At 71.2% G+C, this 57671-nt stretch carries 51 protein-coding genes, 1 pseudogene and 1 riboswitch (2 of these 53 cut by a window edge); of the genes and pseudogenes, 41 read left to right on the top strand and 11 right to left on the bottom strand.

What is annotated here, in order from left to right; genetic code table 11:
- The 14 genes from pyrR to ABT063_RS25325 form a co-directional block, all read left to right on the top strand.
- Window positions 1-459, top strand: the 3' portion of a protein-coding gene (gene pyrR, locus ABT063_RS25390; RefSeq protein ID WP_351060523.1) for a bifunctional pyr operon transcriptional regulator/uracil phosphoribosyltransferase PyrR. 147 nt of this gene lie to the left of the window's left edge; 459 of the gene's 606 nt are visible here — the last part of the coding sequence; its start codon lies beyond the left edge, outside the window; the stop codon is at window positions 457-459.
- Window positions 460-549: 90 nt separating this feature from the next.
- Window positions 550-1527: an aspartate carbamoyltransferase catalytic subunit gene (locus ABT063_RS25385; RefSeq protein ID WP_095754443.1), complete on the top strand. Its 978-nt coding sequence runs from the start codon at window positions 550-552 to the stop codon at window positions 1525-1527.
- Between the two features lie 5 nt (window positions 1528-1532).
- Window positions 1533-2819 carry a dihydroorotase gene (locus tag ABT063_RS25380; RefSeq protein ID WP_351060519.1) on the top strand — a complete coding sequence of 429 codons (1287 nt, stop codon included), beginning with the start codon at window positions 1533-1535 and terminating at the stop codon, window positions 2817-2819.
- Window positions 2816-3409, top strand: coding sequence for a PH-like domain-containing protein (locus ABT063_RS25375; RefSeq protein WP_351060516.1), 594 nt, complete (start codon window positions 2816-2818; stop codon window positions 3407-3409). The genes ABT063_RS25380 and ABT063_RS25375 overlap by 4 nt, the downstream gene beginning before the upstream one ends.
- A complete protein-coding gene (gene carA, locus ABT063_RS25370) occupies window positions 3406-4563 on the top strand; it encodes a glutamine-hydrolyzing carbamoyl-phosphate synthase small subunit (RefSeq protein WP_351060513.1) in 1158 nt (385 codons plus the stop codon). Before ABT063_RS25375 ends, carA begins: the two co-directional genes overlap by 4 nt.
- Complete coding sequence (gene carB, locus ABT063_RS25365) at window positions 4556-7864, top strand: carbamoyl-phosphate synthase large subunit (RefSeq protein WP_351060510.1); 3309 nt, start codon at window positions 4556-4558, stop codon at window positions 7862-7864. The genes carA and carB overlap by 8 nt, the downstream gene beginning before the upstream one ends.
- A 52-nt stretch (window positions 7865-7916) precedes the next feature.
- The gene (locus tag ABT063_RS25360; RefSeq protein ID WP_351060508.1) at window positions 7917-9023 is read left to right on the top strand and encodes a quinone-dependent dihydroorotate dehydrogenase; all 1107 of its coding nucleotides are present in this window, start codon (window positions 7917-7919) and stop codon (window positions 9021-9023) included.
- Complete coding sequence (pyrF, locus tag ABT063_RS25355) at window positions 9020-9859, top strand: orotidine-5'-phosphate decarboxylase (protein ID WP_351060505.1); 840 nt, start codon at window positions 9020-9022, stop codon at window positions 9857-9859. The genes ABT063_RS25360 and pyrF overlap by 4 nt, the downstream gene beginning before the upstream one ends.
- A gap of 287 nt (window positions 9860-10146) precedes the next feature.
- Entirely contained in the window at window positions 10147-10470 is a 324-nt protein-coding gene (locus ABT063_RS25350) for an integration host factor (RefSeq protein WP_003977346.1), read from the top strand.
- A gap of 59 nt (window positions 10471-10529) precedes the next feature.
- A complete protein-coding gene (gene gmk, locus ABT063_RS25345; RefSeq protein ID WP_351060502.1) occupies window positions 10530-11087 on the top strand; it encodes a guanylate kinase in 558 nt (185 codons plus the stop codon).
- Window positions 11088-11140: 53 nt separating this feature from the next.
- Window positions 11141-11413, top strand: a complete 273-nt coding sequence (gene rpoZ, locus ABT063_RS25340) for a DNA-directed RNA polymerase subunit omega (RefSeq protein ID WP_003988945.1) — start codon at window positions 11141-11143, stop codon at window positions 11411-11413.
- Window positions 11414-11534: 121 nt separating this feature from the next.
- Window positions 11535-12737 carry a bifunctional phosphopantothenoylcysteine decarboxylase/phosphopantothenate--cysteine ligase CoaBC gene (coaBC, locus tag ABT063_RS25335; RefSeq protein ID WP_351060498.1) on the top strand — a complete coding sequence of 401 codons (1203 nt, stop codon included), beginning with the start codon at window positions 11535-11537 and terminating at the stop codon, window positions 12735-12737.
- Between the two features lie 238 nt (window positions 12738-12975).
- On the top strand, window positions 12976-14184 hold the full coding sequence (gene metK, locus ABT063_RS25330) for a methionine adenosyltransferase (RefSeq protein WP_351060495.1): 1209 nt from the start codon (window positions 12976-12978) through the stop codon (window positions 14182-14184).
- Window positions 14185-14299: 115 nt separating this feature from the next.
- On the top strand, window positions 14300-16450 hold the full coding sequence (locus ABT063_RS25325; protein ID WP_351060493.1) for a primosomal protein N': 2151 nt from the start codon (window positions 14300-14302) through the stop codon (window positions 16448-16450).
- A 382-nt stretch (window positions 16451-16832) separates the two neighbouring features.
- Here the strand turns inward: ABT063_RS25325 and ABT063_RS25320 are convergent, their stop codons facing one another.
- Window positions 16833-17375, bottom strand: a complete 543-nt coding sequence (locus tag ABT063_RS25320) for a hypothetical protein (RefSeq protein ID WP_351060490.1) — start codon at window positions 17373-17375, stop codon at window positions 16833-16835.
- 328 nt (window positions 17376-17703) lie between these two features.
- Here ABT063_RS25320 and fmt point away from each other — a divergent pair, with 328 nt between their 5' ends.
- Both fmt and ABT063_RS25310 read left to right on the top strand, forming a co-directional pair.
- On the top strand, window positions 17704-18636 hold the full coding sequence (gene fmt / locus ABT063_RS25315) for a methionyl-tRNA formyltransferase (protein WP_351060488.1): 933 nt from the start codon (window positions 17704-17706) through the stop codon (window positions 18634-18636).
- Window positions 18637-18698: 62 nt separating this feature from the next.
- Window positions 18699-20117 (top strand): RsmB/NOP family class I SAM-dependent RNA methyltransferase, encoded by a 1419-nt coding sequence (locus tag ABT063_RS25310; RefSeq protein WP_351060485.1) that lies wholly within the window; start codon window positions 18699-18701, stop codon window positions 20115-20117.
- Here ABT063_RS25310 and ABT063_RS25305 read toward each other — a convergent pair.
- Window positions 20098-22236, bottom strand: coding sequence for an MMPL family transporter (locus ABT063_RS25305; RefSeq protein ID WP_351060482.1), 2139 nt, complete (start codon window positions 22234-22236; stop codon window positions 20098-20100). The genes ABT063_RS25310 and ABT063_RS25305 overlap by 20 nt on opposite strands.
- A gap of 134 nt (window positions 22237-22370) precedes the next feature.
- On the opposite strand from ABT063_RS25305, the gene rpe reads away from it, so the two are divergent.
- From rpe to ABT063_RS25285, 4 genes are all read left to right on the top strand, one after another.
- Window positions 22371-23057, top strand: coding sequence for a ribulose-phosphate 3-epimerase (gene rpe / locus ABT063_RS25300; RefSeq protein ID WP_351060479.1), 687 nt, complete (start codon window positions 22371-22373; stop codon window positions 23055-23057).
- A 78-nt stretch (window positions 23058-23135) separates the two neighbouring features.
- Entirely contained in the window at window positions 23136-24179 is a 1044-nt protein-coding gene (locus ABT063_RS25295) for a sugar-binding transcriptional regulator (protein ID WP_095754458.1), read from the top strand.
- A 68-nt stretch (window positions 24180-24247) separates the two neighbouring features.
- On the top strand, window positions 24248-24550 hold the full coding sequence (locus tag ABT063_RS25290) for a barstar family protein (protein WP_351060475.1): 303 nt from the start codon (window positions 24248-24250) through the stop codon (window positions 24548-24550).
- A 101-nt stretch (window positions 24551-24651) separates the two neighbouring features.
- Entirely contained in the window at window positions 24652-26661 is a 2010-nt protein-coding gene (locus tag ABT063_RS25285) for a tetratricopeptide repeat protein (protein ID WP_351060473.1), read from the top strand.
- 82 nt (window positions 26662-26743) lie between these two features.
- Here ABT063_RS25285 and ABT063_RS25280 read toward each other — a convergent pair whose 3' ends face one another.
- Complete coding sequence (locus ABT063_RS25280) at window positions 26744-28336, bottom strand: translation initiation factor 2 (protein WP_351060470.1); 1593 nt, start codon at window positions 28334-28336, stop codon at window positions 26744-26746.
- A 355-nt stretch (window positions 28337-28691) separates the two neighbouring features.
- Here ABT063_RS25280 and ABT063_RS25275 point away from each other — a divergent pair, with 355 nt between their 5' ends.
- The 7 genes from ABT063_RS25275 (at window position 28692) to ABT063_RS25245 (ending at window position 37653) form a co-directional block, all read left to right on the top strand.
- Window positions 28692-29144 (top strand): hypothetical protein, encoded by a 453-nt coding sequence (locus tag ABT063_RS25275; RefSeq protein WP_351060467.1) that lies wholly within the window; start codon window positions 28692-28694, stop codon window positions 29142-29144.
- 206 nt (window positions 29145-29350) lie between these two features.
- Window positions 29351-30790: a GuaB1 family IMP dehydrogenase-related protein gene (locus ABT063_RS25270; RefSeq protein ID WP_351060464.1), complete on the top strand. Its 1440-nt coding sequence runs from the start codon at window positions 29351-29353 to the stop codon at window positions 30788-30790.
- Between the two features lie 559 nt (window positions 30791-31349).
- Window positions 31350-32825 (top strand): amino acid permease, encoded by a 1476-nt coding sequence (locus ABT063_RS25265; protein WP_351060462.1) that lies wholly within the window; start codon window positions 31350-31352, stop codon window positions 32823-32825.
- Between the two features lie 36 nt (window positions 32826-32861).
- Window positions 32862-33314: an Lrp/AsnC family transcriptional regulator gene (locus ABT063_RS25260; protein WP_351060460.1), complete on the top strand. Its 453-nt coding sequence runs from the start codon at window positions 32862-32864 to the stop codon at window positions 33312-33314.
- A 120-nt stretch (window positions 33315-33434) separates the two neighbouring features.
- Window positions 33435-34592, top strand: a complete 1158-nt coding sequence (locus ABT063_RS25255) for an MFS transporter (protein ID WP_351060544.1) — start codon at window positions 33435-33437, stop codon at window positions 34590-34592.
- A gap of 511 nt (window positions 34593-35103) precedes the next feature.
- A complete protein-coding gene (locus ABT063_RS25250) occupies window positions 35104-35892 on the top strand; it encodes a carbon-nitrogen hydrolase family protein (RefSeq protein ID WP_351060458.1) in 789 nt (262 codons plus the stop codon).
- A 48-nt stretch (window positions 35893-35940) separates the two neighbouring features.
- Window positions 35941-37653 carry a flavin monoamine oxidase family protein gene (locus ABT063_RS25245; protein ID WP_351060455.1) on the top strand — a complete coding sequence of 571 codons (1713 nt, stop codon included), beginning with the start codon at window positions 35941-35943 and terminating at the stop codon, window positions 37651-37653.
- 21 nt (window positions 37654-37674) lie between these two features.
- On the opposite strand, the gene ABT063_RS25240 is transcribed toward ABT063_RS25245, so the two are convergent.
- The gene (locus ABT063_RS25240) at window positions 37675-38361 is read right to left on the bottom strand and encodes a DUF5995 family protein (protein ID WP_351060452.1); all 687 of its coding nucleotides are present in this window, start codon (window positions 38359-38361) and stop codon (window positions 37675-37677) included.
- A 172-nt stretch (window positions 38362-38533) separates the two neighbouring features.
- Here ABT063_RS25240 and ABT063_RS25235 point away from each other — a divergent pair, with 172 nt between their 5' ends.
- The gene (locus ABT063_RS25235) at window positions 38534-39673 is read left to right on the top strand and encodes a glycoside hydrolase family 6 protein (RefSeq protein WP_351060541.1); all 1140 of its coding nucleotides are present in this window, start codon (window positions 38534-38536) and stop codon (window positions 39671-39673) included.
- A 33-nt stretch (window positions 39674-39706) separates the two neighbouring features.
- Here the strand turns inward: ABT063_RS25235 and ABT063_RS25230 are convergent, their stop codons facing one another.
- Window positions 39707-40918, bottom strand: a complete 1212-nt coding sequence (locus ABT063_RS25230) for an MFS transporter (RefSeq protein WP_351060449.1) — start codon at window positions 40916-40918, stop codon at window positions 39707-39709.
- Between the two features lie 129 nt (window positions 40919-41047).
- On the opposite strand from ABT063_RS25230, the gene ABT063_RS25225 reads away from it, so the two are divergent.
- Window positions 41048-42247: an ROK family transcriptional regulator gene (locus ABT063_RS25225; RefSeq protein WP_351060446.1), complete on the top strand. Its 1200-nt coding sequence runs from the start codon at window positions 41048-41050 to the stop codon at window positions 42245-42247.
- Here ABT063_RS25225 and ABT063_RS25220 read toward each other — a convergent pair.
- From ABT063_RS25220 to ABT063_RS25210, 3 genes are all read right to left on the bottom strand, one after another.
- Window positions 42214-42663, bottom strand: coding sequence for a hypothetical protein (locus ABT063_RS25220; protein ID WP_351060443.1), 450 nt, complete (start codon window positions 42661-42663; stop codon window positions 42214-42216). The genes ABT063_RS25225 and ABT063_RS25220 overlap by 34 nt on opposite strands.
- Window positions 42660-43400, bottom strand: a complete 741-nt coding sequence (locus tag ABT063_RS25215) for an SDR family oxidoreductase (RefSeq protein ID WP_351060440.1) — start codon at window positions 43398-43400, stop codon at window positions 42660-42662. Before ABT063_RS25215 ends, ABT063_RS25220 begins: the two co-directional genes overlap by 4 nt.
- 91 nt (window positions 43401-43491) lie before the next feature.
- Entirely contained in the window at window positions 43492-44058 is a 567-nt protein-coding gene (locus ABT063_RS25210; protein ID WP_351060437.1) for a sigma factor-like helix-turn-helix DNA-binding protein, read from the bottom strand.
- A gap of 178 nt (window positions 44059-44236) precedes the next feature.
- On the opposite strand from ABT063_RS25210, the gene ABT063_RS25205 reads away from it, so the two are divergent.
- Entirely contained in the window at window positions 44237-44410 is a 174-nt protein-coding gene (locus ABT063_RS25205) for a hypothetical protein (protein WP_351060434.1), read from the top strand.
- 166 nt (window positions 44411-44576) lie between these two features.
- Window positions 44577-45074: a hypothetical protein gene (locus ABT063_RS25200; protein ID WP_351060431.1), complete on the top strand. Its 498-nt coding sequence runs from the start codon at window positions 44577-44579 to the stop codon at window positions 45072-45074.
- Between the two features lie 71 nt (window positions 45075-45145).
- Here ABT063_RS25200 and ABT063_RS25195 read toward each other — a convergent pair whose 3' ends face one another.
- Complete coding sequence (locus ABT063_RS25195) at window positions 45146-46138, bottom strand: ArsR/SmtB family transcription factor (protein ID WP_351060428.1); 993 nt, start codon at window positions 46136-46138, stop codon at window positions 45146-45148.
- A 260-nt stretch (window positions 46139-46398) separates the two neighbouring features.
- On the opposite strand from ABT063_RS25195, the pseudogene ABT063_RS25190 reads away from it, so the two are divergent.
- From ABT063_RS25190 to ABT063_RS25145, 10 genes and pseudogenes are all read left to right on the top strand, one after another.
- A pseudogene (locus ABT063_RS25190) lies at window positions 46399-47304 on the top strand (transposase); the annotation flags it as partial.
- A 173-nt stretch (window positions 47305-47477) separates the two neighbouring features.
- Window positions 47478-47608: riboswitch (FMN riboswitch) on the top strand.
- A gap of 144 nt (window positions 47609-47752) precedes the next feature.
- Window positions 47753-48355 carry a riboflavin synthase gene (locus ABT063_RS25185; protein WP_351060425.1) on the top strand — a complete coding sequence of 201 codons (603 nt, stop codon included), beginning with the start codon at window positions 47753-47755 and terminating at the stop codon, window positions 48353-48355.
- Window positions 48352-48993 carry a nicotinamide mononucleotide transporter family protein gene (locus ABT063_RS25180; RefSeq protein WP_351060422.1) on the top strand — a complete coding sequence of 214 codons (642 nt, stop codon included), beginning with the start codon at window positions 48352-48354 and terminating at the stop codon, window positions 48991-48993. Before ABT063_RS25185 ends, ABT063_RS25180 begins: the two co-directional genes overlap by 4 nt.
- Entirely contained in the window at window positions 48990-50279 is a 1290-nt protein-coding gene (locus ABT063_RS25175; RefSeq protein ID WP_351060420.1) for a bifunctional 3,4-dihydroxy-2-butanone-4-phosphate synthase/GTP cyclohydrolase II, read from the top strand. Before ABT063_RS25180 ends, ABT063_RS25175 begins: the two co-directional genes overlap by 4 nt.
- A 19-nt stretch (window positions 50280-50298) precedes the next feature.
- Window positions 50299-50784 (top strand): 6,7-dimethyl-8-ribityllumazine synthase, encoded by a 486-nt coding sequence (ribH, locus tag ABT063_RS25170; RefSeq protein ID WP_124443830.1) that lies wholly within the window; start codon window positions 50299-50301, stop codon window positions 50782-50784.
- Window positions 50785-50818: 34 nt separating this feature from the next.
- On the top strand, window positions 50819-51091 hold the full coding sequence (locus tag ABT063_RS25165; RefSeq protein WP_031486114.1) for a phosphoribosyl-ATP diphosphatase: 273 nt from the start codon (window positions 50819-50821) through the stop codon (window positions 51089-51091).
- Window positions 51092-51150: 59 nt separating this feature from the next.
- Window positions 51151-51999 (top strand): ATP phosphoribosyltransferase, encoded by an 849-nt coding sequence (gene hisG, locus ABT063_RS25160; RefSeq protein ID WP_351060415.1) that lies wholly within the window; start codon window positions 51151-51153, stop codon window positions 51997-51999.
- 14 nt (window positions 52000-52013) lie between these two features.
- Window positions 52014-52469: a PH domain-containing protein gene (locus ABT063_RS25155; protein WP_351060412.1), complete on the top strand. Its 456-nt coding sequence runs from the start codon at window positions 52014-52016 to the stop codon at window positions 52467-52469.
- Window positions 52470-52736: 267 nt separating this feature from the next.
- A complete protein-coding gene (locus ABT063_RS25150) occupies window positions 52737-54092 on the top strand; it encodes a hemolysin family protein (RefSeq protein WP_351060409.1) in 1356 nt (451 codons plus the stop codon).
- Entirely contained in the window at window positions 54089-55174 is a 1086-nt protein-coding gene (locus ABT063_RS25145; RefSeq protein WP_351060406.1) for a hemolysin family protein, read from the top strand. The genes ABT063_RS25150 and ABT063_RS25145 overlap by 4 nt, the downstream gene beginning before the upstream one ends.
- A gap of 103 nt (window positions 55175-55277) precedes the next feature.
- On the opposite strand, the gene ABT063_RS25140 is transcribed toward ABT063_RS25145, so the two are convergent.
- Both ABT063_RS25140 and ABT063_RS25135 read right to left on the bottom strand, forming a co-directional pair.
- Window positions 55278-57137, bottom strand: a complete 1860-nt coding sequence (locus tag ABT063_RS25140; protein ID WP_351060403.1) for an AAA family ATPase — start codon at window positions 57135-57137, stop codon at window positions 55278-55280.
- A gap of 461 nt (window positions 57138-57598) precedes the next feature.
- Window positions 57599-57671, bottom strand: the 3' end of a protein-coding gene (locus tag ABT063_RS25135; RefSeq protein ID WP_351060401.1) for a uridine kinase family protein. The gene runs 572 nt beyond the window's last position; the window shows 73 of its 645 coding nt (coding positions 573-645); its start codon lies beyond the right edge, outside the window; the stop codon is at window positions 57599-57601.

Genomic DNA, 57671 nt, shown 5'->3' with positions numbered 1-57671 from the left:
GTGCTCCTCGGTATCCCGACCCGCGGCGTCTTCCTCGCCCAGCGGCTCGCCGCCAAACTGGAGCAGATCACCGAACGCACGATCCCGGTCGGCTCGCTCGACATCACCATGTACCGCGACGACCTGCGCATGCAGCCGCCGCGTGCGCTGGCCCGCACGGACATCCCCGGTGACGGCATCGACGGCCGCCTCGTCGTCCTCGTCGACGACGTCCTCTTCTCCGGCCGCACCATCCGCGCCGCCCTCGACGCCCTGAACGACATCGGGCGTCCCCGCGCGGTCCAGCTCGCGGTCCTCGTCGACCGCGGCCACCGCGAACTGCCCATCCGCGCCGACTACGTCGGCAAGAACCTCCCCACGTCGCTGCGGGAGACGGTCAAGGTCCAGCTCGCCGAGGAGGACGGTCGCGACACCGTGCTGCTCGGCGCGAAGCAGACCGCTCCGGGCGCGCAGCACTAGCACGCAGGCGTACGTCCCTGTCGTACGGCCTGCTCATGCGCCCCCGACTGCCCGAATTCTCCTTGTGAACTGCTTTACGGAGCCTGACAGATGCAGCGTCATCTCATCTCGGCCGCCGACCTCACCCGCGACGACGCCGTCCTGATCCTCGACACCGCCGAGGAGATGGCCCGGGTCGCCGACCGGCCGATCAAGAAGCTGCCGACCCTGCGCGGCCGCACCGTGGTGAACCTCTTCTTCGAGGACTCGACCCGGACCCGGATCTCCTTCGAGGCCGCCGAGAAGCGGCTGTCCGCGGACGTCATCAACTTCTCCGCCAAGGGATCCAGCGTGTCCAAGGGCGAGTCCCTGAAGGACACCGCCCAGACCCTGGAGGCCATGGGCGTCGACGCCGTCGTCATCCGGCACGGCGCCTCCGGAGCCCCGTACCGACTGGCCAACTCCGGCTGGATCGACGCGGCCGTCATCAACGCCGGCGACGGCACCCATCAGCACCCCACCCAGGCCCTGCTCGACGCCTTCACCATGCGCCGCCGTCTGGTCGGCCGGGACGCCGGTATCGGGCAGGACCTGGCCGGCAAGCGCATCACGATCGTCGGCGACATCCTGCACGGCCGGGTCGCCCGCTCCAACGTCGATCTGCTGCACACCCTCGGCGCCGAGGTCACCCTCGTCGCCCCGCCCACCCTGCTGCCGATCGGCGTCGAGACCTGGCCCTGCGAGATCTCGTACGACCTCGACAGCACGCTGCCCAAGTCCGACGCGGTGATGATGCTGCGCGTCCAGCGCGAGCGCATGAACGCCGCCTTCTTCCCGACCGAGCGCGAGTACGCGCGGCGCTACGGCCTCGACGGCGACCGCATGGCCCGGATGCCCGAGCACGCCATCGTGATGCACCCCGGCCCGATGGTCCGCGGCATGGAGATCACCGCCGAGGTCGCCGACTCCGAGCGCTGCACCGCGATCGAGCAGGTCGCCAACGGCGTCTCCACCCGGATGGCCGTGCTCTACCTGCTTCTGGGCGGCAACGAACCCGCCGTCACCCACACCCGTACCGAGGAGAAGTAAGACAGATGAGCAAGATCCTGATCCGTGGTGCGAATGTGCTCGGCGGCGAGCCGCAGGACGTGCTGATCGACGGTGAGGTCATCGAGGCCGTCGGTACGGGGCTTTCGGCTGATGGCGTCGAGGTCGTCGAGGCCGACGGCAAGGTGCTCCTTCCGGGGCTCGTCGACCTGCACACCCATCTGCGCGAGCCCGGCCGCGAGGACTCCGAGACCGTCCTGACCGGTACCCGGGCGGCCGCGAGCGGCGGCTACACCGCGGTGTTCGCCATGGCCAACACCTTCCCCGTCGCCGACACCGCCGGTGTGGTCGAGCAGGTCTACCGGCTCGGTCAGGAGCACGGCTACTGCGATGTGCAGCCCATCGGCGCCGTCACCGTCGGCCTGGAGGGCAAGAAGCTCGCCGAGCTGGGCGCCATGCACGAGTCGGCCGCCGGGGTCACCGTCTTCTCCGACGACGGCAAGTGCGTCGACGACGCGGTGATCATGCGCCGGGCCCTGGAGTACGTGAAGGCCTTCGGCGGGGTCGTCGCCCAGCACGCGCAGGAGCCGCGGCTGACCGAGGGCGCGCAGATGAACGAGGGCGTCGTCTCCGCCGAGCTGGGTCTGGGCGGATGGCCCGCCGTGGCCGAAGAATCGATCATTGCCCGGGATGTCCTGCTCGCCGAGCACGTGGGTTCTCGGGTGCACATCTGCCACCTGTCGACCGCCGGGTCCGTCGAGATCGTGCGCTGGGCGAAGTCCCGCGGCATCGACGTCACCGCCGAGGTCACCCCGCACCACCTCCTCCTCACCGACGAGCTGGTGCGGACGTACAACCCGGTCTTCAAGGTGAACCCGCCGTTGCGCACCGAGCGTGACGTGCTCGCCCTGCGCGAGGCGCTCGCCGACGGCACGATCGACATCGTCGCCACCGACCACGCCCCGCACCCGCACGAGGACAAGGACTGCGAGTGGGCCGCCGCCGCCATGGGCATGGTCGGTCTGGAGACCGCGCTGTCGGTGGTGCAGGAGACGATGGTGGACACCGGGCTGCTCGACTGGGCGGGTGTGGCCGACCGGATGTCCGTCACGCCCGCGCGGATCGGACGGGCGACGGGTCACGGCCGCCCCGTCTCGGCCGGTGAGCCCGCCAACCTCACGCTCGTCGACACGGCATACCGTGGTGCAGTGGACCCCGCGGTCTTCGCCTCGCGCAGCCGCAACACCCCGTACCAGGGTCGCGAGCTGCCGGGCCGTGTCACGCACACGTGGCTCCGGGGCAAGGCCACGCTCGTCGACGGGAAGCTCACGTGACACCAGCAACTCTGCTCGCCGCCGGACTCGCGACCGGACTGGCAGCCGAAGAGAAGTCGGCCGAAGTGACCGACTGGGCCGCCCGCATCGGCTGGCTCGTCGGACTCGCCCTCTTCGTCGCGCTCGTCTACTGGCTGATGCGCGAGGGCTGGAAATGGCGCGGCACGCTCCAGGGCGACCTCCCGGAGCTGCCCACCGTGCCGGACGAGCCAGGTGACGCGAAACTGACAATGAGCGGCCGCTACCACGGCTCCACCACCGCCGGGCAGTGGCTGGACCGCATCGTGGCCCACGGCCTCGGCACCCGCAGCCGGGTCGAGCTCACGCTGACGGACGCGGGACTGGACGTCGTACGCCCCGGCGCCACCGACTTCTTCGTCCCCACCGCCGCGCTGCGCGAGGCCCGGCTCGACAAGGGCATCGCCGGCAAGGTCCTCACCGAGGGCGGGCTGCTCGTGGTGACCTGGGCGCACGGCGAGCGGCTGATCGACTCGGGTTTCCGCTCCGACCACGCGGCCGAGCACAACGAGTGGGTCGACGTCATTAACTCCATGATCAAAACAACCACCACGGAAGGCGCCGAACGATGACGACCTCCATCCAGGGAGCTGCCTCGCAGAGGCACAAGGCAGCCCCCGCCGTACTCGTCCTGGAGGACGGCCGGATCTTCCGCGGCCGTGCCTACGGGGCCCTGGGGGTGACCTTCGGCGAGGCCGTGTTCTCCACCGGCATGACCGGCTACCAGGAGACCCTCACCGACCCGTCGTACCACCGCCAGGTCGTCGTGATGACCGCCCCGCACATCGGCAACACCGGCGTCAACGACGAGGACCCCGAGTCCAAGCGGATCTGGGTCTCGGGCTATGTCGTACGGGACCCCGCGCGCGTGCCCTCCAACTGGCGGGCCCGCCGCTCCCTGGACGAGGAACTGGCCCAGCAGGGCGTCGTCGGCATCTCCGGCGTCGATACCCGGGCCCTGACCCGGCATCTGCGCGAGCGCGGCGCCATGCGCGTCGGCATCTTCTCCGGCAACGCGCTGCCCGACGAGGGCACCATGCTCAGCGAGGTGCGCCAGGCCCCCGAGATGAAGGGCGCGAACCTCTCCGCGGAGGTCGCCACCAAGGAGCCGTACGTCGTCCCCGCGATCGGTGAGAAGAAGTTCACCGTCGCCGCCGTCGACCTCGGCATCAAGGGCATGACCCCGCACCGGATGGCCGAGCGCGGTATCGAGGTGCACGTGCTGCCGGCGACGGCGAGTGTCGAGGACGTGTACGCCGCCAACCCGGACGGCGTGTTCTTCTCCAACGGGCCGGGCGACCCGGCCACCGCCGACCACCCGGTCTCCGTGATGCAGGCGGTGCTGGAGCGCGGCACCCCGCTGTTCGGCATCTGTTTCGGCAACCAGATCCTGGGGCGGGCGCTGGGCTTCGGCACGTACAAGCTGAAGTACGGCCACCGTGGCATCAACCAGCCGGTGCAGGACCGTACGACCGGCAAGGTCGAGGTCACCGCGCACAACCACGGCTTCGCCGTTGACGCTCCGCTCGACAAGGTCTCCGAGACCCCCTACGGCCGCGCCGAGGTCTCCCACGTCTGCCTCAACGACAACGTGGTGGAGGGGCTGCAGCTCCTGGACCGGCCGGCCTTCAGCGTCCAGTACCACCCCGAAGCGGCAGCGGGCCCGCATGACGCCGCTTACCTGTTCGACCGCTTCGTATCCCTGATGGAGGGCCAGCGTGCCTAAGCGCACCGATATCCAGTCCGTCCTGGTCATCGGCTCCGGCCCGATCGTCATCGGCCAGGCTGCCGAGTTCGACTACTCCGGCACGCAGGCGTGCCGGGTCTTGAAGGCCGAGGGCCTCAGGACGATCCTGGTCAACTCCAACCCGGCGACGATCATGACCGACCCGGAGATCGCGGACGCCACGTACGTCGAGCCGATCACCCCGGAGTTCGTCGAGAAGATCATCGCCAAGGAGCGGCCGGACGCGCTGCTGCCCACCCTGGGTGGTCAGACGGCCCTCAACACGGCGATCTCGCTGCATGAGAACGGCGTCCTGGACAAGTACGGCGTCGAGCTCATCGGTGCCAACGTCGAGGCGATCCACAAGGGTGAGGACCGCGATCAGTTCAAGGAGGTCGTGGAGGCGGTCCGGGAGAAGATCGGGCACGGTGAGTCCGCCCGCTCGTTCATCTGCCACTCGATGGAGGACGTGCTCGCCGGCGTCGAGGAGCTCGGCGGCTACCCGGTCGTCGTCCGCCCGTCCTTCACCATGGGCGGCGCCGGTTCCGGCTTCGCGCACGACGAGGAGGAACTGCGCCGCATCGCCGGGCAGGGCCTCACACTCTCGCCGACCACCGAGGTGCTCCTGGAGGAGTCCATCCTCGGCTGGAAGGAGTACGAGCTGGAGCTGATGCGCGACAAGCACGACAACGTCGTGGTCGTCTGCTCCATCGAGAACTTCGACCCGATGGGCGTGCACACCGGCGACTCGATCACCGTCGCGCCCGCGATGACCCTGACCGACCGCGAGTACCAGATCCTGCGCGACATCGGCATCGCCGTGATCCGTGAGGTCGGTGTCGACACCGGCGGCTGCAACATCCAGTTCGCGGTCGACCCGGTCGACGGCCGCGTGATCGTCATCGAGATGAACCCGCGCGTGTCGCGCTCCTCGGCCCTCGCCTCCAAGGCGACCGGCTTCCCGATCGCCAAGATCGCCGCGAAGCTCGCCGTCGGCTACACACTGGACGAGATCCCGAACGACATCACCGAGCAGACGCCTGCCTCCTTCGAGCCGACCCTCGACTACGTGGTCGTCAAGGCCCCGCGGTTCGCCTTCGAGAAGTTCCCCTCCGCCGACTCCACGCTGACCACGACCATGAAGTCGGTCGGCGAGGCCATGGCGATCGGCCGCAACTTCACCGAGGCGTTCCAGAAGGCGCTGCGCTCGCTGGAGAAGAAGGGCAGCCAGTTCACGTTCGTCGGCGAGCCCGGCGACAAGGATCTCCTTTTGACGGAAGCCGTCCGTCCGACCGACGGCCGGATCAACACTGTCATGCAGGCCATCCGCGCCGGTGCCACGCCGGAGGAGGTCTTCGAGTACACGAAGATCGACCCGTGGTTCGTCGACCAGCTCTTCCTCATCAAGGAGATCGCGGACGAACTGGCTGCCGCCGACAAGCTGGACCCGTCGCTGCTGGCGGAGGCCAAGCGGCACGGCTTCTCGGACGCCCAGATCGGCGAGATCCGGGGCCTGCGCGAGGACGTGGTGCGCGAGGTGCGGCACGCGCTGGGCGTGCGCCCGGTGTACAAGACGGTCGACACCTGCGCCGCCGAGTTCGCCGCGAAGACGCCGTACTTCTACTCCTCCTACGACGAGGAGAGCGAGGTCGCCGAGCGCGAGAAGCCCGCGGTCATCATCCTGGGCTCCGGCCCGAACCGCATCGGCCAGGGCATCGAGTTCGACTACTCCTGCGTCCACGCCTCCTTCGCGCTCAGCGACGCCGGCTACGAGACCGTGATGGTCAACTGCAACCCGGAGACCGTCTCCACGGACTACGACACCTCCGACCGCCTGTACTTCGAGCCGCTGACGCTCGAGGACGTGCTGGAGATCGTCCACGCGGAGTCGCTGGCCGGGCCGATCGCGGGCGTGATCGTGCAGCTCGGCGGCCAGACCCCGCTCGGCCTGGCGCAGGCGCTCAAGGACAACGGCGTGCCGGTCGTCGGTACGCCCCCCGAGGCGATCCACGCCGCCGAGGACCGCGGCGCCTTCGGGCAGGTCCTGGCCGAGGCGGGCCTCCCGGCGCCCAAGCACGGCACCGCCACGACCTTCGCCGAGGCAAAGAACATCGCCGACGAGATCGGCTACCCCGTCCTGGTCCGGCCGTCGTACGTCCTCGGCGGCCGCGGCATGGAGATCGTGTACGACGAGACCCGGCTGGAGTCGTACATCGCCGAGTCCACCGAGATCAGCCCCTCCCGGCCGGTCCTGGTCGACCGCTTCCTCGACGACGCGATAGAGATCGACGTCGACGCGCTCTACGACGGCGAGGAGCTCTACCTCGGCGGTGTCATGGAGCACATCGAGGAGGCCGGCATCCACTCCGGCGACTCGGCGTGCGCCCTGCCCCCGATCACGCTGGGCGGCTTCGACATCAAACGGCTGCGGGCCTCGACGGAGGCCATCGCCCGAGGAGTCGGGGTGCGCGGCCTGATCAACATCCAGTTCGCGATGGCGGGCGACATCCTCTACGTCCTGGAGGCCAACCCGCGCGCCTCGCGCACCGTCCCCTTCACCTCGAAGGCGACCGCGGTGCCGCTGGCGAAGGCCGCCGCCCGGATCTCTCTGGGAGCCACCATCGCCGGACTGCGCGCCGAAGGGCTGCTCCCGGCGACCGGCGACGGCGGCGAACTCCCGCTGGACGCGCCGATCTCCGTCAAGGAGGCCGTCATGCCGTGGTCCCGCTTCCGCGACATCCACGGCCGCGGCGTCGACACCGTCCTCGGCCCGGAGATGCGCTCCACCGGCGAAGTCATGGGCATCGACTCCGTCTTCGGCACGGCGTACGCCAAGTCGCAGGCGGGCGCGTACGGTCCGCTGCCGACCAAGGGCCGCGCCTTCATCTCGGTGGCCAACCGCGACAAGCGCTCGATGATCTTCCCGGCGCGTGAACTCGTCGCCCACGGCTTCGAGCTGCTCGCCACCTCCGGCACGGCCGAGGTGCTCAAGCGCAACGGCATCAACGCCACGGTCGTGCGCAAGCAGTCCGAGGGCCCCGGCCCGAACGGCGAGAAGACCATCGTCCAGCTCATCCACGACGGCGGGGTCGACCTCATCGTCAACACCCCGTACGGCACCGGCGGCCGCCTCGACGGCTACGACATCCGTACGGCGGCCGTGGCGCGCTCGGTCCCGTGCCTGACGACGGTTCAGGCGCTCGCGGCGGCCGTCCAGGGCATCGACGCCCTCAACCACGGTGACGTCGGTGTCCGTTCGCTCCAGGAACACGCGGAACACCTGACCGCGGCCCGCGACTAGCAGCCCTGAGGGGGACACCGGAAGGTGTCCCCCTCTTCGTGAGGACACAGAGATGTACAAACTCTTCTTCCGTCTGGTTTTCACCCGGATGGACCCCGAGGAGGCCCATTACCTGGCCTTCCGCTGGATCCGGCTCGCCGTCAGGATCCCCGTCCTGCGGACGTTCGTCGCAGCCCTTCTCGCGCCCCGCTACAAGGAACTGCGCACCGAGGCCTTCGGGCTGCGGATGCACGGGCCGTTCGGGCTCGCCGCCGGCTTCGACAAGAACGCCGTCGCCATCGACGGTATGTCGATGCTCGGCTTCGACCACGTCGAGATCGGCACGGTCACGGGGGAGCCGCAGCCCGGCAACCCCAAGAAGCGGCTGTTCCGGCTCGTGAGGGACCGGGCGCTGATCAACCGCATGGGCTTCAACAACGAGGGCTCGCTGGCCGTCGCGGCCCGCCTGGCCTCGCGTGAGCCGGTCTTCAGGACCGTCGTGGGCGTGAACATCGGCAAGACCAAGGTCGTCCCGGAGGCCGAGGCCGTCGTCGACTACGTGAAGTCGACCGAGCGGCTGGCGCCGTACGCCGACTACCTGGTGGTGAACGTCTCGTCGCCGAACACGCCGGGTCTGCGCAATCTGCAGGCCACCGAGGCGCTGCGCCCGCTGCTGAGGGGCGTCCGCGAGGCCGCCGACCGTATGGTGACCTCCCGCCGCGTCCCGCTGCTCGTGAAGATCGCGCCGGACCTCGCCGACGAGGACATCGACGCGGTGGCCGACCTGGCCGTCGAGCTCGGCCTGGACGGGATCATCGCCACCAACACGACCATCGCGCGCGAGGAGCTCGGTCTGACATCCGGACCCTCCCTGGTCAAGGAGACCGGCGGCCTGTCCGGCGCGCCGTTGAAGGCACGCTCCCTTCAGGTGCTGCGGCGCCTCTACGCGCGCGTGGGCGACCGGATCACCCTGGTCGGCGTCGGGGGCATCGAGAACGCCGAGGACGCCTGGCAGCGCATCCTGGCGGGTGCCACGCTGGTCCAGGGCTACAGCGCGTTCGTCTACGAGGGCCCGTTCTGGGGCCGCGCCATTCACAAGGGCCTGGCCGCGCGCCTTCGTACGAGCCCGTACGCCACCCTTGCCGACGCGGTCGGCGCCGACGTGAGGAAGACGGCATGACTGAGCCCTTTGGCGCACGCCTGCGCCGCGCCATGGACGAGCGCGGCCCCCTGTGCGTCGGTATCGACCCGCACGCGTCCCTGCTCGGCGAGTGGGGCCTGGGCGACGACGTCGCCGGCCTGGAGCGGTTCAGCCGGACGGTGGTCGAGGCGATGGCCGACCGGGTCGCCGTCCTCAAGCCGCAGAGCGCGTTCTTCGAGCGTTTCGGGTCGCGGGGCGTCGCCGTCCTGGAGAAGTCGGTCGAGGAGGCGCGGGCGGCCGGTGCGCTGGTCGTGATGGACGCCAAACGCGGCGACATCGGCTCGACCATGGCCGCGTACGCCGAGTCCTACCTCCTGAAGGACGCCCCGCTGTTCTCGGACGCGCTGACCGTCTCGCCGTATCTCGGCTACGGGTCGCTCTCGCCCGCGGTGGCGCTCGCGCGGGAGAACGGCGCGGGGCTGTTCGTGCTGGCGCTGACCTCCAACCCGGAGGGCGGCGAGGTCCAGCACGCCGTAGGGGCCGACGGGCGCACTGTCGGCGCGACCATGCTGGCCCACCTGGCCGCCGAGAACACGGGGGAGGAGTCCCTGGGCTCCTTCGGTGCGGTCGTGGGCGCCACGCTCGGTGATCTGTCGTCGTACGACCTGGACATCAACGGGCCGCTGCTGGCCCCCGGAATCGGTGCCCAGGGGGCGACGCCCGCGGATCTTCCCGGGGTGTTCGGCGCGGCCGTGCGCAATGTCGTCCCGAACGTCAGCCGGAGTGTTTTGCGTCACGGTCCCGATGTGGTCGCGCTGCGCGCCGCCGCGGACCGCTTCGCGGACGAGATCCGGGCCGCGGTGGCCACCGCCTGAGTCGTACAGGGCCGCTCCGGGTCTTCGCCGGAGACCTCCGATGAGTGGTTCGCGGCCCACTTGAGTCTGGATACATCCTCAAATCCGGGGCAGAATGTCTGAAATGTCCGGCCTGACGGAGGCTGACCAGGACTTTTCCGCTGTTCTCGCTGACTCTGGCGGACTTGGCCGCTAGTCTCCGACGAGAGTGAACGGGCAAGCGTGTTGCTCGTAGCTCCCCAGGTGTGGGGCGACTAGGTTCCTCACCGGTCCGTATCCGACAGTTCGACATCCGAGGTGACGTAGGCGTGGCTCTTCCGCCCCTTACCCCTGAACAGCGCGCAGCCGCGCTCGAAAAGGCCGCCGCGGCTCGCCGGGAGCGGGCCGAGGTCAAGAATCGACTCAAGCACTCCGGCGCCTCCCTGCATGAGGTGATCAAGCAGGGTCAGGAGAACGACGTCATCGGCAAGATGAAGGTCTCCGCGCTGCTCGAGTCCCTGCCGGGCGTGGGCAAGGTCCGCGCCAAGCAGATCATGGAGCGACTCGGCATCTCCGAGAGCCGCCGCGTGCGCGGTCTCGGTTCCAATCAGATCGCTTCCCTGGAGCGTGAGTTCGGCAGCACCGGTTCCTGAGTCCGGGCAGTCCGGACAGGGAGTCCCGGGCACTCCGGGATAGCTGGAATAATCGCTGCATGAGTGAACGTCCGCGGCTGACCGTGCTCTCCGGCCCCTCCGGGGTCGGCAAGAGCACGGTCGTCGCCCATATGCGCAAGGAACACCCCGAGGTCTGGCTCTCGGTGTCGGCGACGACCCGCAAGCCCCGGCCCGGCGAGAAGCACGGCGTCCAGTACTTCTTCGTCACCGACGAGGAGATGGACAAGCTGATCGCCAACGGTGAGCTGCTGGAGTGGGCCGAGTTCGCCGGCAACCGCTACGGCACGCCGCGTGCGGCCGTGCTGGAGCGGCTGGAGGTGGGTGAGCCCGTCCTCCTGGAGATCGACCTCCAGGGTGCCCGGCAGGTCCGCGAGTCCATGGCGGACGCTCAGCTGGTGTTCCTGGCTCCTCCCTCCTGGGAGGAGCTCGTGCGCAGACTCACCGGGCGGGGCACCGAGCCGCCCGAGGTGATCGAGCGCCGTCTTGAGGCGGCGAAGATCGAACTTGCGGCCGAGCCGGAGTTCGACGTGACCTTGGTCAACACCTCCGTCGAGGACGTGGCGCGTGAGCTGCTAGCCTTGATGGATGTTGTGTGATCACGCGTGATGTGATCACGACCGATCTTTTCCCATCCATCGGAAGGTAGAGCGTGTCCTCTTCCATCTCCGCGCCCGAGGGCATCATCAACCCGCCGATCGACGAGCTCCTCGAGGCCACCGACTCGAAGTACAGCCTCGTGATCTACGCGGCCAAGCGGGCCCGCCAGATCAACGCGTACTACTCGCAGCTCGGCGAGGGCCTCCTCGAGTACGTCGGTCCGCTCGTCGACACCCACGTCCACGAGAAGCCGCTCTCGATCGCCCTGCGCGAGATCAACGCGGGTCTGCTGACGTCCGAGGCTGTCGAGGGCCCGGCCCAGTAGTATTTTCGGTTTGCGATTGGCTTTTCCACAGGCCCGGCAGCGCGACTGCCGGGCCTGTGGTGTGTAGTGGAGTCGTACGCCGGGAGCCGCTGCGTACGTTTCCGAGGTTCGGGGAGAGACGGTGGACAAGCCGAAGGTCGTTCTGGGGGTCAGCGGTGGCATCGCCGCGTACAAGGCCTGTGAGCTGCTGCGACGGCTGACGGAGTCGGGGCATGACGTCCGCGTCGTCCCCACCGCCTCCGCCCTGCACTTCGTCGGCGCCGCCACCTGGTCCGCCCTCTCCGGCAACCCCGTCTCGACGGAGGTCTGGGACGACGTCCACGAGGTCCCGCACGTCCGCATCGGCCGGCACGCCGACCTGGTGATCGTCGCCCCGGCCACCGCGGACATGCTCGCGAAGGCGGCCCACGGCCTCGCCGACGACCTCCTCACCAACACTCTGCTCACCGCCCGCTGCCCGGTGGTCTTCGCCCCCGCCATGCACACGGAGATGTGGGAACACCCGGCCACCCAGGAGAACGTGGCCACGCTGCGCCGCCGCGGCGCCGTCGTCATCGAGCCGGCCGTCGGCCGGCTCACCGGCGTCGACACGGGCAAGGGCCGGCTGCCCGAGCCCGCCGAGATCTTCGAGGTCTGCCGCCGCGTCCTGGCGCGCGGCGTCACCGAGCCGGACCTCAAGGGCCGGCACGTCGTCGTCAGCGCCGGCGGCACCCGCGAGCCCCTCGACCCCGTCCGCTTCCTCGGCAACCGCTCCTCCGGCAAGCAGGGCTACGCCCTCGCCCGCACCGCCGCCGCGCGGGGCGCCCGGGTCACGCTGATCGCGGCGAACACCGCTCTGCCGGACCCGGCCGGCGTGGACGTCGTCCCGGTCGGCACGGCCGTGCAGCTGCGCGAGGCGGTTCTGAAGGCCGCCGCGGACGCCGACGCGGTCGTGATGGCTGCCGCGGTCGCCGACTTCCGCCCGGCGACGTACGCGTCCGGGAAGATCAAGAAGCAGGACGCCCAGGACCCGGACCCGATCGTCCTCGTACGGAATCCGGACATCCTCGCGGAGATCTCGGCCGACCGCGCGCGCCCGGGGCAAGTCGTGGTCGGCTTCGCCGCCGAGACGGACGATGTACTGGCCAACGGCCGGAAGAAGCTTCAGCGCAAGGGTTGTGACCTGCTCGTGGTGAACGAGGTGGGGGAGCGCAAGACGTTCGGCTCCGAAGAGAACGAGGCGCTGGTGCTGGGCGTCGACGGCAGCGAGACTCCCGTCCCGCACGGCCCGAAGGAAGCACTGGCCGAAACTGTGTGGGACTTGGTGGTGAAACGCCTGAGGTGAATGTTTCCTTCAGCTCAAGGAACGTTCGAGCCACGCAGATTGAGGGGCGGCGCCCCTGGCCAAGGCCGCTCCGGATTGGGCAGAATGCTGTGCCGCAGGTCACAGCACTCCCGAGAGGCGAGACAGGGAGGCCCGTGGCCGAGCACGACCGATAAACTGTTCTCGGATCACGCCGGGCGCAGCCCCCGGCCCGTCCGCCAATGATCAGCCAGCAGCCGCTGCAACCCCAGGGAGCGTTGTGTCCCGTCGCCTGTTCACCTCGGAGTCCGTGACCGAGGGCCACCCCGACAAGATCGCTGACCAGATCAGCGACACCATTCTCGACGCGCTGCTCAAGGAGGACCCCACCTCCCGCGTCGCCGTCGAGACCCTGATCACGACCGGTCTGGTGCACGTGGCCGGAGAGGTCACCACCAAGACGTACGCGCCCATCGCGCAGCTCGTGCGCGACAAGATCCTGGAGATCGGCTACGACTCCTCGAAGAAGGGCTTCGACGGCGCCTCCTGCGGCGTGTCGGTGTCGATCGGCGCGCAGTCCCCGGACATCGCGCAGGGCGTCGACACGGCTTACGAGTCCCGAGTCGAGGGCGACGAGGACGAATTGGACCGCCAGGGCGCGGGTGACCAGGGCCTGATGTTCGGGTACGCGACCGACGAGACCCCCACCCTGATGCCGCTGCCGATCTTCCTGGCGCACCGCCTGTCGAAGCGCCTGTCCGAGGTCCGCAAGAACGGCACCATCCCCTACCTGCGCCCCGACGGCAAGACCCAGGTCACCATCGAGTACGACGGCGACAAGGCGGTCCGTCTGGACACGGTCGTGGTCTCCTCGCAGCACGCCAGCGACATCGACCTGGACTCCCTGCTGGCCCCCGACGTCCGCGAGTTCGTCGTCGAGCCGGAGCTGAAGGCGCTGCTCGACGACGGCATCAAGCTGGACACCGAGAACTACCGCCTCCTGGTCAACCCGACCGGCCGCTTCGAGGTCGGCGGTCCGATGGGTGACGCCGGCCTGACCGGCCGCAAGATCATCATCGACACGTACGGCGGCATGGCCCGCCACGGTGGCGGCGCCTTCTCCGGCAAGGACCCGTCCAAGGTGGACCGTTCGGCGGCGTACGCGATGCGCTGGGTCGCCAAGAACGTCGTCGCCGCGGGCCTCGCCTCCCGCTGCGAGGTCCAGGTCGCCTACGCCATCGGCAAGGCCGAGCCGGTCGGCCTGTTCGTCGAGACCTTCGGCACCGCCAAGGTCGACACCGAGCGCATCGAGAAGGCGATCGACGAGGTCTTCGACCTCCGCCCGGCCGCCATCATCCGCGACCTCGACCTGCTCCGCCCGATCTACGCCCAGACGGCGGCGTACGGCCACTTCGGCCGCGAGCTGCCCGAGTTCACGTGGGAGAGGACGGACCGCGTGGACGCGCTGCGGAAGGCGGCGGGGCTGTAGGGGCCACGACTCACCACGACTCACGTTGAGGCCCGGTTTCCTTGGGGAGCCGGGCCTCGGCAGGTCTTCGGTCGGGCGCCGTCGGTTGTCAGTGGGGTTTGGTAAGAATGCAAGTGTGAGCAGCGAGAACGGGTCGGTGAGCGGTGGGGGCGAGGGGCCGCCGCCCGAGCAGCTCGCGCTCATTCGGGAAAGCGTGCGGCAGGCCAAGGCGCCGAGGGCCAAGCCGCGGACCTGGCGGGGGGCGGCGCTCGCCAAGGAGCTGCCGGTCGCCCGGGTGCTGGTCGACAAGGGTGTGCTGCACCTCGACCGGTACTTCGACTACGCCGTGCCGGAGGAGCTGGATGCCGACGCGCAGCCCGGCGTGCGGGTGCGGGTGCGGTTCGGGGCGGGGCGGCATCGGGTGCGTGAGGGGCGGCGTGAGGGCGGGGGGCTGATCGACGGGTTTCTCGTCGAGCGGCGGGCGGAGAGCGACTACTCGGGGCCGCTGGCCGCGCTCGCCCAGGTCGTGTCGCCCGAGCGGGTGCTGAGCGAGGAACTGCTGGGGCTCGCGCGGGCCGTCGCCGACCGGTATGCGGGCAGTCTCGCCGATGTGCTGCAGCTCGCCGTACCGCCGCGCAACGCGCGGGCCGAGCAGCGGCCTTCGCCCGCGCCGCTCCCGCCGCCGACGGCGCCGGAGCCGGCGTCCTGGGGCCGGTACGACAGGGGGGCCGCGTTTCTCGAGTCGCTCGCCTCGGGAGGCGCGCCCCGTGCCGTGTGGAACGCGCTGCCGGGGCCCGAGTGGAGCGAGGACCTGGCGCGGGCCGTGGCGGCGACGCTGGCGTCGGGGCGCGGTGCGCTGGTCGTCCTGCCGGACGGGCGGGCGGTCGCGCGTGTCGACGCCGCGCTGACGGCCTTGCTGGGGGAGGGGCGGCATGCGGTGCTCACGGCGGACGCCGGCCCCGAGAAGCGGTATCGGGAGTGGCTGGCCGTGCGGCGGGGGAGCGTGCGGGCGGTCGTGGGGACACGGGCGGCCATGTTCGCCCCGGTGCAGGACCTCGGGCTGGTCGCCATCTGGGACGACGGCGACGACAGCCACAGCGAACAGCACGCGCCCCAGCCCCATGCGCGCGAGGTGCTGTTGCTGCGGGCCGCGCAGGACAAGTGCGGCTTTTTGCTGGGGAATTGGAGCTGCACCGTCGAGGCCGCGCAACTCGTGGAGAGCGGGTGGGCCCGTCCCCTCGTCGCCGGGAGGGAGCAGGTACGGGCCGCCGCTCCACTGGTGCGGACCGTCGGCGACGGGGACCTCGCGCGCGACGAGGCCGCCCGGGCGGCCCGGCTGCCGACCCTCGCCTGGCAGATCGTCAGGGAAGGGCTGCGGCACGGGCCGGTGCTCGTTCAGGTGCCTCGGCGTGGGTATGTGCCGCGGATGGCCTGCGCCAACTGCCGGGCACCGGCGCGCTGTCGGCACTGCTCCGGGCCGCTGGAGGCACAGGAGTCCGGGGCCTCGCTGCGGTGCGGGTGGTGCGGGCGCGAGGAGGGTGCCTGGCACTGTCCCGAGTGCGGTGCGTTTCGGTTGCGGGCGCAGGTCGTGGGGGCGCGGCGGACCGCCGAGGAACTGGGGCGCGCGTTTCCCGCCGTTCCGGTGCGGACGTCTGGGCGCGAGCAGGTGCTGGACACCGTGCCCGGGGCGCCCGCACTGGTCGTGAGTACACCGGGCGCCGAACCCGTCGCCGAGGGCGGGTACGCGGCCGCGTTGCTGCTGGACGGCTGGGCCATGCTCGGGCGGCCGGACCTGCGCGCCGGTGAGGACGCGCTGCGGCGGTGGATCGGGGCCGCGGCGCTCGTACGGCCGCAGGGTGCGGGGGGCACGGTCGTGATCGTCGCCGAGCCCACGTTGCGGCCCGTGCAGGCGCTGGTGCGGTGGGATCCCGTCGGCCATGCGGTGCGGGAGCTCTCCGAGCGGGCCGAGCTGGGGTTTCCGCCGGTGTCGCGGATGGCGGCGGTGTCGGGGCCGGCGGAGACGGTCGCCGAGTTCCTGGCGGCGGTGGAACTGCCCCACGACGCCGAGGTGTTGGGGCCCGTGCCGTTGCCCGTCACGGCCGCCGGGCGCCCGCGACGGGCGGGGGCGCCGCCGGGGGAGCGCTGGGAGCGGGCGTTGATCCGGGTGCCGCCGGGGAGCGGGGCGGCGCTGGCGTCCGCGCTGAAGGCCGCACAGGCCGCGCGGATGGCGCGTGGGGGTGCGGAGGCCGCCGTGCGGGTGCGGGTCGATCCGCCGGACATCGGGTGAGGGTTGAGGTGGTGCTCGGGGCCGCGTGCGTGTGTGCCTTGGCCGGGGCGGTGTGGCGCGGCGGGGGTGGGTCGTTCAGCCCGGCGCGGATTGACGGCGTCGGCGGGGCGGGGTCACAGGGTGCCGCCTGCTGTCCGGTCACTCGGCGTTGGCGCTTGGCGGGGGTGGTCGCGCGGCCCGGCGCCGGCGGGGTGCCGCCCTCTTTGGGCCGGGAGCCGCCCGTGGGGCCCCAGGCCCTTAAGGCACTGGGGGAGGCACGACTGCCCGCAGCTGGGCGGCATCGGTTGGCCGCGGCGGGGTGGGCGGCATCGGCCGAGCGGGGCATGTGGTGGTATGCGTCTGCCCTCCCGGGCGCGTCCCGGGAGGGCAGGAGAGGGGTGTGTCAGCCGTTGCGGGGGGCAGGGAAGGCGGTCGGCCTGGCCTCGTCTCGCAGGGACGGACTGCCTGCCGTCGGCTGGGTCGGCATGGAGCGGGCGGCGGGGACCGTGGGCACCGTGGAGATGCCGGTGCCCACGCTGACCGGGCGGGTGCCCGTGGGCTCCGGGGCCCGCTCGGCCTCGGCCGCCGCCTGGGCCGCGGCGCGGCGGGCGCCGTAACGGCGATGGACCGCCTGCTTGGTGACTCCGAGGGCGGAGCCGACCGCGTCCCACGAGAAGCCGAGTGAGCGGTCGAAGTCCACGGCGGCCGTGACCAGGGTCTCGACACTGTCCCGCAGTTCCTGGGCGAGACGGACTGTCGGGGCGGGGGCGCGTCCGTAGACGACGAAGCCCGTGGAAGGGCCGGAGCGGCGCGGGCGGTAGACGTTGCCCAACTGGGCGGTGAGCGTGCGCAGTGCGTCCACCTGCCGGCGGACCCGCTCGATGTCCCGCACCAGCAAGTGCAGGCTGGCCCGAGCCTGGGCGTCGTGGGTTGCGTGGTCGGCCATGAACAAGCCTCTCGAACCGGCGTTGAAAAGGATTGGGCCGCGCGATGTGTGGCCCGTTGTGGTCAACTCTTTCTTGACCAACGCGGATTCGCTCCGCGGGTCACGCAGTGGGGGCGTGTGGGCATATGCGTACGCCCCCTGCGCTGGGGGTGTGCGCCTCGGCCTTCGGCCTCGGTTTTTTCTCCCACCCGCGCACCACCCGTTTCCAGTTGGCCAAGAGGCTGGGCTCTCCCGTGGGGGCCGTTCACCGTCGGCGGCTGGTTCCTCCGTGGTCATAGACTTGTGCGTTGCCCGCAGCCAACCCCGCCCGAGAGGCCCCACCCCACCCATGAAGCTCGTCTTCGCCGGTACCCCCGAGGTCGCCGTTCCCGCTCTGGACGCTCTGCTCGCCTCCGGGCGGCACGAGGTGGCCGCCGTCGTCACGCGGCCCGACGCGCCGGCCGGACGTGGGCGCAGGCTCGTCGCGTCGCCCGTCGCCGAGCGGGCCGTGGAGGCCGGGATCGAGGTGCTGAAGCCCGCCAAGCCGCGGGATCCGGAGTTCCTGGAGCGGCTCAAGGAGATCGCCCCGGACTGCTGCCCGGTCGTCGCCTACGGTGCCCTGCTGCCCCGCGTCGCCCTCGACATCCCCGCCCACGGCTGGGTCAACCTGCACTTCTCCCTCCTGCCCGCCTGGCGCGGGGCCGCGCCCGTGCAGCACGCCATCATGGCGGGGGACGAGATCACGGGGGCCTCGACCTTCCTCATCGAGGAAGGGCTCGACTCCGGGCCCGTCTACGGGACGGTGACCGAGACCATCCGGCCCACCGACACCAGCGGCGACCTGCTCACCCGGCTCGCCTTCGCGGGCGCCGGGCTGCTCGCCGCGACCATGGACGGGATCGAGGACGGCACGCTGAAGGCCGTACCGCAGCCGGCCGAGGGCATCACCGTCGCGCCGAAGATCACCGTCGAGGACGCCCAGGTGGACTGGGCCGCGCCCGCGCTGCGCGTCGACCGGGTGGTGCGCGGGTGCACCCCGGCTCCCGGCGCCTGGACCACCTTCCGGGACGAGCGGCTCAAGCTCATCCAGGTCCGGCCGGTGCCCGAGCGGACCGACCTCGCCCCCGGCGCGCTCGCCGTCGGCAAGAACGACGTCCACGTCGGGACGGGGTCGTACGCCGTCGAGCTGCTGTGGGTGCAGGCCCAGGGCAAGAAGCCGATGAAGGCCGCCGACTGGGCGCGCGGGGTGCGCATCGGCGACGGCGAGACCCTCGGCGCGTGACGCGGGGCGCGCGGACTTACGCTTGACGCGTATCCACCGCTGAAATCCGGAGCACCTTTTTCGTGAGTGAGCAGCCCCGTCGGCCCCGCAAGACCGGCAAGCCCTACCGTCGGCCGCAGAAGGACCCCGTCCGCATCCTCGCCTTCGAGGCGCTGCGGGCGGTGGACGAGCGCGACGCGTACGCCAACCTCGTGCTGCCGCCCCTGCTGCGCAAGGCGCGGGAGAAGGGCGACTTCGACGGGCGGGACGCCGCCCTCGCGACCGAGCTCGTGTACGGGACGCTGCGGCGGCAGGGGACGTACGACGCCGTCATCGCCGCGTGTGTCGACCGGCCGCTGCGGGACGTCGACCCGCCGGTGCTCGACGTGCTCAGCCTGGGGGCGCATCAGCTGCTCGGGACGCGGATCCCGACGCACGCCGCCGTGTCCGCCTCCGTCGAACTCGCCCGTGTCGTACTCGGCGACGGGCGGGCCAAGTTCGTCAACGCCGTGCTGCGGAAGGTCGCCCAGGACGATCTCGACGGGTGGCTCGAGAAGGTCGCGCCGCCCTACGACGACGACCCCGAGGACCACCTCGCCGTCGTGCACTCGCATCCCCGCTGGATCGTCTCCGCGCTGTGGGACTCGCTCGGCGGCGGGCGCGCCGGAATCGAGGAGCTGCTGGAGGCCGACAACGAGCGGCCCGAGGTGACCCTGGTCGCCCGGCCCGGGCGGTCCACCACCGACGAACTGCTCCGGGAGGACGCCGCCGTGCCGGGACGCTGGTCGCCGTACGCCGTACGGCTGGCCGAGGGCGGCGAGCCCGGTGCCGTGGAGGCCGTACGGGAGGGCCGGGCGGGTGTACAGGACGAGGGCAGTCAGCTCGTCGCTCTCGCGCTGGCCAACGCGCCCCTCGAAGGGCGGGACGAGAAGTGGCTCGACGGGTGTGCCGGGCCCGGCGGCAAGGCCGCCCTGCTCGCCGCCCTGGCGGCCGAGCGCGGGGCCGTGCTGCTCGCCGCCGAGAAGCAGCCGCACCGGGCCGGGCTCGTGGCGAAGGCGCTCGACGGGAATCCCGGGCCCTATCAGGTCATCACCGCCGACGGGACCCGGCCGCCGTGGCGGGCCGGTTCCTTCGACCGGGTGCTGATGGACGTGCCGTGCACGGGTCTGGGTGCCCTGCGGCGGCGGCCCGAGGCCCGGTGGCGCAGGCGGCCGGAGGACCTGGACGGGTTCGCGCCGCTGCAGCGTGCCCTGCTGCACACCGCGCTGAACGCCGTACGGGTGGGCGGCGTCGTCGGCTACGCCACCTGCTCGCCGCATCTCGCCGAGACCCGGGCCGTCGTGGACGACGTGCTCAAGCAGCGCCCCGAGGCCGAACTCCTCGACGTGCGGCCCCTGTTGCCGGGTGTGCCGGACCTCGGCGACGGTCCCGACGTCCAGCTGTGGCCGCATCTGCACGGGACCGACGCCATGTATCTGGCGGTCATTCGGAGGACTGGCTGACCCTCTCCGCCTCGGCGACCGCTGGTGCCCCGCCGTCCTCGCGAGCCAGCCGGTGCGGCCACCACACCTTCGGGCCGACGTCCAGGAACAGGGACGTGACCAGCACCGACCGCACGATGAACGTGTCCAGCAGCACGCCGAGCGCCACCGCGAAGCCGATCTCCGCGAAGGCGACCATCGGGAGCGTGCCGAGGGCGGCGAAGGTACCGGCCAGGACCAGGCCGGCGGAGGTGATCACCGCGCCTGTCGCCGCCAGGCCCGTCACCACGCCGGGGCGGGTGCCCTGGCGGGCCGCCTCCTCGCGGATACGGGTGGTCAGGAAGATGTTGTAGTCGATGCCCAGCGCGACCAGGAAGACGAAGACGAAGAGCGGGAAGTCCGTCGACTCGCCCGCGTAGTCGAACAAGTACCGGAACGCGAGCGCGCTGATGCCCAGCGCGGCCGCGAACGACAGGATCACCGTTCCGATCAACAGCAGCGGGGCGATCAGGGCGCGCAGCAGCACGCACAGGATCAGCAGGACGACGACCAGCACCAGCGGTATGATCAGCACGTTGTCGTGCGTGGTCGCCTTGTCCATGTCCAGCAGCGCCGCCGTACCGCCGCCCACCTGGGCGTCGGCGTCCGGCACCGCGTGCACGGCGTCCCGGACCCGCTCCACGGTCTGCTTCGCGGCCTCGCTGTCGGCCGGATCGGTCATCGTGGCCTCGAACAGCACCTTGCCCTCGAAGGAGGGTTTGGTACCCGGTGGCAGGCCCAGCGACTCGGGGACGACTCCCTCGGTGGCGGCGACCGCCTCGCCCACCTGCCGTGCCTGCGCCTGGTTGCTGATGACGACCAGCGGATCGCCGCTGCCCGCCGGGAAGTACTGCTCGGACACCTCCTGGCCGACGATCGAGTCCGGCTTGCCGGTGAACGCGTCCGCGTTGCTGATCCCCTCCGCGCGCAGCTGGATCAGGCCGAGCGAGCAGACCGCCAGGACCACCGCCGTAACGCCCCAGACCATGCGCGGGCGGCCGGCGATACGGCGGCCCATGCGGGCCCAGACGCCCCGGTCGGCCGGGTTCGGCGTGCCGAGGTGCGGGATCACCGGCCAGAAGATCCAGCGGCCGAAGATCACCAGCAGGGCCGGGAACAGGGTCATCATCGCCAGCAGTGCGACCGCCACGCCGATCGCCGCCACCGGGCCGAGACCGCTCGTCGAGTTCATCTCGGCCGCCAGCAGCACCAGCATGCTCAGCACGACCGTCGCGCCGGAGGCGAGGACCGCCGGGCCCGCGCGGTGCAGGGCCAGCGCCATCGCCTCGTGCCGGTCCTCGTGGCGGCGCAGCTCCTCTCGGTAGCGGGCCACGAGCAGGAGCGCGTAGTCCGTGCCCGCGCCGAAGACGAGGACCGTCAGGATGCCCGCACTCTGGCCGTTGACCGTCAGGCCCGCGTGTTCCGCCAGCAGGTAGATCAGGGCCTGTGAAGTGAACAGAGCGACGATCACCGCGAGGAGGGGGACCAGGAGCAGGGAGGGGCTGCGGTAGGTGAGCAGCAGCATCACGATGACGACGGCCATCGCGGAGATCAGCAGGGTCGAGTCGATGCCCTCGAAGGCCTCGGAGAAGTCCGCGGACGTGCCGCCCGGCCCCGTGATGTGGACAGCGAGTCCGCCGCCGCCCTCGCCGACGTCGTCGCGGATGGAATCGACCGCGGGCGCGATCCGCTCCCAGCCCTTCTCGTCCATGGTGATCGGGACGAAGATCTGGGCCGCGCGCGGATCGGTCTGCCGGTCGAAGACCGGGCCCCGGGTCTCGGCACCGCGGATGCCGTGGTCGCGCAGCTGCTTGAGCCGCGCCACGTCCTCGGTGATGGCCGCCCGGTCCTGCGCCGTCAGCCCGCTCTCACGGGCGTAGACGACGACCGCGGGGATCTGCTCCGGCCTGAAGTCCTCGGAGAGTTCCAGGACTTGGGTCGATTCGGCCGAGCCGGGCAGCCAGGAGGCCGCGTCGTTGTCCTGGGCGTCGGTCAGCTTCTGGGCGAACGGCGCCGTCAGGAACAGCACCACCAGCCACAGCACCAGCCACTTGGCCCGCCGTCCGCACACCAGGTGCGCGATGCCTCGATTCCCGGTCATAGCCACCCCCGCGGCTGCATATCGCCCCGGTCGGCCGCCCAGCACGGCACGCACCGCCCCGACGCAACATCCGATGAACTGCTTAGGTTTGGACCGACGCGAACATTCGTGCCCGGGCATGGCAGTCTTGGGGCATGGCCGTGCAGATCAACCCCAGCATCCTGTCCGCCGACTTCGCCCGCCTCGCGGACGAGGCGAAGGCGGTGGAGGGAGCCGACTGGCTCCACGTCGACGTCATGGACAACCATTTCGTCCCGAACCTCACGCTCGGTGTGCCGGTCGTGGAGTCGCTGGCCGGTGCGACGGACACCCCGCTGGACTGCCATCTGATGATCGAGGCCCCTGATCGGTGGGCGCCCCAGTACGTGGAGGCGGGGGCCGGTTCCGTCACCTTCCATGTCGAGGCGGCCGCCGCTCCGGTACGGCTCGCCCGGGAGATCCGGGCCAAGGGCGCCCGCGCCTCCATGGCGCTGAAGCCCGCGACGCCGATCGAGCCTTACGAGGACCTGCTCCCCGAACTCGACATGTTGCTGATCATGACGGTCGAGCCGGGCTTCGGGGGTCAGGCGTTTCTCGACATCATGCTTCCGAAGATCCGCCGCACTCGCGAGTTGATCAGCAAGCACGGTCTTGAGTTGTGGCTCCAGGTCGACGGCGGGGTTTCGGCCTCCACCATCGAGCGGTGCGCGGACGCGGGAGCCGACGTCTTCGTCGCGGGATCGGCGGTTTACGGGGCATCGGACCCGGCCGAGGCGGTACGTGCACTGCGCAACCAGGCGGAGGCGACGACGGCGAAGGCGAGCTGGGCGTGCGACCACTGAGCCAAGGGAACGTGAACGGCTCCTATCAGGGCTGATCAAGAGCGCCGGATCTGCAAGGATGAACGGCGAATCCAGAGTGTGAACAGCAGTGAGGAGATCGCCGTGTCGGGTATGTCGGCGGGCCGGTCAGCCATGCGGATGGGACCCGCTGAGCTGGTGCAGGCGGCGGCCATGGCCCGCCGCTTCTACCTCGAGGGCAAGTCCAAGATCCAGATCGCGGAGGAGTTCGGCGTCAGCCGCTTCAAGGTGGCCCGGGTCCTGGAAACCGCCCTCGAACGGGATCTCGTACGTATCGAGATCCGCGTGCCGGCCGAGCTGGACGCCGAGCGCTCCGACGCGCTCCGCGCCCGCTACGGCCTCAGGCATGCCGTCGTGGTCGAGTCCCCGGCCGAGGCCGAGGAGACACCCGACCCCGAGAACCTGGGAGAAGTGGCCGCCGACCTGCTCGGCGAGCTCCTGAACGAAGGTGATGTGCTGGGCCTGGCCTGGGGCCGGTCCACCATCCACATGGCCGCGGCCCTGGACCGGCTGCCGCCGTGCACGGTGGTGCAGCTGACGGGCGTGTACGACGCCGGGACCGCCGAGCGCGGCTCGGTCGAGGCCGTCCGCCGGGCCGCCCAGGTCTCCGGCGGCGACGCCCACCCCATCTACGCGCCGATGCTGCTGCCGGACGCGGCCACAGCGCAGGCGCTGCGCCACCAGACCGGGATCGCCCGGGCCTTCGAGTACTTCGACAAGGTCACGGTCGCCTGCGTGTCCATCGGCTCCTGGGAGCCGGGCATCTCCACGGTGCACGACATGCTCAGCGACGAGGAACGCTCGCACTACGCCTCGCTCGGCGTCGCCGCCGAGATGTCCGCCCACCTCTTCGACGCCGAGGGGCGCCGGGTGGGACGGGACCTGGGCGAGCGGTGCATCACCGTCAAGGCCGACCAGCTCCGCCGTATCCCCGAGGTCGTCGCGATCGCGGGCGGGCAGCGGAAGGCGGCGGCGATCGACGCGGTGCTGCGGTCCGGGCTCGTCACCAGCCTCGTCACCGACACGTCGGCGGCGGACGCCCTGATGACCATGGGGCCGACGCCGAGGCCCGCGCTGAACAGGTCCGACCCGGACGGGCCCTGACAGAAGGTGATCCACACTCCGACGATCACCGCGACTCGTTCAGGGCAGTACTGAAGGGCGGTACCGAGATGACGGAACGCGTGGTCACGCTGGACCTCGACGGGGTCACGGACAAGGCGGACCTGATGGACCGCTGCGTCCGCGCCCTGGCGTTGCCGGACTGGTTCGGCCGCAACTGGGACGCGCTGGCCGACAGCCTCACCGACCACACCGTCTGGCCCGAGGACGCCGTAGAGAAGGGGCTGCTGGTCGTCGTACGGAACTGGCGGCCCTACGCGACAACGCGCCCGGACGAGTGGGACGTGGCCCAGGAGGTGTTCGCCGAGGCGGCCGGCCGCGAGCCGCTGCTCCAGGTGGCGCTGGAGCTGTGACGAGCCGTGTCCCGCCCCGCTGATGGCGTATCAACTCCCGTCTGCGGATAGGCTCCTGCCGGATCGTGCCAGGCAGCGAGGCGAACGGGGTTGGGCGACGCATGGTGTACCAGATTCCTCCGGAACCAGCGCACTTCGTCGACCGTGACGAGGAGCAGGCGCGGGTTCTGCGGGCCGTCGCGGAGCGTCAGGAACGGCGGCCGGGCGCGCGGCCGTTGTGCTTCGCGGTCAGCGGATACGCCGGCACCGGCAAGACGGAACTGGCCTTCCGGCTGGCCCGCAGCGTCCAGGAGCGGTACCCGGACGGCGTGCTGTACGTCGACCTCGACGAGGTGCGCCACGACGACGGCGGCGTGGATGTCGCCGACGTCCTGGGCGATCTGCTGCGTGCCCTGGAGTCGGACTGGATCGCCCCGGTCTTCCGGGAACGAGCCCGGCAGTACTGGTCGCTGACCCACGGCAAGCGGCTCGTCCTCGTCATCGACAACGCCCGCTTCGACACCGAGGTCGAACCGCTCCTGCCCAGCTCGGGCGAGAGCCTCGCGATCGTCACCAGCCATGGACCGCTGTACGACCTCCAGGCCGGCGCCGCCGTGGACCTTCCCCTGGATCCGCTGGCGCAGGCCCACGCGCTGGAGCTGCTCGAGCGGGTGACGCGCGATGAGCGTCTCGCGGCCGAGCCGGAGGAGACGCGCAGACTGCTGGGGCTGTGCGCGGGCCTGCCCGCCGCGCTGCACGTGGCCGGCCGCTGGCTGCGCCGCCATCCGCGGCGACCGCTGCCCCGCTTGCTGCGGTCGCTGACGGCCGAGCTGCACGAGAAGGGCATCCCGATGGTGGAACGGGTCTGGGACGCGGCCTACGGCGGTCTGAGCGCCGAAGCCGCCCGGCTCTACCGGCTGCTCGCCGACTTCCCCGGCCCCTCCTTCACCCCGGCCGCCGCCGACGTGCTGCTCGGCAGTGGCGCCGAGGCCGCCGAGGACGCGCTGGACGAGCTGCGCGAGGCGGGGCTCCTGGACGACAGGGGCGCGCAGGACGGCCGTGCACGGCTGCCCGAACTGCTGCGGGCCCACGCCCGGCGCCGGGCCGAGGCCGACGGCGACGAGGCCGAGCGGGACGCGGCGCGGCGGCGGATCGTCCGCTGGTACCTGCGCCAGGCACAGCGCGCCGACCTGCTCGCCGCGGGCCGTCGGCTGACCCTCGGCTCCGCCGTGCCACCGGTGCCGGGCACGCTGGACGTGCTGTTCGAGCGGCCCGGCGACGAGCCGCATGCCGGGAAGAGGCGGGCCTACCAGTGGCTGGAGTCCGAGCGGCACGCGCTGTTCGCCTGTGTCCGCATCGCCCACGCGGTGGGCGTCGAGGGCGAGTGGGGCACCGACGAGGCCTGGGCGCTGTGCGAACCCCTGTGGACGCACTTCCTGGATCACCCGCACTATGCCGACCACATCGACGCCTTCCGGACCGGCGTGGCCGCCGCGCAGCGCGCCGGTGACGTCCGGGCCGTCATCCGCGTGCGGTGCCAGCTCGCCCGGCCGCTGTGGGAGCAAGGGGAGTTCGAAGCGGCGGACCGTGAACTCTCGCACGCGCTGCGCGCCGTGGAGGCCGCCCTCGGGAACTCCAAGGACGAGCGCAAACTCGCCGCGTCCGCCAGGGAGTTCCGCGGGATGCTGCGCGCGGCGCAGGGCGACTGGGCGTCCGCGGCGGACGAATTCGAGGCATCGCGCGCCGAGCACGCCGGGATCGACAACGCGTACGGCGTCACGCTTCAGACGTACCGCCTGGGCGAAGCCCTCGGTCACGTCGGTGAGTTGGAGCGCGCGGCGGAGCTGTTGGCTCAGGCGCGGGCGGATTTCGAGGAGGATGGCCGGATCCGCCTCACCGCGCGTGCGGAGTACGCCCTGGGCGGTGTTCTGGCGCGGCTCGGCCGGGCGGACGAGGCGCGTGAGCTGTATCTGACCGCACTGGCCGGATCGCGGGGGCGCGGTGGCTCCCGCGACGAGGTCCGGGTCCTGGAGGCACTCGCCGAACTGGCCGCGGGGCAGGGCCGGGAGGCGGAGGCCGAGGAGCACCGCGCGGCGGCCCGGGCGGTTCGGGAGCGGTGCGGGTTGCTCTGATCGAGAGGGCTGCTGGGGCCGCTGTGGGTGGGGCTGTGCGGTTTCGTCCGCGGTGGCGGGGTGAGCCTTACGGCGAGGGCCGCTACTGGAGGGGCAGTGCGGCTTCGTCCGCGGTGGCGGGGGACAGCCGTACGGCGAAGGTGCGCGAGCCGATCGCGCAGGTGAGGGACGTGCGCGCGAGGTCGGCCCGCTCGTCGGTGAGCGTGGCGTGCACGGCGGAGAGCACCGCCGCCGGATCTGCGTACGCCAGCCCGTCCGCCTCCGTGCAGGGGTCGATGCGGACGGACAGCAGTGGGCCGGAGCCGTGCCGGACCAGGCAGTGGGTGTCCGACACGATGACCGCGGAGGTCCGGCGGCCTCCCGGGTGGTCCGCCAGGACCCGGACGGTCCAGTCGGCCGCCGTGCGTACCGTTCCGCTGCTGTGCGCCCCGGCCGGGCCGGTCCTGCGGTAGAGGAGGGCGGCGCTCTGCGTGTGTCGCACGCTCGCGGTGCCGACCTCGGCCGCGAGGTGATGGGCGGGGGTGGGCGGTGCGAAGTGGGCGGGATGCCGTGTCACGTGGACGAGCTCCCCGTCACCGTGCCGGATGCGGACCGCGAACGCGTACGGCGTGACGGGCGCCGGTGACGGGTCGGGGAGCAGTCGGGGAACGACGGGCGCGGAGGGCGGCTCGACGCCGATGAGCGCGTACAGCTCCGCCCGCAGCCGCTCCAGCCCGTGCCCGTGCTCGGCGAACACGGTGTCGGTGAGGGCGCGCATGGTGCCGGGGCGGTGGCTGAGGTTGCGGATTGCCGCTGCGATGCCGCCGGGGTCTCCCCGACCTTCGGGGCCGTCGAGGCCTTCGGGATCGAGGGCGGCGAGGCGTGGGACCCGGTTCAGCAGGGTGGCCATGGGGCTGTCGGGGAGCAGCTCGGCACCGCCGTCGTAGGCGCCGAGGACGGGGCGGTCGAGGGCCGCCGCGTACAGGGCCGCCGAGCCGTGGTCGGTGATCACCGCGTCCGCGGCGATCATGACCGCGGCCCACTCCTCGTACGCGTCCGGCAGGAGAAGACCGGCGTCGCGAGCCGGGGCGAGGCGCTGCTCCAGCTCGAACCTGCCCAGCTCTACCCGCTCGTTGGGGTGCAGGACCAGGGCGAGCTGGTACTCGTCGTGAGGCAGTACGGCGGCCAGCTCGGCGGGCAGGGAGGGGCGGCGGCGGATCAAGGACTCCTCGCCCCAGGTGGACGCGAGCACGACCAGCGTGCGGGTGCCGGTGCGCAGGGCGGCTCGGTAGCGGTCCCGTCGGCCGGCGGAGTCGAGGAAGCGTTCCAGGAGGGGGTCGCCGACGACCGCGGAGCGGGCGGCCGCCTCCGGGCTGACCCTGGCCAGGCGGGAGACCTGGCCGGGGTGGGCGAACGCGTAGAGGTCGGCGAGGAGGGTGCCGTCGGGCAGCAGGAGGTGGGCGGGGTCGAGACCGGACGCGGAGTCCTGCGTGCCCTCCTCGGGGAGGGACTTGTTGAAGCCGGCGCCGTGCGGGAGCAGGGCCCGGGGACCGTGCGGCGCATGGAGGTCGCCCTTGGGAGAGGCGGCGAGGATCAGGTCGAAGCGGCGGCTCGTGGCGTGTGCCCAGGGCAGGGTGCGTGCGCCGGCCCGCTCTATCGCGGTGAGGGCGTCGGTGGAGAAGTCGGAGCCGGGCACGAGGGTGAAGAGGCGCTCGAAACGGTGGTCACCCGCGAAGACCGGGAGTGTGTCGAGCAGCCGATGCAGAGCGTTCTGCGAGCGCGCCGCGAACAGAATCGCCCGTCGCCCGTCGCCCGTCGCCCGTCGCCCGTCGCCCGTCGCCCGTCGCCCGTCGCCCGTCGCCCGTCGCCCGTCGCCCGTCGCCCGTCGCCCAAGTGTTTCCCCATCCTATCGGCCGCTACCTGCCGTGTACCGAGTTTTCGCAGATCGGCGCCCCTTTTGCAGATCCTGTCGGGAGCGGCGAGGCGATGGTACCCGGGGCCCGATCGGCCCTCGCGACCACCGCGGGACGGGGCCCAGGCAGAATGCGTCCATGAGTGAGTGGCTCGTCGCGCTGTTCGCGGCGCTCGTCGGGGCCGGCGCCGCGCTGGCCGGCAGTCTGATCTCCGCGAGGTCCACCCGCGCGGCCGGTGAGCGGCAGGCGGAGGCCGCGCTGCACACCCTGCGGCTGAGCCTCGAGGAACAGCGCGCTGTCCGCGTTCTCGACCAGCGTCGGCAGACCTACGTCCGCTTCCTGGAAGCCGCCGACGCCGTCGCCGTCACGCGCAGGACGGGGGAGGGACAGCCGAGCGACCTCTCCGACCTTCAGCGGGCCTACGGAGTCGTGCTCCTGGAAGGCCCGGCCGAGCCGGCGGCCGCGGCGCACGCACTGATGGAGGGCTTCCGCAAGCACGCGTCCCTCGGCGAACTCGACACGCACAGAAGGGAGTTCATCGAATCGGCGCGTGCCGCTTTGTCCGAGGCCGGGCGCGGGGCGGGCTCCTAGCGGCTCCCAGCGGTTCCCAGCGGCTTCCGGCGGCCCGGCGTCCGACCGGATCCGGCTCCTGGAGATTCCTCCGAATACCCCTCTGACCTGCCTGGACGATCCGCCCGGGCATCGCATTCCGGCCGACATGGGACAATGAAGTACGTGCTCTTCCCCCTGGCTGACCTGTCCGGGGGCCACCTCTGATCGACTGGGATGTGCAGCACGTGCGTTTCCTCAATGACATCCAGCCCGCGTACGACCTGACGTACGACGACGTCTTCATGGTCCCGAGCCGGAGCGCGGTGGGCTCGCGGCAGGGCGTGGACCTCAGCTCCCCGGACGGCACGGGCACCACGATCCCGCTCGTCGTCGCCAACATGACCGCCATCGCCGGGCGCCGTATGGCGGAGACCGTGGCCCGGCGCGGCGGACTCGTCGTCATACCGCAGGACATCCCGATCGACGTCGTCACCGAGGTCATCTCCTGGGTGAAGAGCCGCCATCTCGTCCTGGACACCCCGATCGTGCTGGCCCCGCACCAGACCGTCGCCGACGCGCTGTCCCTGCTGCCGAAGCGTGCGCACAACGCCGGTGTGGTCGTCGATGAGGAGCAGCGGCCGGTCGGTGTGGTCACCGACCGCGACCTGAGCGGCGTCGACCGCTTCACCCAGCTCGAAGTGGTCATGTCCAAGGACCTGTTGCTGCTCGACGCCGACATCGACCCGCGCGAGGCCTTCAACCGGCTGGACCACGCCAATCGTCGCTACGCGCCCGCCGTCGACAAGGACGGCCGCCTCGCCGGAATCCTCACCCGCAAGGGCGCCCTGCGCGCCACGCTGTACACGCCGGCCACCGACGCGCAGGGCAGGCTGCGGATCGCCGCCGCCGTCGGCATCAACGGCGACGCCGCGGGCAAGGCCGAGCAGTTGCTGGACGCGGGCGTCGACACGCTCGTCATCGACACGGCGCACGGCCACCAGGAGTCGATGCTCAGCACGATCAAGCTGGTGCGCGACCTCGACCCGCGGGTCCCGATCGTCGCGGGCAACATCGTCGCCGCCGAGGGAGTCAGGGATCTGGTCGAGGCGGGCGCGGACATCATCAAGGTCGGTGTCGGCCCCGGCGCCATGTGCACCACCCGCATGATGACCGGCGTCGGCCGTCCGCAGTTCTCCGCGGTCCTGGAGTGCGCCGCCGAGGCGAAGAAGTACGGCAAGCACGTATGGGCCGACGGCGGTGTCCGCCACCCGCGCGATGTCGCCATGGCGCTCGCGGCCGGTGCGTCCAACGTGATGATCGGGTCCTGGTTCGCGGGCACGTACGAGTCCCCGGGCGACCTCCAGCAGGACGCCGAGGGGCGCTTCTACAAGGAGTCCTTCGGCATGGCCTCCGCGCGTGCCGTGGCCAACCGCACGTCGGAGGAGTCGGCGTACGACCGCGCCCGCAAGGCGCTGTTCGAGGAGGGCATCTCCACCTCCCGCATGTTCCTCGACCCGGCCCGCCCGGGCGTCGAGGACCTGATCGACTCGATCATCGCGGGCGTCCGCTCCTCCTGCACCTACGCCGGCGCGGGCTCCCTGGAGGAGTTCGCCGAGAAGGCCGTCGTCGGCATCCAGAGCGCCGCAGGTTACGCCGAGGGCAAGCCGCTGCACGCCAGCTGGTGAACCGACTCGCCTTCGTACGGCCCCCGTTGACCCGTCCCTCGGGAAAACCGGGGGCCGTACGCATGCCCGGGCACCTACGGTCGCCGCATGGACATCACCGCCTGCCGCGCAGAGGACCTCGACGCGCTGGAGCGCTGTATGCCCTCGCACAGTGTCGACGGCCGTCACGCCGCTCGCTTCGCACGGCAGGAGGCGGGTGACAGCAGCTGTCTCGTCCCGTGGCTGGACGGGCGTCGCCGAGGGTGTACGGCAGGAGCAGGCCGATCCCCGAGTGTTCCTGGTCAAGTCCCTGCGCTGATCAGCCCGTACGAAGTCCCGTACGAGCAGTCCCGCACGCAACGCTCCAAAGCCCCCGCGCAACGAAGACCCGCCCACCCGCGATGAACGCAACGATCTTGCAGCGGAGCGCAAGGTTGCTGCATTACAAGGGCAACGCTTTCCACCGTAGGGTCATGCGCTGTACGTGGCGTGGCGGGGACCCCGCTCGGTGGGTTCCTGCTCGCGCAGGGGTGCCGCCGGTTCCCGCCGCCCTCAGAGGCAGCGACAAAGGAGTCAGCGCGTGCTCGACCAAGGCGCACCCCCGGACCACCGCAACCGGACAGCCCCCGCGTCCCCGGGTGTCGGTGCGCGTCTCATGCGCCGCAAGCCCGTGGAAGGCCTGGTCGCCGAGGGTGGCCAGGGCGAGGGAGGCAATCTGCGCCGCACCCTCGGGCTGTGGCAGCTGACCATGATCAGTATCGGTGCCACTCTCGGCACCGGCATTTTCGTCGTCCTCGGCGAGGCCGTCCCCAAGGCCGGCCCGGCCGTCACCCTGTCCTTCGTGATCGCCGGTCTCACCGCGCTCTTCTCGGCCCTGTCCTACGCCGAGCTGGCGGGCACCATCCCGGTCGCCGGGTCCTCGTACTCGTACGCATACGCAACGATGGGCGAACTGATCGCCTGGGTCTGCGGCTGGTGTCTGGTCCTGGAGTACGGCGTCTCGGTCGCCGCCGTGGCCGTCGGCTGGGGCGAGTACCTGAACGAGCTGCTCGACGGCACCATCGGCGTCACCATCCCCGCCGCGTTGTCGGCCCCGCCCGGCGACGGCGGCGTCTTCAACCTGCCGGCGCTCATCGTCGTACTCCTGGCCATGGCCTTCCTGCTCGGCGGCGCCCGCGAGTCCGCCCGCGCCAACACGGTCATGGTCGTCGTGAAGATCGCCGCGCTGGTGCTGTTCTGCGCGATCGGTGTCCAGGGCTTCCGCTCCGGCCACTACGAGAACTTCATGCCGCTCGGCATGGCGGGCGTCAGCGCCGCCGGTGCCACGCTCTTCTTCTCGTACATCGGCTTCGACGCCGCCTCCACCGCCGGCGAGGAGGCCAAGAACGCGCAGCGCGACCTGCCGCGCGCGATCATGCTGTCGCTCGTCATCGTCACGGCCCTGTACGTCCTCGTCGCCGCCGTCGCCGTCGGCGCGAAGCCCTGGGAGAACTTCACCGACTCCGAGGCCGCCCTCGCCCAGATCATGCGCGAGGTCACCGGCCAGACCTTCTGGGGCACGCTGCTGGCGTTCTGCGCGGTCATCGCCATCGCGAGCGTCGTCCTGACCGTGCTGTACGGCCAGACCCGCATCCTCTTCGCCATGTCCCGGGACGGCCTGGTGCCCAAGGTGTTCGCCCGCGTCCACCCGAAGACCGGCGCACCCCGCGCCAACACACTGATCGTGTCCCTGTTCTGCGGTGTCCTCGCCGCGGCCGTCCCGCTCGGCCAGCTCGCCGACGCGACCAGCATCGGCACGCTGTTCGCCTTCGCGCTGGTCAATGTCGCGGTCGTGGTGCTGCGCCGGACGCGGCCCGACATGCCCCGCACCTTCCGGGTGCCGCTGTCGCCGCTCCTGCCCGCCCTGGGCTTCGCCTTCTGCCTCTGGATGATGGGCAGTCTGTCCGCCGTCACATGGGTGGTCTTCGGGGTCTGGATGGCCGTCGGGCTCGTGTTCTACTTCGTATACGGCTATCGCCGCTCCCGGCTCGCACCACCTCGCACCACCGACTCGTAACACCTGAGACAACACCTGAGAAGTGATCCACCCACCGTGCTGAACGATCTCGACGAACGCATCGTGCACGCCCTCGCCGAGGACGCCCGCCGCTCCTACGCGGACATCGGGCAGCTGGTCGGTCTCTCCGCGCCCGCCGTGAAACGGCGCGTGGACCGGCTGCGCGCCACCGGGGCCATCACCGGCTTCACCGTACGGGTGGACCCGGCGGCCCTCGGCTGGGAGACCGAGGGGTTCGTCGAGATCTACTGCCGGAGCAATACCTCGCCGGAGACCATCCAGCGGGGCCTGGAGCGCTACCAGGAGGTCGTGGCCGCGTCGACCATCACCGGCGACGCGGACGCGATCGTGCAGGTCTTCGCCTCCGACATGCGGCACTTCGAACGGGTCCTGGAGCGGATCGCGGGGGAGCCGTTCGTGGAACGGACCAAGTCCGTGCTGGTGCTGTCGCCGCTGCTGCGCCGCTTCTCGTCGGGGTCGCCCACGTAGAGCGGCGGTCGCCCGTCCGGAGCGGTGGTCGCCGCGTAAAGCGGTGGCCGGATGCGCCGGACGCGTCCTAGCATCGGTGTCATGACCTGGCGACATTGACCCACCACCCGTGCCACCGGCCTGCGGCGGCTGACGTCCACGCTGTACGGCTACGCGTTCCTCGACGACTTCGTCCTGCTCTACCCGGTGTACGCGCTGCTGTTCAGCGACACCGGACTGTCCGTCGGGCAGATCTCCTCCCTCTTCGCCCTGTGGTCGATCACCGGCGTGCTGCTGGAGGTCCCCTCCGGCGCCTGGGCCGACGCCGTCTCCCGACGGCTGCTGCTGTGGATCGGCCCGCTGTTCACCGCGGCCGGCTTCGCCCTGTGGGTGATCGTCCCGTCGTACTGGGCCTTCGCGCTCGGCTTCGTCCTGTGGGGAACGGGCGGAGCCCTCTGCTCCGGCGCGCTGGAGGCGCTGGTCTACGACGAACTGGACCACCTCGGCGCCGCCGACCGGTACGCGCGTGTCATGGGCCGGGCCCGGGCGGCGCGGGTGATGGCCACGATGGCGTCGGTGGGACTGGCCGGGCCGGTCTTCACGCTGGGCGGCTACCAGGCCGTGGGGGCGGCGAGCGTGCTGGCCGCCCTGCTGACCGCGGCGATCGCGACCCGCTTTCCGGAGCACCGGGTGGCCCCGGCGTCCGGGGAAGACGGCTGGGCCGCGACCCTGCGGGCCGGCCTCGCCGAAGCCCGCGGGGACCGGTCCGTACGCGGCGCCCTCCTGCTCGTCCCGGCCGTCGGCGCGGTGTGGGGCGCCCTCGACGAGTACACGCCCCTCCTGGTCCGTGACCTCGGCGTGGCGGAGGAGACGGTGCCCTATCTGATCCTGCTGATCTGGGCGGGAGCCACGGCCGGCAGCCTGCTGGCCGGAGCGGCCGAACGCCTCGGCACGGCCGGACTCGCCGTCCTGCTCGCCGGCGGAGCGCTCGCCCTGGCCGCGGGCGCCGTGGCGCGGACACCGGCCGGCATCGGTCTCGTGGCCCTCGCCTTCGGCGCCTTCCAGCTGGCGGACGTGCTCGCGGACGTCCGACTCCAGCAGCGCATCGACGACGCCCGCCGGGCCACCCTGACCTCCGTGGCGGGCCTGGGCACCGACCTGGGCACGGTCGCCGTGTACGGCGTGTACGGGATGCTCGGCACGACGGCGGCGCACGGCACGGTCTTCGCGCTGTTCGCGGTGCCGTACCTGGTGACGGCGTTGGTGCTGGTGGGTGGTGCGCGGGCGGCCGGGGCGTGACTCTGACGTGGCTGAGGCCTCCGTGCGGAGGGTCGCCTGCGCAGCGAGTCGTCGCTCGGTCCGGGGCGTGCGCGGCAGGGTGTCATCGATGGGCTGTTCGTGGTGTCGTACTTGTTCGTGGTGTCGTACTTGCTGGCGGGCGGTGCACGGGCCGCCAAGGTGTAGCTCTGACGTGGTTGAGGCCTTCGTGCGGAGGGTCGCCTGCGCAGCGAGTCGTCGCTCGGCCCGGGCGTGCGCGACAGGGCGTCGTCGATGGGCTGCTCGTGGTGTCGTACTTGTTCGTGGTGTCGTACTTGCTGGCGGGCGGTGCACGGGCCGCCAAGGCGTAGCTCTGACGCGGTTGAGGCCTTCGTGCGGAGGGACGTCTGCGCAACGAATCGCCGTCCGCCCCGAAGCGCACGCAACGATCAGCGCACCGGCGCGCAACGGCTCCTTCTTGTCCGCCCGAGCCCGCCGCCCGTACCGTCTACGTGGCCCCTCCAACCACTCTTCCGCCCGGTGAGGAACACGCATGCGCACCGCCCTGCTCCAGAGCTCCGGCCGCCCCGGCGCGACCGTCGAGAACCTCAAGGTCCTCGACGAGGCCGCGGGCCGGGCCGCCGCCGCGGGCGCCGGGCTTCTGGTCGCGCCGGAGATGTTCCTCACCGGGTACGCGATCGGCGACGACATCGGCCGCCTCGCCGAGCCCGCCGACGGCGAGGCCGCGGACGCGATCGCCGAGACGGCCACCCGGCACGGCCTCGCGATCGCCTACGGCTACCCGGAGCGCGCCGCCGACCAGGTCTTCAACTCCGCCCAGCTGATCTCCGCCGACGGCACCCGCCTCGCGAACTACCGCAAGACCCACCTCTTCGGCTGCTTCGAACGCGACCACTTCACCCCGGGCCAGCAGGCCGTCGTACAGGCCGAGTTGGACGGTCTGCGGGTCGGCCTGATGATCTGCTACGACGTCGAGTTCCCGGAGAACGTGCGCGCCCACGCCCTCGCCGGCACCGACCTGCTCCTGGTGCCGACCGCGCAGATGCACCCGTTCCAGTTCGTCGCCGAGTCCGTCGTGCCGGTGCGCGCCTTCGAGAACCAGATGTACGTCGCGTACGTGAACCGGGTCGGCCGGGAAGGGGAGTTCGACTTCGTCGGGCTCTCCACCCTCGCCGGACCCGACGGAGTCGCCCGCACCCGGGCCGGCCGCGGCGACGAACTGCTCCTCGCGGACGTCGACCCCGCCTTCCTCGCCGCATCCCGCGAGGCGAACCCGTATCTGAAGGACCGCCGTCCCGGCCTCTACGGGTCCCTCGTCTGACGATCCCACCCCCGCCGTACCTTTCTTTTTGCAAGGAGTCCGTACCCCATGACGTCCACCGTGCCCAACGCCGTCGAGCACGCAGACGAGCAGCAGCCGCCGATCACCATGTTCGGCCCGGACTTCCCGTACGCGTACGACGACTTCCTCGCCCACCCGGCGGGCCTCGGGCAGATACCCGCGACCGAGCACGGCACCGAGGTCGCGGTCATCGGCGGCGGCCTGTCCGGCATCGTGGCCGCCTACGAGCTGATGAAGATGGGCCTCAAGCCCGTCGTCCACGAGGCCGACCGGATCGGCGGCCGGCTGCGGACGGTCGGCTTCGAGGGATGCGACCCGTCCCTCACCGCCGAGATGGGCGCGATGCGCTTCCCGCCGTCCTCCACGGCCCTCCAGCACTACATCGACCTGGTCGGGCTCCAGACCCGGCCGTTCCCCAACCCCCTCGCGGAGACGACCCCTTCGACCGTCGTCGACCTCAAGGGCGAGTCACACTACGCCGAGACGATCGACGACCTGCCGCAGGTCTACCGGGACGTGGCGGACGCCTGGAACCGCTGCCTCGAAGAGGGCGCCGACTTCTCCGACATGAACCGGGCCCTGCGCGAGCGGGACGTGCCGCGCATCCGCGAGATCTGGGCGAGGCTCGTCGAGAAACTCGACAACCAGACCTTCTACGGCTTCCTCTGCGACTCGGATGCCTTCAAGTCCTTCCGACACCGCGAGATCTTCGGCCAGGTCGGCTTCGGCACCGGTGGCTGGGACACCGACTTCCCCAACTCCATCCTGGAGATCCTGCGCGTCGTCTACACCGAGGCCGACGACCACCACCGCGGCATCGTCGGCGGCTCCCAGCAGCTGCCGCTGCGCCTGTGGGAGCGGGAGCCGGAGAAGATCGTGCACTGGGCCTACGGGACGTCCCTGAAGTCCTTGCACGACAACGGCGTGCCCCGCCCCGCCGTGACCCGGTTGCACCGCACCGCCGGCAACCGGATCACCGTGACCGACGCCAACGGCCACGTCCGCACCTACCAGGCGGCCGTCTTCACCGCCCAGTCCTGGATGCTGCTGTCGAAGATCGCCTGCGACGACTCCCTCTTCCCGATCGACCACTGGACGGCGATCGAGCGGACGCACTACATGGAGAGCTCGAAGCTCTTCGTCCCCGTCGACCGGCCGTTCTGGCTGGACAAGGCCGTCGACGACAGGGGAAATCCGACCGGCCGGGACGTCATGTCGATGACCCTCACCGACCGTATGACGCGCGGCACCTACCTCCTCGACGACGGCCCCGACAAGCCCGCCGTCATCTGCCTCTCCTACACCTGGTGCGACGACAGCCTGAAGTGGCTGCCGCTGTCCGCGAACGAGCGGATGGAGGTCATGCTGAAGTCGCTCGGTGAGATCTATCCGAAGGTCGACATCAGGAAGCACATCATCGGCAATCCGGTGACGGTCTCCTGGGAGAACGAGCCGTACTTCATGGGCGCGTTCAAGGCCAACCTGCCCGGCCACTACCGCTACCAGCGGCGCCTGTTCACGCACTTCATGCAGGACCGGCTGCCCGAGGACAAGCGGGGCATCTTCCTGGCCGGCGACGACATCTCCTGGACGGCCGGCTGGGCCGAGGGCGCCGTGCAGACCGCGCTGAACGCGGTCTGGGGCGTCATGCACCACTTCGGCGGCACGACCGACCCCACGAACCCCGGCCCGGGCGACGTGTACGACGAGATCGCGCCGGTCGAGCTGCCCGAGGACTGAGCCGGACAACGCACGGCCGGATCAGTCCGGAAGCGGCGTGAGCAGCATGCGTCCGGCGAGGCCCACCGCCGCGTCCAGGCGGTCGGTGAACTCCTCGGCGACCTCGGGCAGCCGGCGCAGCGCCCACAGGGCCCGCGCCGCGGTCCAGGTGGCGTCCCGGGCCCGCTCCAGGCTCCACGCCCCGAGCAGATGGGTGAGCGGGTCGGCGATCTGGAGGACGTCGGGACCCGGCATCAGATCTTCGCGGATGCGCTCCTCCAGCGAGACGAGGAGGTCGCCCACCCGGTCGAACTCGTCCTCCACGTCGGCGGGTTCGCAGCCGAGCGTACGACAGGTGTCCACGACGGCCAGCGCCAGGTCGTGCCCGATGTGCGCATTGATGCCCGCGAGCGCGAACTGCAGCGGTCGTACACCGGGATGGTGGCGGAACTGGAACAGGGGCCGCCAGCAGGCCGGCGGTCGCCGCTCGTCGGCCGCCGCGTCGACGGCGGCCAGATAGCGTTCCGCGAACCGCACGTCCAGCGTGATCGCGGCCCGAGCGTCCAGGAACCGCCCCCTGTCGATGTGCCGGTCCACCGCCTCGGTGACGGCGAGGTAGACGCGGTTGAAGACGGCGAGGCCGTCCCGGGCCGGCAGGGCCGAGTCGAGCGCGCGCATACGGGAGATGACCGCGTCGACGGGTGTGGTGAATTGTTCGCATTGCACCATGGGGGCAGAGTCGCAGCTTTAGGCTGGCCCGGGTACCGGCGGGCCCGACGCTTCCCCAGAACGGGGGAACGCACCCGTCGTGGGGGAGGGGGAGCAAGAGGTGTCAGGCTTACGTGCCCAGCGCCTTGCCGCACGTCGGGCCGAGCGCAGGCGGGCCGCCCGGCGTGGCGCCATGGTCGCGGCGGCCTCCGTCGTCGTCGCGGTCGGCACGGCGACCGGGATGCTGTCCGCGCTCGACGACCGGCGCGGCTCCGACCAGGCCAGACCCCAGGTGACCGACTCGCCGCGCCTGGCACCGCTGCCCGCCGTATCGTCGGGATCGCCCTCGACCAGTGCGTCGGCATCCCCGTCTGCGAAGAAGTCCCCGAAGGAGAAGGACATCAGCCCCACGCCGTCACCGACGAAGACGGAGACGGAGCCGGAGGGGAAGCCGCAGACCGCCGCCGCCTCCACCCGGCTCTACCGCCACCCCGCATCCCAGGTGCTCGACTGGGTGCGCGCCCACACCGACGACCCGCGCCACGCGGTCATCGAGTCCCGTATCGCCGACCACCCGGCGGCCGTCTGGTTCGCCGACTTCACGCCGTCGACCATCACCGCACGGGTCCGCGCCGTCACCTCGGGCGGTGCCGCGCAGGGCCGGGTGCCGGTGGTCGTGCCGTACGCGATCCCGGGCCGCGACTGCGGCGGGCACTCCGAGGGCGGGGCGCCGGACCTCGCCGCGTACGACGACTGGATCGACGCCTTCGCCGCGGGGCTGGGCTCCGGGGGCGTCATCGTGATCCTGGAACCCGACTCGGTCGCCCAGGCCGAGTGCCTCTCCTCGGGCGAACGGACCCGCCGCTTCGCCTCGTTGGCCCGCGCGGGCCGCGTCCTGAAGGCCGCCAACCCCAACGCGCGGGTCTACTACGACGCCGGCCACTCCGGCTGGAACCCGCCCGCGAAACAGGCGGGGTGGCTGAAGCGGGCCGGCGCCGCCTCGGACACCTCCTCCGACGGCGTCTTCAGCAACGTCTCCAACTTCCACCGCACGTCCGACGAGATCGCCTACGACCGACAGGTGCTCGACGCCCTGGGCGGTCCGGCGAGTCTGGGCGCCGTCGTCGACACCAGCCGCAACGGCAACGGCGCCCCGGCCGACGGCGAGTGGTGCGATCCGGCCGGCCGGAAGATCGGCCGGGCGCCCACGCTGAACACCGGGGAGGCGCGGATCGACGCCTACCTGTGGGTCAAGTTGCCGGGGGAGTCGGACGGCTGCAAGGGCACGCCGGGCACCTTCTCGCCGTCGTACGCCTACGACTTGGCGCGCTGAGCCTCGCCGTCGGCATGTCGTACCGCCCGGAGTTCAGGGCCGCGGATCCGGAACCGCCGCGGCCTGTGAACCGACCTTCGGCCGGTCACGGTCGCCCGCGCGCAGTACGCCCGCGAAGGCCACGAGCCCGCAGGACAGCAGGGTCACCAGGCCGAACGACACCATCAGGCTGGTCGCCTGAGCCAGACCGCCGATCGCGCTGGGCGCGATCAGACCCGAGGTGTACGTGATCGTCGCGACGCCCGCGATGGCCAGGCTGGCGTTCGGACCGCTGCGGCCCGCCGCGGCGAAGCAGAGCGGGACGACGACGGCGATGCCCAGGCCCATCAGCGCGAACCCGGCCATCGCCACCGCCGGATGGCCCGCGACGACGATGAGCACCCCGCCGAGCGCGGCCAGCACCCCGCTCACGCGGACCGTGCGCACCGAGCCGAACCGGTCCACCACCTTGTCGCCGGCGATCCGGGCGATCGCCATCGTGAGCGTGAAGCCGGTCGTGCAGGCCGCCGCGAGCCCCGCCGAGCTGTCCAGCTGGTCGCGCAGATAGACCGCGGACCAGTCCAGGCTCGCGCCCTCGGCGAACACCGCGCAGAACCCGACCGCGCCGATGAGCAGCGCCGACTTGGGCGGCAGGGCGAACCGGGGCGGCGGCTCCTCGTCCTCGGCGGGCTGCAGGTCGAGCACCCAACGACAGGCCAGCACGCCGAGGAGCGTGAGGACGGCCGCCGCAAGGGCGTGGTGCAGCCGGGCATCCGATTCCAGGTGCGCGGCGAGCGTGCCCGCCGCCGAACCGACCAGCGCGCCCGCACTCCACATGCCGTGCAGGCCGGACATGATCGAACGGCTCAGGCGGTTCTCGATCTCGACGCCGAGCGCGTTCATCGCCACGTCCGCCATGCCCGCCGTCGCGCCGTAGGCGAACAGGGCCAGGCAGAGAGTCAGCAGGTTCGGGGCGAGGGACGGCAGGATCAGCGACAGCGTCCACAGGGCGATCAGGCCGCGCAGGGCGTTCCGGGCGCCGAAGCGGTGGCTGATGCTGCCCGCGAGCGGCATCGCCACGGACGCGCCGAGCGCGGGGAAGGCCAGGGCGAGCCCCAGCTGCCCCGCACTCACCGACGCATGGTCCTGGATCCACGGCACCCGCGTCGCGAACGAGCCGGTCACGGCGCCGTGCACGGCGAACACGGCGGCCACGGCGTACCGGGCCCGCCTCACCTCACGCTGCGCGTAGTGCACTTCGCCCATTCTCCCGCCCTCCCCGTTCGCGGACCCGCTCGCATCGCCGCCGTAAACTATCAGGGTCCCTTCCTGATAGGTAAGGGATGAACCGGCCGCACGACGTCCCGGCGGCCGCCCATCTGGGAGGATCCCGGCATGCCCGCATCCCCGAGCACCGCCCGGGCCATCAACGACCGGCTCGCCCTGCGTCTGCTCCAGCAGGAGGGCCCGTTGACGGCAGGGCAGTTGAAGCAGCTGACCGGTCTGTCCCGGCCGACCGTCGCCGACCTCGTCGAGCGCCTCGCTGCCGCCGGGCTGATCACGGTGGTCGGGGAGTCGGGGGAACAGCGCCGCGGGCCGAACGCGAAGCTGTACGGCATCGTCGCCGACCGCGCCCATCTGGCGGCGCTGGACGTGCGCACCGAGGGTGTCTCCGTCGTCGTCTCCGACCTGCTCGGGCAGGTGCTCGCCGAGGCGTCCGTGCCGATCGGCGACGACGCCGGGACGGGGCCCGCGGTGGAGCAGGCGGTCACTCTGGTCGAGCGCGTGGCGAAGGAGGCGGGGGCCGACCGGCTGCACACCGTCGGCATCGGCGCGCCCGGCCTGATCGACCCGGCGAGCGGCGAACTCCGCGACTCCTCCGGCCTGCCCGAGTGGCACCGGCGCCTGGTGGCCGCCTTGCAGGAACGCTTCCCGGACGCCCGCGTCAGCGTCGAGAACGAGACCAACCTCGCCGCCCTCGCCGAACAGCGCGACGGCGCCACCCGGGACCGGGACACGTTCGTGCTGCTGTGGTTCGGCATCGGCATCGGCGCCGCGGTGGTCCTCGACGGAACGCTGCGCCGGGGCGCCTCGGGCGGCGCGGGAGAGATCGGCTTCCTGCCGGTGCCGGGAACCACGGGGCTGCCGTCCGCCACCGACTGCGACGGGGGTTTCCACTCCCTCGCCGGCGCGGGTGCGATCGCCGGCCTCGCGGCGGAGTACGGCATGACGGCACCGGCCACCGCGCACGAACCCGACTCCCACGCGTCGGCGCTCGTCCGCGCGGCGGTGGGCCGGGCCGGTACCGACACGTCCGCCGACCGCTTCCTCGACGCCCTCGCCGACCGCGTCGCCCTGGGCGCCGCCGCCGTCATCTCCGTACTGGACCCCGGCTGCGTGGTGCTGGCCGGCGAGATCGGCCGCGCGGGCGGCGACACCCTGGCCACCCGCGTCCAGAGCCGCCTCACCCGCCTGTCACCCCTGCCCACAGAGGTACGGCCCAGCACACTGGGCGGGGGAGCGGTGCTGCGCGGGGCGCTGCTCACGGCCCGCGACCGGGCTCAGGACGACTTGTTCGCGCCTCCGGGGCGATAGTCCACGGGCGTCGGTCCGCGGAACGCCGACGCATCGGCCGCCAGCCACAGCAACGCGGCAGGCAGCACCACCCCCGCCCCCAGCAGCGCCATCAGACCCGCGCCGCTCGCGGCCGACAACGGCTCCAAGTGCTGGGCGTGGAACACCAGATGAGGCACCGAAGCCGCCAGGTACGCCACCAGCGCGGTGAGCACCAGTCGCCGCTCCATCGTCGTGACCGCCGCACACAGGACCACGGCGAGCGCGAGATTCGTACCACCGAGGTCCCGCAGCAGATGCTCGTTGTACGGCGGGAGCGACGACACCCAGCGCCACTTCCAGAAGATGTCCGGCAGCAGCAGGATCCACAGGCCGAGCAGCACCTGGACTCCGGCGAGCAGCTTCAACCCGGCGCGGAGCCAGTCGTGCCGCTTCACCCGCGCCGCCCCGCCAGATACTCCTCGAACGTGCCCTTGCCGACGGCGTGCTCCGGCGTGAGGTGGCCGCCGGCCCGGAAGGCCCGGTACGCCTGCCCCAGCAGCGGCACGTTCACCACCGCCCGCTTCCGTCCGGTCGCCTTCAGCCAGGCGCGAGCCAGGGATTCCAGCGACCGCACCTCCGGCCCGCCCATGTCCTCGACCCGCCCCGCGGGCGGGCCCGAGGCCAGCTCGGCCAGCCGCGCCGCGACCTCCGCCACCTCGACGGGCTGGTCCGGCACCCCGGCCGGGAGCAGCAGCACCGGAGATTTGGCCTGCACCTCGAACAGCATCACCGGCAGATCGTGGAACTGCGTCGTGCGCAGCACGGTCCAGCCGAGCCCCGACTCCTCGATCAGCTTCTCCACCGCGAGCTTGGACTGGTAATAACCGAACGGCACCCGGTCGATGCCGACGATCGAGATGTAGACCACGTGGCCCACACCCGCACGGCGTGCCGCCGCGATCAGGTGCGCGGCCGCCTGCTCGTCCCCGCCGCGCGGTGAGCTCGCGCAGTGCACGATCGTGTCCACGCCGGCCACGGCCGCGTCCAGAGCCTCACCGCCCTCGCGCAGATCGACGGCGTACGGCTGCGCATGCCGGCTGAGCACCCGCACCTCGTGTCCGTCCGCGCGCAGCCGCTCGGTGACGAGCCGGCCGAGCGTTCCGGTACCGCCGGTCACCAGGATCGTGGTCATGCTGTTCAGCCCCTTCCAACGCCGGACGCTCCCGGGTGGAGCGCCCCTCGTCAGCCAGGACCGAGTAGCCCGTACGAAATGTGACAGGCCTCTACGAGCGCGCGAGCTGACGGCGTACGAACCCCAGTTTGTCCGGGTTCACCACGACCCGCACATGCGTGATCAGACCGTTCCACAGATCGAACGCGACGACCCCGGCGAGTGTGTCGCCCGCCCACGCCGCCGGCCCGGTCGCGCCGTTGACCTCGACCGCCGTGCAGTCCGGGCCCGCCGCGAACCGCTCGACGCCGCCCACCACGAGCCGGACGACCCTCTCGCACCCCTCGACCGGCCGCCGGGCCGCCCTGACCTTGCCGCCACCGTCGCTCGACCAGGTCACATCGGCCGCGAGCAGCTCCTCCAGCCCGGCCGGATCGCCGTCCCGGGCCGCCGCGACGAAGAAGGCGACGAGCTCCTCCCGTCGCTCGGACGCCGCCTCGAATCGCGCCTGCGGCTCACCCACCCGCCGGACCGCACGCCGGTCCAGCTGACGGCAGTTGGGCTCGGAGAGGTCCAGGACGCCGGCGATCTCCCGGTGCCCGTACCCGAACGCCTCCCACAGCACGTACACCGCCCGCTCGGCAGGCGTCAGCCGCTCCAGCAGGATCAGCAGCGCCATGGACACCGCCTCGCGCTGCTCGGCCGACTCTGGGGGTACCTACCATGCCCTTGACTTGTTCCTTAACATCGGCGGTCACGCGGAGCGACGAGTGTCTCGGGGCGTTTGACGGTCTTGCCCGCGTCGTAGCGAGTGGCGGAGTGCCGGTTCTTCGAGTTCATCGACCTGCCAGCGCCGGGTGTCCCGTTGGGCATCGCCGACCCGACCGCCCACGCTGTCCGGGCAGTGCTCGGGGGAGATCACCCGCGACTACATCGGCGCCTTCTTCGACCTCCGCCTGCGCGTCTTCCTGCGGCCACCCCTCGACGGACCGACACCGGCCAATCCCGAGATGGTCTTCCAGCACCCCTGACAACGGGCCGGAACCTGAACACACCGTCCTCGACGACCTCGTATCCGCCGCCTTGATTGCGTATCCGTCGAATGTTTCGTCCGCCCGGTGCCAACCGCCCCACCATGGGGCGCGGGCGGATGGCCGTTCGCTTCGCGGAGCGGAACCAGGACACGGAGGACAGTACATGCACTCACCCCGGACACATCTGATACCCAGAAAGCTGGCGGGACTCGTCGCGGGGGCGGGTCTGGTGCTCATCATGCTGCTGGGCGTAGCACCGGCGCAGGCGGCCGACTCGGCTGCCCAGGCGGTCGGTTCCCCCGCGCAGCAGGTGGGCGCACAAGTGAATGCGGGTGTGCCGGCGAACTCGCCGGGGATCTCACCGGCCGCCGAACGCATTCGGTACGTCGACAGCGACACCTACGACTGCCCGTACGGACGGCTGTGCGCCCGCGTGTGGGATCCGAACGTCGGCAGGTACAAGGTGTTCGACCTATGGGCCTGCCACACCTACTCGCTGTCCTACTGGGGCGGCATCGGTGGCTTCTACAACAACCAGACCACCGGCACGGTGGCGCGGTTCTACAACCAGAGCGGCGGAGTCGTCCACAGCTCGACCGCGTACAGCGTGGCCCCCGCGCCGTGGAACTGGGACCCGATCTGGAAGATCAAGAACTGCTGACCCACACACCGCACCACACAGCGCCCGCCGCACGGCCGTACGCCGGCCCGAGGCGGGCGCTCCCGCGCCCCTCACACCCCCCAGTCCCCGTTCAGCAGTGCCTCCCCCAGCCCTGTGCGCCGGTGCAGCATCCGGTGCCCGTCCCGGAACGAGCCGACCAGGCCCGCCTCCCGCAGCACGGTGGCGTGGCGGCTGGCGTTGGCCGGTGAGAGGTGGAGGGCGGCGGCGATGCCGCTGGTGGACATCGGGCGGCCGAGCAGCTCCAGCACGCGGGCCCGGGTGGGGCCCAGCAGCCGGTGCAGGCCGGGTGCGCCGCCGGGCTCGGCCACCGTGAGGCAGCCCGGCGCGAGCGGAAGCGGATACACCAGTACGGGAGGGAGTTCGCGGGCGGTGAGGGCGACGGGCTGCCGGACGCAGAAGAAGGACGGGATCAGGGTCAGCGGGCGGCCGTTCAGCTCCAGGCCCCGGTCGAAGGGGTAGCTGCATTCGAGCCGGCCGTCCCGCCAGGACAGCAGGTCCGGCTGGTAGCTGCCCAGCAGCCCTTCCGCCCCCGCCGCCAGCGCCGAGTCGGCGCGTCTGGCCAGGTCCGCGCCGACGGCCCGGTCGATGACCGTCCTGTACGGCGCCACAGCCACCGCGTGATAGGCGCGCACCGCCCTCCCCAGCCGGTGCAGTGCCTCGCTCCCGCCCTCCGCGAGCCGTCGGGCGCCCGACGGCATCGGCCGGTCCGGGTAGAGCCGGGCGAGTTCGTACCGTAAGCGTCTGCGGGGGGTGGAGAGCACCGCGTCCAGTCCGGTGTCCGGGTCGGGGTTGCCGAGGCCGGGGGTGAGGAAGTCCGGGAAGTAGGAGGCGCACGGGTTCACCTCGATCAGCGCCCGGGTCGTCCGGATCAGCCCCGCTCGCGCGAGATCCTCGCGCACCTGCCTGCGCCAGGGGTCGAAGACCAGGGCCGCCTGCCGGTTCTGGAGCAGGTGGAGGCTGAGGACCACCTCCCACATGAAGTCGCTGCCCGCCGCCACCCGCAGCCGGCTGAGGTCGTCCGTGCCGAAGCCGATACGCAGCATGTCCCCACGCTCCCCGTGATACGTCCGCCCCCAGGACATACCGTTGGGGCAGACGGGCAGGCGAGGGCGGACGGTTCCGGGGGCGGCAAGAGTTGTCCGAATAGCTTCGGCATCAAGTCTCCTACGCCTAAGCCTATTTCTTGTCGTCGGGCCCGGTCGCGTGGTCACTCTTTGGAGTGACCACCGGGTATGCGGGCGGCCTTCCCCGTGATCCTGAACTCTGCGACGAGATGCAGGGGTTCACAAGAAAGGCCGTGGGGATGAGTGCGCTGGCGCAGGCCGGCGAACGGGACGCGTTCGCGGAACTGTCACGCTTTCGGACGGCCTTCTACCGATGTCTGTCCGCGCGGGCGGACGCGTTCTTCGAACTCACCGACGCGCTGCTGTGCGCGGACGGGCCGACCAGGACGCCGGTGGAGTTGTCACTGACCGCTGAGCACCAACGTGGTTACGGTTCGCTGTACGGTGCGCTGAACCACGGCCGCCTGGACGTGGAGGGGCTGCGGGACCTTCTGGCGTCGGTGCCGCTGCCGCGTTTCGGCGGGCGGATCGTGCTCTCCGTAGATGTCTCCCGCTGGCTGCGCTCGGACGCCGCGTGTTCGCCCGAGCGTTTGTTCTGCCACGTCCACGGGCGTTCCAAAGCGGCTGCGCAGATCATCCCGGGCTGGCCGTACTCCTTCGTCGCCGCGCTGACGCCGGACCGCACTTCGTGGACCACGGTGCTGGACGCGGTCCGCCTCGGGCCCACCGACGACGCCGCAGCCGTCACGGCCACCCAGCTCCGGCAGGTGACCGAGCGGCTGATCGCGGTCGGGCAGTGGCGGCCTGGCGACCGGGACATGCTGATCGTGATGGACGCGGGCTACGACGTGATGCGCCTGGCCTGGCTGCTGCGGGACCTGCCCGTCGAGCTGGTCGGCCGCCTGCGCTCGGACCGGTCCCTGCGGCTTCCGGCCCCGCCTCGCGCCTACCAGCCCAAGGGCGGCCGGCCACCCAAGCACGGCAAGGAGTTCAGCCTCGCCAGGCCGCAGACCTGGACGGAACCGTCGGTGGCGACGGTGAACGACACACCCCGCTACGGCAAGGCCGAAGCCCAAGCGTGGGACCGGCTCCATCCGGAACTCCAGCAGCGTTCCGCCTGGAGGTCCGGCGGCGGGCAAGGGCCGTCGTCACCGTCGCCGGACCCGTGCGCAGACCCTAAGAGGACTAGACCACCAAGGTCAATAGGTACGTACCATTCGCGAGGTGGTGACATCCCCGGCACGCTCTGTGAGCCACTCCACACGATTCACCCGTATGGCCGTCGATCAGGCGTGGCACACTGGTTCCGTACCAGAAGCAGCGCACTCCGGGGTCGGTGAAAGTCCGAACCGGCGGTTACAGTCCGCGACCCGGTCGCCTCCAGCGGCCGGTTGACCAGGTGAAATTCCTGGACCGACGGTTAAAGTCCGGATGGGAGGCAGTGCGCGGCGGGCGGGCCTTCGTGCGCGCCGCCGTACCGGCTCGTCCATGGGCGGGCTCCGTCCGGCGTCGCCCCCGGTGCCCCTGCTCGTACATTCTGTCGTCATCGACAGCCCCGGAGTCCGTGCCCGAAGAGGCAGGAGGACCCGGGAAGTGTTCACCGGAATCGTCGAAGAGCTGGGCGAGATCACGGCCGTCGAGAACCTCGGCGACGCCTCCCGCTTTCGGCTGCGGGGCCCCGTCGTCACCGAAGGCGCGAAGCACGGCGACTCGATCGCCGTCAACGGCGTCTGTCTCACGGTCGTCGACCACGAGGGCGACGAGTTCACCGCCGACGTGATGGCCGAGACCCTGAACCGCTCCAGCCTGGGCGCCCTCGCCGTCGGCTCCCGCGTCAACCTCGAACGCCCCACCGCCGTGGGCACGCGCCTCGGCGGGCACATCGTGCAGGGCCACGTCGACGGAACCGGCGAGGTACTCGAGCGCAAGCCGTCCGACAACTGGGAGATCGTGAAGATCTCGCTCCCCGCGGACCTCACGCGCTACGTCGTCGAGAAGGGCTCCATCACCGTCGACGGCATCAGCCTCACCGTCGTCGACGCGGGCCCCGACCACTTCACCGTCAGCCTCATCCCCACCACCCTCGCCCTGACCACGCTCGGCCTCAAGCAGCCCGGCGACCCGGTCAACCTCGAGGTCGACGTCATCGCCAAGTACGTCGAGCGGCTGATGACCAGTCAGGGGGCCGGCCAGTGAACTGGCTGAACTCCGAGGCGTTCGTGCTGTTCGACCAGCACATCCTGTGGTCGGACATGGTCGGCAACATCTTCGGTCTGGCCGCCCTCGCCCTCGGCTGGCGCCGGTCCATCTGGAGCTGGCCCGTGCAGTTCCTGTCGGGCCTCATCCTCTTCGGCGCCTTCTTCGGCCACCTGACCGGCAGCGCCGGCAAGCAGGCCGTCGTCATGGTCGTCGCCGTGTACGGCTGGTGGCAGTGGAGCCGCCGCAAGGGACAGTCCGAGGACGGCCAGATCACCCCGCGGTTCGCCACCTGGCGGGAGCGCGCGGCGATGGCCGGCGCCGCCGCCGTCGGCACGGTCGCCGTGGCCCTGCTCTTCAAGGCCTACCCGACTCTGTCCTGGGACCCCTGGCCGGACGCCTACATCTTCGTCGGCACCGTCGTCGCCATGTACGCCCAGGCGCGCCGCATGGTCGAGTTCTGGTTCGCCTGGCTGCTCGTCGACCTCGTCGGCGTGCCCCTCAACTTCGCCAACGGCTACGCCTTCTCCGGCTTCGTCTACGTCATCTACGGCGCACTCGTCCTGTGGGGCATGCGCGACTGGTGGCTGCGTTCCCGCAAGGCCCCGCAGCCCGTCATGGAAGGAGCGCCGGCATGACAGCGGCACCGATCCTGTACAGCACCGACGGTTTCGAGGACTTCGCGCTCGATCCCGTGGAGCAGGCCATCGCCGACATCGCGGCCGGCCGCCCCGTCGTGGTCGTCGACGACGAGGACCGGGAGAACGAGGGCGACCTCGTCATCGCCGCCGAGAAGGCGACCCCGGAGATCGTCGCCTTCATGATGAGCGAGTGCCGCGGCCTGATCTGCGCCCCCATGGAGGGCGACGAACTGGACCGGCTGCGGCTCCCGCAGATGGTCGACGACAACACCGAGTCGATGAAGACCGCGTTCACAGTCTCCGTGGACGCCTCCGCCGCTCACGGTGTGACCACCGGGATCTCCGCCTCCGACCGCGCCACCACGCTTCAACTGCTCGCGAGCGGTACGGCCGAGCCGACGGAGCTGGTCCGCCCCGGCCACATCTTCCCCCTCCGCGCCAAGCCCGGCGGCGTGCTCGTCCGCAACGGCCACACCGAGGCCGCCGTCGACCTCGCCCGGCTCGCGGGGCTCCGCCCGGCCGGCGCCATCGTCGAGATCGCCGGCGAGGACGGCCGGATGCTGCGCCTGCCCGAGCTCATCCCCTTCGCCCGCAAGCACGGCCTGACGATCATCTCCATCGAGGACCTGATCGCCTACCGCCGCAGCTCCGAGCCCACGGTGCGCCGCGAGGCGAAGACCCATTTGCCCACCGTCCACGGCACCTTCACCGCGTACGGCTACCGCTCCACCGTCGACGGCGTCGAGCACGTCGCCCTGGTGCACGGCGAGATCGGCGACGGCGAGGACGTCGTCGTCCGCGTCCACTCCGAGTGCCTCACCGGCGACGTCTTCCACTCCCTGCGCTGCGACTGCGGCCCCCAACTGGACGCCTCCCTGGAGCGCATCCAGGCCGAGGGCCGGGGAGTGGTGGTCTACCTGCGCGGACACGAGGGACGCGGCATCGGCCTGCTGTCCAAGCTGCGGGCCTACGAGCTCCAGGAGCAGGGCCACGACACCCTCGACGCCAACCTGGAGCTCGGCCTGCCCGCCGACGCCCGGGACTACGGCGCCGGCGCGCAGATCCTTCAGGACCTCGGCGTACGCAGCGTGCGTCTGATGACCAACAACCCCGACAAGACCGACGCGCTCGTCCGCCACGGACTCAAGGTCACCGGCCGTGAGCCGATGCCCGTACAGGCGGGCGAGCACAACCTCCGCTACCTGCGCACCAAGCGGGACCGGATGGGACACGACCTGCCCTGGCTGGACACGACCCCCGTGTCCACCTGCGGCAACCAGTAGGAAACCAACGAGGAGAGACGTGAGCGGCAAGGGTGCACCGGAACTGTCCGTACGCAATGTCGGAGACCTGCGGGTCGCCGTCATCGCGGCGCAGTGGCACGAGAAGGTGATGGACGGTCTGGTGAACGGCGCCCTGCGCGCATTGCACGACCTGGGGATCGACGAGCCGACCCTGCTCCGGGTCCCCGGCAGCTGGGAGCTCCCGGTGGTCGCCAAGGTCCTCGCGGGGCGCGGCTACGACGCGATCGTCGCCCTCGGTGTCGTCATCCGCGGCGGCACCCCCCACTTCGAGTACGTGTGCCAGGGCGTCACCCAGGGCCTGACCCAGGTCTCGGTCGACACCGGCGTCCCGGTCGGCTTCGGCGTGCTGACCTGTGACACCGAGGAGCAGGCCCTGGACCGGGCCGGCATCGAGGGCTCGAACGAGGACAAGGGACACGAGGCGGTGACGGCGGCCGTGGCCACGGCCGCCACCCTCCGCTCAGTATCTGAACCATGGCGCTAGGTGGCCCGGCACACCGCGTAAAGTGGGCGCCACCATGTCCAAGAAGACGTTCGAGGAGCTCTTCACCGAGCTCCAGCACAAGGCCGCAAACGGCGACCCCGCCACCTCCCGCACCGCGGAACTGGTCGGCAAGGGCGTCCATGCCATCGGCAAGAAGGTCGTCGAAGAGGCCGCCGAGGTCTGGATGGCCGCCGAGTACGAGGGCAAGGAGGCGGCCGCCGAGGAGATCTCGCAGCTGCTGTACCACGTCCAGGTGATGATGGTCGCCCGTGGGATCTCCCTGGACGACGTGTACGCCCACTTGTAAGCCGCACCCGTCAAGCCGCACCCGCTCCCGTAAGAAACCACGCAAAGGAAGCCGACCTCATGCTGCGCATCGCCGTCCCCAACAAGGGTTCACTGTCCGGCCCTGCGGCGGAGATGCTGCATGAGGCCGGCTACCAGCAGCGCCGCGAGTCCAAGGAACTGCGCATCGTCGACCCGGAGAACGACGTCGAGTTCTTCTACCTCCGCCCCCGCGACATCGCGATCTACGTCTCCTCCGGGCAGCTGGACATCGGCATCACCGGCCGCGACCTGCTCATCGACTCCGGCGCCGACGCCGAGGAGATCCTTCCGCTCGGCTTCGCCCGCTCCACCTTCCGCTACGCCACCAAGCCCGGCACGGCGAACGGCGTCGAGGACCTGAACGGCATGACGGTCGCCACCTCCTACGAGGGCATCGTCGCGGGGCACCTTGCCGACAACGGCATCGACGCCTCCGTCGTCCACCTCGACGGCGCCGTCGAGACCGCCATCGAGCTCGGCGTCGCCGAGGTCATCGCGGACGTCGTCGAGACCGGCACCTCCCTGCGCAACGCGGGCCTGGAGGTCATCGGCGAGCCGATCATGAAATCCGAGGCCGTCGTGATCCGCCGCACCGGCGAGAACGGCGAAGAGCCCAAGGTGCAGCAGTTCCTGCGCCGTCTCCAGGGCGTCCTGGTCGCCCGGACGTACGTGATGATGGACTACGACTGCCGCGTCGAGCAGCTGGAGAAGGCCGTCGCCCTCACGCCGGGCCTGGAGTCCCCGACCGTCTCCCCGCTGCACAACGAGGGCTGGGTCGCGGTCCGCGCCATGGTCCCGGCCAAGGAGGCCCAGCGGATCATGGACGACCTGTACGACATCGGCGCCCGGGCCATCCTGACCACGGCCATCCACGCCTGCCGTCTCTGAGGGACGCGAGAGAGATGTCCGAACTGCCCGCTCTCCCTGTCACATTCCGGCCAGGGCGCACCCGTGCCGTCCTGCTCACCGCCGGTGTCGCGATCTTCGTGGTCATCACGACGGTCGCGATGCTGCTGGAACAGCTCAGCCCCGGTGAGCGCCTCAGTTTCGTCTTCACCGGAGCGCTCCTGTTCGGTGTGCTGCTCGTGCTGTCCCGGCCGAAGGTCGTCGCCGACGAGTCCGGCGTCACCGTCGTCAACATCGCCAGCAGGCGGCACCTGGACTGGGCCGAAATCATCCAGGTGAACCTCCGTCCGGGCGACCCGTGGGTGTTCCTCAACCTCAGCGACGGCACCAGCCTGCCCGCGCTGGGCATCCAGCCAGGCATCGCCAAACAGCGTGCCATCGCCGACGCGCGCACGCTGCGGGCGCTCGCCGAGGCGCGCTCCACGGCCCGCCCCGAGGCGGATCACGGCTGACCCCGAGCAAGATCAGGGTCGGCTCGGAGCGGAGTCAGGGCTCTCCACTCTGCCGCACGGGCCCATGTCTTGATTAATCTGTTGGCGGAGGCGTTTTTCGCTGCGCCTCCGCCCCTGCGCGCCGCCCGGCGCACAGGGGTTCCTGCTACGCGAGGAGTGACCCTCTCCGGCGATGGACGGATCGTCCTGTAGTACCTGCGCCGCCCCCTGCCGACATACCGCGGACTGTGATCTTGGAGTCCGCGTGTACGCGGAGGCGGCGGCATCATGACCATCCCCCTGCTGCTCCTCGGAGCGGCTTTCCTGCTGATCCTGGCCAATGGCTTCTTCGTCGCGGCCGAGTTCGGCCTTGTCACGGTCGAGGCGACGGACGCCGAGAAGGCCGCCGCCGAGGGAGACCGACGGGCCCGCACGGTCGTCGAGTCCCTCAAGGAGCTGTCCTTCCAGCTCTCCGGCACCCAGCTCGGCATCACCATCACCTCTCTCGTCGTCGGCATGCTCGCCGAACCGGCGCTCGCGGAACTGCTGCACGGCCCCATCACCGCGGCCGGCATCCCCGAGGGAGCCGTCTCCGGTGTCTCCGTCGTCATCGGCATGCTGCTGGCCTCGGCCGTGCAGATGGTGATCGGTGAACTCGTGCCCAAGAACTGGGCGGTGTCCAGGCCGATGCAGGTCGCGCGCTTCGTCGCCGGCCCGCAGCACGCGTTCGCACGCCTGTTCCGCCCGGTGATCGCCGGTCTCAACGCGGTCGCCAACCGTCTCGTCCGTGCGCTGGGCATCGAGCCCGCCGAGGAGCTGGCCTCCGCCCGCACCCCCGGCGAGCTCGTCTCCCTGGCCCGGCACTCCGCACAGGCCGGCGCCCTGGAGCAGGACACCGCGGACCTCTTCGTCCGCACCCTGTCGCTCGCCGAGCTGACGGCGCAGCACGTCATGACCCCGCGGGTGAAGGTCAGCGCGCTGCAGTCGTCGGCGACCGCCGAGGACGTGGTCAACCTGACCCGCGCCACCGGACTGTCCCGTTTCCCCGTCTACCGCGAGAAGATCGACGAAATCGTCGGCATGGTGCACCTCAAGGACGCGCTGGCCGTGCCCGTGCAGGACCGGCTGCGCACGCCCGTGGGGCGTATCGCGCGCCCGGCGCTGCTCGTGCCCGAGACCCTCCCGGTGCAGCCCCTGCTCGCCCGCCTGCGCAGCGAGCAGCCCATCGCCGTCGTGGTCGACGAGTACGGCGGCACGGCCGGCGTCGTCACCCTCGAGGACATCATCGAGGAGCTCGTCGGCGAGGTCCGCGACGAGCACGACGGTCACGACCTGCCCGAACTCGCCACGGCTCCGCCCGAGGACGGCAGGCCCGCCTGGGAGGCCGACGGCAGCTGCCGGGTCGACATCCTCCAGCGCATAGGCCTCGACGTGCCCGAGGGGCCGTACGAGACCGTCGCCGGTCTGGTCGCCGACCTGCTCGGCCGGATCCCGGCCGTCGGCGACAAGGCCGAACTGCCCGGCTGGCGGCTGTCCGTCCGCCAGGTCGGCCACTACCGCGCCGAGCGGGTACGGCTGGTGCGGACGGCCCCCGTGCCCGCCATGGCGGAGGCCGCCGTGTCCGTCGTGGAGGCCGGCCGATGAGCGTCCTCCAACTCCTGTTCGCCGCGCTGCTCGTGCTCGCCAACGGCTTCTTCGTCGGCGCCGAGTTCGCGCTCGTGTCGGTACGCCGCAGCCAGATCGAACCGCTCGGCACCGCCCGGGCCCGGCAGGTCCTGTACGGCCTGGAACGGCTGCCGCAGATGATGGCGGCCGCCCAGTTCGGCATCACCGTCTGCTCGCTGACTCTGGGCGCGGTCGCCGAGCCGACGGTGGCGCGTCTGCTGGAGCCGGTCTTCGAGTGGATCCACCTGCCGCATGGCATGATCCACCCGCTCGGCTACGTCATCGCGCTCGCGGCGGTCGTCTTCTTCCACCTCGTCGTCGGCGAGATGCTCCCGAAGAACCTCGCGATGGCGGCCCCGGAGAAGGTCGCGCTGTGGCTCAGCCCGGGCCTGGTCGCCTTCGCCCGCCTCTGCAAGCCGATCACCGTCTCCCTCGGCGCCTGCGCCCGGGGCATCCTGCGGCTCTTCCGGGTCGAGCCCAAGGACGAGGTCGAGGCGGTCTTCACCAGCGAGCAGCTCAACCGGCTCGTGGAGGACTCCGGCCAGGCCGGTCTGCTCGACCCCGAGGAGCGGGAACGCCTGGGGGACGCGCTGGAGCTGGGGTCACGCCCGGTGACGGACGTGCTCCTCAAGCGCGAGTCACTGGTCACGGTCAGCCCCTCGGTCGCCCCGGGCCAGATCGTCGAGCTCACCGCCCGCACGGGGTACTCCCGTTTCCCGGTGGCGGCGGAGAACGGCGCCTTCATGGGCTACCTGCACGTGAAGGACGTACTGGATCTGGAGGACTCGCAGCGGGCGGTACCGCAGCAGATCTGGCGGCCGATGACGACGCTCAGACCGGAACTGCCGCTGGACGACGCCCTGACGGTGATGCGCCGGGCCGCCACGCACCTGGCCCAGGTGGCCGACGCGTCCGGCAAGGTGCTGGGCCTGGTCGCGCTGGAGGACGTACTGGAGCTGCTGGTCGGCGAGGTACGGGACCCGGCACACCGGGAGCTGCCGGCGGTGAGGGTGACGGAGCCGCGGGCGAGCGGAGCACCGGAGGAAGCAATGGCCACGTAGCTGCGGGCAGTCGTGCCGCTGGGGTGGCGCCCGTCCCAAAGACGGCGGCACCCCGCCGGCGCGGCAAGCGCCCCCACCCTCCGTCAGCTCCGTGCACCGGCACCTACATGGCCGACGGATCCTGCGGCCCTCTCCCGGACAGCACCTCCCCGTACGCCTGCATCAGATCCGGCAACCGCAAAGTCGACAAGTCATCCCGAGTCAGTACCCCCGGATAGGTCGACAACCGCAGATCCCGATACGCACAGCTCTTCTCGTACAGCGTCCGCAGGAACCGCCCGTTCCCCAGCTCGTCGATCCACCCCTGATCGACCACGTGCCCCGCGATCGACCGCAGCTCGTCCAGCGCCTCCTCGTCCCACACGTCCCCGTTCTCCGCGGCCAGCACCTCACCGATCGAGGTGAGTTCGAGCGGACGATAGGACGGAAAGTCGACGCGGGTCGTGAAACGGGACGACAGCCCGGGGTTCGCGGCAAGCAGCCGGTCCATGCCCTCCGGATAGCCGGCCAGGATCACCACCAGGTGGTCACGATTGTCCTCCGCCCGCTTCAACAGCACCTGCAGCGCCTCGTCGCCGTACGCGTCGCCCTTGCCGTAACCGGAGTTGGACAGCGAGTACGCCTCGTCGACGAACAGCACACCGCCCAACGCGGAGTCGATCAGCTCGTTGGCCTTCACGGCGGTCTGGCCGAGGTACTCACCGACCAGGTCGGCCCGCTGGGCCTCCACGAGGTGGTCGCCGCCGAGCAGCCCGAGGGCGTAGAAGACGCGGCCCAGGATGCGGGCCACCGTGGTCTTGCCGGTGCCGGAGGGGCCGGAGAAGACGAAGTGCCGCTTGGGCGGCTGGACCGGCAGGCCCTGCCCGGCGCGCAGCCGGGCCATGTTCAACTGCGCGGACAACGCCTTGACCTGGCGTTTCACCGGCTCCAGACCCACCATGCGCTCGAGCTCGGCGAGCGCCTCCTCGAGGAGCGCGGGATCGGTGGGACCGGCGGGCAGCGACTGCGTGGGGACGATCTTCTCGCGCACCGCGGGGTCGGTCACCGACGGCGGGGAACCGGAGGGCGGCTCGGGCTCCGAGAGCTTCAGGTCGCGTCCCTCGGTGCCGAAGAGCGGGTCGAGTCCGTCGGGGCCGTCCACGGCGTCCTGCCCGGCGCCGGCGAGTGTGATCGCGGCCAGGTCGGCCGAGTCGTCGTACCCGTCGCCCTCGGCGATCGCGGCGAGCCGGGCCGAGGTGTCCATGAAGGCGGGGTCGACCCGGTGCACGGCGCGGTACAACGGCAACGCCGCGGCACTGCGCCCCGTCCCCTCGTGGGCCCGCGCCAGCCAGTACCGCAGCTCCTTGCGCTGCGGCTGCTCGCTGCGGCAGCGCATCAGGGCCGCCGACAGCAGGGGCTCGGCCTGCCCGTACATCTCCAGCCGGACCCTGGCCATACCGCCGAACAGGCCCGCCTCGATGCCCAGCATGGGATCGTCGAGCAGCGGGTCGGTGTGCCGGACCAGCTGTTCCCAGTCCTTGACGAGATAGGCGCGGCAGGCGTGCAGGAAACGGACCTGCGGGTCGGCGTCCACGGGGGGCAGGCCGGCGAGGGCCCGGTCGAGTTCCGGGACGTGCCGGCCGTCCAGCCAGTGCGAGGCGTGGGCGAGGAGCAGGTCGCGCGGGCTTTCCAGCACCGGCTGCACCCACCAGCCCAGCCAGTACCAGGAGTTGAGGGTGCGGCGATGTCGAGTGCGCTGTTCGCCGAAGCGGTCCCGGTGCCGGAACATCCTGAGCAGCGCGGTCGTCGTGTCGACGCGCAGCGCGTGCAGTCCGAGCCAGCCGTCCGCCATCCCGGGATCGATCCGCACCGCGGTGCGGAACTCCTCCTCCGCCTGCGGATAGGCGCCCATGGTGTAGGCGTCCACGCCTCGCAGCCAGGCGAGGTCGGCCGGGGCCTCGGGGCCCTGCGTGCCGAAGTCCATCACGTCCCCCACAAACCGTGCCCCCGTTTGGTTCGCCGCCGGGCCGGTGCCCGTCGGCCGCCTTGGTCCAACCGCTGTGCCGCGGACCGGAGTTGCAACGGTGCGCAGAGCAGCCGTCCGTAGGTCGCACCGAGGGCATCGTACCTGCGCAGGTGTCGCCCACCGAAGGGTGGCGCACAGGACGTTTGGCGAGGTGGGAGCATTCGGGCGGAGTCCGCATGGTGACCGAGGGTGAGCGAATCGTGTCACGCGGCGCTCGAAATGAGGGGCGAAAACAGGGAAGAGGGCAGAACGAAGCCCCCGATCACGGGGGAACAACCGGGGGCTTCGCGTCTACGGGCGGCTCGAATGACCGCACATTGAGAACGTAAGTCCTGTACGGCCCGTCGGTCAAGCCGAGTTGAAGCACTCCGGGAAGTTGCCCCGCAAGGCTCTTCACAAGTTCAGCACACTGCGGATGGTCAGTCACCGTGTGTGATGACCTGGTCCGGTCCAATGATCCCGGCAGGCCCGGGAAGCACCTCGTATCCCTTC

Source organism: Streptomyces sp. NPDC002838 (genome assembly GCF_040295365.1).
Taxonomy (GTDB): Bacteria; Actinomycetota; Actinomycetes; order Streptomycetales; family Streptomycetaceae; genus Streptomyces.
The sequence above is the reverse complement of the archived record's forward strand: the minus strand, read 5'-3'. Positions and strand labels throughout refer to the sequence as shown.

Excerpts from the sequence above, each read along its gene's own strand:
- ABT063_RS25385 (WP_095754443.1), top strand. The coding sequence starts at position 550 with ATGCAGCGTCATCTCATCTCGGCCGCCGACCTCACCCGCGACGACGCC.
- ABT063_RS25380 (WP_351060519.1), top strand. The coding sequence starts at position 1,533 with ATGAGCAAGATCCTGATCCGTGGTGCGAATGTGCTCGGCGGCGAGCCG.
- carA (WP_351060513.1), top strand. The coding sequence starts at position 3,406 with ATGACGACCTCCATCCAGGGAGCTGCCTCGCAGAGGCACAAGGCAGCC.
- ABT063_RS25360 (WP_351060508.1), top strand. The coding sequence starts at position 7,917 with ATGTACAAACTCTTCTTCCGTCTGGTTTTCACCCGGATGGACCCCGAG.
- pyrF (WP_351060505.1), top strand. The coding sequence starts at position 9,020 with ATGACTGAGCCCTTTGGCGCACGCCTGCGCCGCGCCATGGACGAGCGC.
- gmk (WP_351060502.1), top strand. The coding sequence starts at position 10,530 with ATGAGTGAACGTCCGCGGCTGACCGTGCTCTCCGGCCCCTCCGGGGTC.
- ABT063_RS25320 (WP_351060490.1), bottom strand. The coding sequence starts at position 17,375 with ATGGCCGACCACGCAACCCACGACGCCCAGGCTCGGGCCAGCCTGCAC.
- fmt (WP_351060488.1), top strand. The coding sequence starts at position 17,704 with ATGAAGCTCGTCTTCGCCGGTACCCCCGAGGTCGCCGTTCCCGCTCTG.
- ABT063_RS25305 (WP_351060482.1), bottom strand. The coding sequence starts at position 22,236 with ATGACCGGGAATCGAGGCATCGCGCACCTGGTGTGCGGACGGCGGGCC.
- rpe (WP_351060479.1), top strand. The coding sequence starts at position 22,371 with ATGGCCGTGCAGATCAACCCCAGCATCCTGTCCGCCGACTTCGCCCGC.
- ABT063_RS25290 (WP_351060475.1), top strand. The coding sequence starts at position 24,248 with ATGACGGAACGCGTGGTCACGCTGGACCTCGACGGGGTCACGGACAAG.
- ABT063_RS25285 (WP_351060473.1), top strand. The coding sequence starts at position 24,652 with ATGGTGTACCAGATTCCTCCGGAACCAGCGCACTTCGTCGACCGTGAC.
- ABT063_RS25275 (WP_351060467.1), top strand. The coding sequence starts at position 28,692 with ATGAGTGAGTGGCTCGTCGCGCTGTTCGCGGCGCTCGTCGGGGCCGGC.
- ABT063_RS25250 (WP_351060458.1), top strand. The coding sequence starts at position 35,104 with ATGCGCACCGCCCTGCTCCAGAGCTCCGGCCGCCCCGGCGCGACCGTC.
- ABT063_RS25245 (WP_351060455.1), top strand. The coding sequence starts at position 35,941 with ATGACGTCCACCGTGCCCAACGCCGTCGAGCACGCAGACGAGCAGCAG.
- ABT063_RS25240 (WP_351060452.1), bottom strand. The coding sequence starts at position 38,361 with ATGGTGCAATGCGAACAATTCACCACACCCGTCGACGCGGTCATCTCC.
- ABT063_RS25235 (WP_351060541.1), top strand. The coding sequence starts at position 38,534 with ATGGTCGCGGCGGCCTCCGTCGTCGTCGCGGTCGGCACGGCGACCGGG.
- ABT063_RS25230 (WP_351060449.1), bottom strand. The coding sequence starts at position 40,918 with ATGGGCGAAGTGCACTACGCGCAGCGTGAGGTGAGGCGGGCCCGGTAC.
- ABT063_RS25225 (WP_351060446.1), top strand. The coding sequence starts at position 41,048 with ATGCCCGCATCCCCGAGCACCGCCCGGGCCATCAACGACCGGCTCGCC.
- ABT063_RS25215 (WP_351060440.1), bottom strand. The coding sequence starts at position 43,400 with ATGACCACGATCCTGGTGACCGGCGGTACCGGAACGCTCGGCCGGCTC.
- ABT063_RS25210 (WP_351060437.1), bottom strand. The coding sequence starts at position 44,058 with ATGGCGCTGCTGATCCTGCTGGAGCGGCTGACGCCTGCCGAGCGGGCG.
- ABT063_RS25200 (WP_351060431.1), top strand. The coding sequence starts at position 44,577 with ATGCACTCACCCCGGACACATCTGATACCCAGAAAGCTGGCGGGACTC.
- ABT063_RS25195 (WP_351060428.1), bottom strand. The coding sequence starts at position 46,138 with ATGCTGCGTATCGGCTTCGGCACGGACGACCTCAGCCGGCTGCGGGTG.
- ABT063_RS25175 (WP_351060420.1), top strand. The coding sequence starts at position 48,990 with ATGACAGCGGCACCGATCCTGTACAGCACCGACGGTTTCGAGGACTTC.
- ABT063_RS25165 (WP_031486114.1), top strand. The coding sequence starts at position 50,819 with ATGTCCAAGAAGACGTTCGAGGAGCTCTTCACCGAGCTCCAGCACAAG.
- hisG (WP_351060415.1), top strand. The coding sequence starts at position 51,151 with ATGCTGCGCATCGCCGTCCCCAACAAGGGTTCACTGTCCGGCCCTGCG.
- ABT063_RS25155 (WP_351060412.1), top strand. The coding sequence starts at position 52,014 with ATGTCCGAACTGCCCGCTCTCCCTGTCACATTCCGGCCAGGGCGCACC.
- ABT063_RS25150 (WP_351060409.1), top strand. The coding sequence starts at position 52,737 with ATGACCATCCCCCTGCTGCTCCTCGGAGCGGCTTTCCTGCTGATCCTG.
- ABT063_RS25145 (WP_351060406.1), top strand. The coding sequence starts at position 54,089 with ATGAGCGTCCTCCAACTCCTGTTCGCCGCGCTGCTCGTGCTCGCCAAC.
- ABT063_RS25140 (WP_351060403.1), bottom strand. The coding sequence starts at position 57,137 with ATGGACTTCGGCACGCAGGGCCCCGAGGCCCCGGCCGACCTCGCCTGG.